This window comes from Streptomyces venezuelae (genome assembly GCF_008642375.1).
Taxonomy (GTDB): Bacteria; Actinomycetota; Actinomycetes; order Streptomycetales; family Streptomycetaceae; genus Streptomyces; species Streptomyces venezuelae_G.
Genome location: NZ_CP029194.1, coordinates 7996660 through 8053045, shown reverse-complemented (window position 1 = coordinate 8053045; position 56386 = coordinate 7996660). Strand labels below are relative to the sequence as shown.

The 56386-nt window shown below is 72.6% G+C and carries 45 protein-coding genes and 2 pseudogenes (2 of these 47 running past the window's edge); 18 read left to right on the top strand and 29 right to left on the bottom strand.

Annotated features, from left to right (window positions below; translation table 11 throughout):
- Positions 1–1089 carry the 3' portion of a cytochrome P450 gene (locus tag DEJ46_RS36570; protein ID WP_150273317.1) on the top strand. The gene continues 291 nt to the left of window position 1, outside the view, so 1089 of the gene's 1380 nt are visible here — the last part of the coding sequence; its start codon lies beyond the left edge, outside the window; its stop codon occupies positions 1087–1089.
- Positions 1090–1099: 10 nt separating this feature from the next.
- Here DEJ46_RS36570 and DEJ46_RS36565 read toward each other — a convergent pair whose 3' ends face one another.
- From DEJ46_RS36565 to DEJ46_RS36550, 4 genes are all read right to left on the bottom strand, one after another.
- Positions 1100–1888, bottom strand: coding sequence for a GNAT family N-acetyltransferase (locus DEJ46_RS36565; protein WP_150273315.1), 789 nt, complete (start codon positions 1886–1888; stop codon positions 1100–1102).
- 75 nt (positions 1889–1963) lie between these two features.
- Positions 1964–3181, bottom strand: a complete 1218-nt coding sequence (locus DEJ46_RS40640) for a cytochrome P450 (RefSeq protein WP_150273314.1) — start codon at positions 3179–3181, stop codon at positions 1964–1966.
- Positions 3178–3747 carry a cupin domain-containing protein gene (locus DEJ46_RS36555; RefSeq protein ID WP_190623073.1) on the bottom strand — a complete coding sequence of 190 codons (570 nt, stop codon included), beginning with the start codon at positions 3745–3747 and terminating at the stop codon, positions 3178–3180. Before DEJ46_RS36555 ends, DEJ46_RS40640 begins: the two co-directional genes overlap by 4 nt.
- 16 nt (positions 3748–3763) lie before the next feature.
- A complete protein-coding gene (locus tag DEJ46_RS36550; protein ID WP_150273313.1) occupies positions 3764–4987 on the bottom strand; it encodes a cytochrome P450 in 1224 nt (407 codons plus the stop codon).
- Between the two features lie 353 nt (positions 4988–5340).
- Here DEJ46_RS36550 and paaK point away from each other — a divergent pair, with 353 nt between their 5' ends.
- On the top strand, positions 5341–6624 hold the full coding sequence (gene paaK / locus DEJ46_RS36545; protein ID WP_150273312.1) for a phenylacetate--CoA ligase PaaK: 1284 nt from the start codon (positions 5341–5343) through the stop codon (positions 6622–6624).
- Between the two features lie 93 nt (positions 6625–6717).
- Here paaK and DEJ46_RS36540 read toward each other — a convergent pair whose 3' ends face one another.
- Positions 6718–8235 carry a fatty acyl-CoA synthetase gene (locus tag DEJ46_RS36540; protein WP_150273310.1) on the bottom strand — a complete coding sequence of 506 codons (1518 nt, stop codon included), beginning with the start codon at positions 8233–8235 and terminating at the stop codon, positions 6718–6720.
- A 139-nt stretch (positions 8236–8374) separates the two neighbouring features.
- On the opposite strand from DEJ46_RS36540, the gene DEJ46_RS36535 reads away from it, so the two are divergent.
- Positions 8375–10819 (top strand): penicillin acylase family protein, encoded by a 2445-nt coding sequence (locus DEJ46_RS36535; protein ID WP_150273309.1) that lies wholly within the window; start codon positions 8375–8377, stop codon positions 10817–10819.
- A 106-nt stretch (positions 10820–10925) separates the two neighbouring features.
- Here the strand turns inward: DEJ46_RS36535 and DEJ46_RS36530 are convergent, their stop codons facing one another.
- Together DEJ46_RS36530 and DEJ46_RS36525 are read right to left on the bottom strand one after the other, a co-directional pair.
- The gene (locus tag DEJ46_RS36530) at positions 10926–12023 is read right to left on the bottom strand and encodes a calcium:proton antiporter (protein WP_150273308.1); all 1098 of its coding nucleotides are present in this window, start codon (positions 12021–12023) and stop codon (positions 10926–10928) included.
- A gap of 41 nt (positions 12024–12064) precedes the next feature.
- Entirely contained in the window at positions 12065–12469 is a 405-nt protein-coding gene (locus DEJ46_RS36525) for a MarR family winged helix-turn-helix transcriptional regulator (protein WP_055646518.1), read from the bottom strand.
- A 154-nt stretch (positions 12470–12623) separates the two neighbouring features.
- On the opposite strand from DEJ46_RS36525, the gene DEJ46_RS36520 reads away from it, so the two are divergent.
- The gene (locus tag DEJ46_RS36520; protein ID WP_150273307.1) at positions 12624–13511 is read left to right on the top strand and encodes a nitroreductase/quinone reductase family protein; all 888 of its coding nucleotides are present in this window, start codon (positions 12624–12626) and stop codon (positions 13509–13511) included.
- Positions 13512–13565: 54 nt separating this feature from the next.
- Here the strand turns inward: DEJ46_RS36520 and DEJ46_RS40270 are convergent.
- The 4 genes and pseudogenes from DEJ46_RS40270 to DEJ46_RS36500 form a co-directional block, all read right to left on the bottom strand.
- Positions 13566–13856: pseudogene (locus tag DEJ46_RS40270) on the bottom strand (polyketide cyclase /reductase); the annotation flags it as partial.
- Positions 13857–13986: 130 nt separating this feature from the next.
- Positions 13987–14691 carry a GNAT family N-acetyltransferase gene (locus DEJ46_RS36510; RefSeq protein WP_150273305.1) on the bottom strand — a complete coding sequence of 235 codons (705 nt, stop codon included), beginning with the start codon at positions 14689–14691 and terminating at the stop codon, positions 13987–13989.
- A gap of 73 nt (positions 14692–14764) precedes the next feature.
- Entirely contained in the window at positions 14765–16321 is a 1557-nt protein-coding gene (locus DEJ46_RS36505; RefSeq protein WP_150273304.1) for an acyl-CoA synthetase, read from the bottom strand.
- A complete protein-coding gene (locus DEJ46_RS36500) occupies positions 16318–17442 on the bottom strand; it encodes an NAD(P)H-dependent flavin oxidoreductase (RefSeq protein WP_150273303.1) in 1125 nt (374 codons plus the stop codon). Before DEJ46_RS36500 ends, DEJ46_RS36505 begins: the two co-directional genes overlap by 4 nt.
- Positions 17443–17596: 154 nt before the next feature.
- Here DEJ46_RS36500 and DEJ46_RS36495 point away from each other — a divergent pair, with 154 nt between their 5' ends.
- Positions 17597–19399, top strand: a complete 1803-nt coding sequence (locus tag DEJ46_RS36495; RefSeq protein WP_150273301.1) for a serine hydrolase domain-containing protein — start codon at positions 17597–17599, stop codon at positions 19397–19399.
- Between the two features lie 266 nt (positions 19400–19665).
- The gene (locus DEJ46_RS36490; RefSeq protein WP_150273300.1) at positions 19666–21672 is read left to right on the top strand and encodes a sialidase family protein; all 2007 of its coding nucleotides are present in this window, start codon (positions 19666–19668) and stop codon (positions 21670–21672) included.
- Positions 21673–21729: 57 nt separating this feature from the next.
- Here the strand turns inward: DEJ46_RS36490 and DEJ46_RS36485 are convergent, their stop codons facing one another.
- The 5 genes from DEJ46_RS36485 to DEJ46_RS36465 all read right to left on the bottom strand — a co-directional run bounded on the left by DEJ46_RS36485 (position 21730) and on the right by DEJ46_RS36465 (position 27533).
- Positions 21730–22506 carry an alpha/beta fold hydrolase gene (locus tag DEJ46_RS36485; RefSeq protein ID WP_150273299.1) on the bottom strand — a complete coding sequence of 259 codons (777 nt, stop codon included), beginning with the start codon at positions 22504–22506 and terminating at the stop codon, positions 21730–21732.
- A gap of 105 nt (positions 22507–22611) precedes the next feature.
- Complete coding sequence (locus tag DEJ46_RS36480; protein WP_150273298.1) at positions 22612–23520, bottom strand: LysR family transcriptional regulator; 909 nt, start codon at positions 23518–23520, stop codon at positions 22612–22614.
- 38 nt (positions 23521–23558) lie between these two features.
- Positions 23559–24758, bottom strand: a complete 1200-nt coding sequence (locus DEJ46_RS36475; RefSeq protein ID WP_150273297.1) for a glycine C-acetyltransferase — start codon at positions 24756–24758, stop codon at positions 23559–23561.
- A gap of 3 nt (positions 24759–24761) precedes the next feature.
- Entirely contained in the window at positions 24762–25796 is a 1035-nt protein-coding gene (gene tdh, locus DEJ46_RS36470; protein WP_150273295.1) for an L-threonine 3-dehydrogenase, read from the bottom strand.
- 168 nt (positions 25797–25964) lie between these two features.
- Positions 25965–27533: a phytoene desaturase family protein gene (locus tag DEJ46_RS36465; RefSeq protein WP_150273294.1), complete on the bottom strand. Its 1569-nt coding sequence runs from the start codon at positions 27531–27533 to the stop codon at positions 25965–25967.
- A gap of 135 nt (positions 27534–27668) precedes the next feature.
- Between DEJ46_RS36465 and DEJ46_RS36460 the strand changes: the two genes are divergently transcribed.
- The gene (locus DEJ46_RS36460) at positions 27669–28331 is read left to right on the top strand and encodes a M15 family metallopeptidase (protein ID WP_150273293.1); all 663 of its coding nucleotides are present in this window, start codon (positions 27669–27671) and stop codon (positions 28329–28331) included.
- Between the two features lie 93 nt (positions 28332–28424).
- On the opposite strand, the gene DEJ46_RS36455 is transcribed toward DEJ46_RS36460, so the two are convergent.
- Positions 28425–30758 carry a serine/threonine-protein kinase gene (locus DEJ46_RS36455; RefSeq protein ID WP_150273292.1) on the bottom strand — a complete coding sequence of 778 codons (2334 nt, stop codon included), beginning with the start codon at positions 30756–30758 and terminating at the stop codon, positions 28425–28427.
- 92 nt (positions 30759–30850) lie between these two features.
- Positions 30851–31708, bottom strand: a complete 858-nt coding sequence (locus DEJ46_RS36450; protein ID WP_150273290.1) for an oxygenase MpaB family protein — start codon at positions 31706–31708, stop codon at positions 30851–30853.
- A 105-nt stretch (positions 31709–31813) separates the two neighbouring features.
- Between DEJ46_RS36450 and DEJ46_RS40265 the strand changes: the two genes are divergently transcribed.
- From DEJ46_RS40265 to DEJ46_RS36440, 3 genes and pseudogenes are all read left to right on the top strand, one after another.
- Entirely contained in the window at positions 31814–31960 is a 147-nt protein-coding gene (locus tag DEJ46_RS40265) for a hypothetical protein (RefSeq protein ID WP_223835362.1), read from the top strand.
- Complete coding sequence (locus tag DEJ46_RS36445; protein ID WP_223835361.1) at positions 31939–32214, top strand: hypothetical protein; 276 nt, start codon at positions 31939–31941, stop codon at positions 32212–32214. Before DEJ46_RS40265 ends, DEJ46_RS36445 begins: the two co-directional genes overlap by 22 nt.
- A gap of 22 nt (positions 32215–32236) precedes the next feature.
- Positions 32237–32518, top strand: a pseudogene (locus DEJ46_RS36440) (dihydrofolate reductase); the annotation flags it as partial.
- 92 nt (positions 32519–32610) lie between these two features.
- On the opposite strand, the gene DEJ46_RS36435 reads toward DEJ46_RS36440, so the two are convergent.
- The 4 genes from DEJ46_RS36435 to DEJ46_RS36420 form a co-directional block, all read right to left on the bottom strand.
- Positions 32611–33879: a DUF2201 family putative metallopeptidase gene (locus DEJ46_RS36435; RefSeq protein WP_150273289.1), complete on the bottom strand. Its 1269-nt coding sequence runs from the start codon at positions 33877–33879 to the stop codon at positions 32611–32613.
- On the bottom strand, positions 33876–35135 hold the full coding sequence (locus DEJ46_RS36430; protein ID WP_150273288.1) for an AAA family ATPase: 1260 nt from the start codon (positions 35133–35135) through the stop codon (positions 33876–33878). The genes DEJ46_RS36435 and DEJ46_RS36430 overlap by 4 nt, the downstream gene beginning before the upstream one ends.
- 91 nt (positions 35136–35226) lie before the next feature.
- Positions 35227–36648, bottom strand: coding sequence for a hypothetical protein (locus DEJ46_RS36425; protein WP_150273287.1), 1422 nt, complete (start codon positions 36646–36648; stop codon positions 35227–35229).
- Positions 36649–36813: 165 nt separating this feature from the next.
- Positions 36814–39375: an ATP-dependent Clp protease ATP-binding subunit gene (locus tag DEJ46_RS36420; RefSeq protein ID WP_150273286.1), complete on the bottom strand. Its 2562-nt coding sequence runs from the start codon at positions 39373–39375 to the stop codon at positions 36814–36816.
- Positions 39376–39604: 229 nt separating this feature from the next.
- Here DEJ46_RS36420 and DEJ46_RS36415 point away from each other — a divergent pair, with 229 nt between their 5' ends.
- Positions 39605–40372, top strand: a complete 768-nt coding sequence (locus DEJ46_RS36415; RefSeq protein WP_150273284.1) for an SDR family NAD(P)-dependent oxidoreductase — start codon at positions 39605–39607, stop codon at positions 40370–40372.
- A gap of 42 nt (positions 40373–40414) precedes the next feature.
- On the opposite strand, the gene DEJ46_RS36410 is transcribed toward DEJ46_RS36415, so the two are convergent.
- Positions 40415–40867, bottom strand: a complete 453-nt coding sequence (locus DEJ46_RS36410; RefSeq protein WP_150273283.1) for a hypothetical protein — start codon at positions 40865–40867, stop codon at positions 40415–40417.
- Between the two features lie 116 nt (positions 40868–40983).
- On the opposite strand from DEJ46_RS36410, the gene DEJ46_RS36405 reads away from it, so the two are divergent.
- The 4 genes from DEJ46_RS36405 to DEJ46_RS36390 all read left to right on the top strand — a co-directional run bounded on the left by DEJ46_RS36405 (position 40984) and on the right by DEJ46_RS36390 (position 43802).
- Entirely contained in the window at positions 40984–41502 is a 519-nt protein-coding gene (locus DEJ46_RS36405; protein ID WP_150273282.1) for a hypothetical protein, read from the top strand.
- Positions 41503–41939: 437 nt separating this feature from the next.
- The gene (locus DEJ46_RS36400; protein WP_150273281.1) at positions 41940–42398 is read left to right on the top strand and encodes a Crp/Fnr family transcriptional regulator; all 459 of its coding nucleotides are present in this window, start codon (positions 41940–41942) and stop codon (positions 42396–42398) included.
- A 27-nt stretch (positions 42399–42425) separates the two neighbouring features.
- Positions 42426–43064, top strand: coding sequence for a CBS domain-containing protein (locus tag DEJ46_RS36395; RefSeq protein WP_150273279.1), 639 nt, complete (start codon positions 42426–42428; stop codon positions 43062–43064).
- 51 nt (positions 43065–43115) lie between these two features.
- Entirely contained in the window at positions 43116–43802 is a 687-nt protein-coding gene (locus DEJ46_RS36390; RefSeq protein WP_150273278.1) for a response regulator, read from the top strand.
- Positions 43803–43807: 5 nt separating this feature from the next.
- Here the strand turns inward: DEJ46_RS36390 and DEJ46_RS36385 are convergent, their stop codons facing one another.
- Genes DEJ46_RS36385 through DEJ46_RS36375 form a run of 3 tightly spaced genes read right to left on the bottom strand, consistent with a single transcriptional unit; the run spans position 43808 to position 49079 of the window.
- Positions 43808–45541: a GAF domain-containing sensor histidine kinase gene (locus DEJ46_RS36385; protein ID WP_150275086.1), complete on the bottom strand. Its 1734-nt coding sequence runs from the start codon at positions 45539–45541 to the stop codon at positions 43808–43810.
- A gap of 51 nt (positions 45542–45592) precedes the next feature.
- Positions 45593–48211 (bottom strand): cation-translocating P-type ATPase, encoded by a 2619-nt coding sequence (locus DEJ46_RS36380; RefSeq protein WP_223835360.1) that lies wholly within the window; start codon positions 48209–48211, stop codon positions 45593–45595.
- Between the two features lie 7 nt (positions 48212–48218).
- Positions 48219–49079 carry a universal stress protein gene (locus DEJ46_RS36375; RefSeq protein ID WP_150273277.1) on the bottom strand — a complete coding sequence of 287 codons (861 nt, stop codon included), beginning with the start codon at positions 49077–49079 and terminating at the stop codon, positions 48219–48221.
- 573 nt (positions 49080–49652) lie between these two features.
- Between DEJ46_RS36375 and DEJ46_RS36370 the strand changes: the two genes are divergently transcribed.
- Positions 49653–50273, top strand: a complete 621-nt coding sequence (locus DEJ46_RS36370) for a CBS domain-containing protein (protein ID WP_150273276.1) — start codon at positions 49653–49655, stop codon at positions 50271–50273.
- 22 nt (positions 50274–50295) lie between these two features.
- On the top strand, positions 50296–51285 hold the full coding sequence (locus tag DEJ46_RS36365; RefSeq protein WP_150273275.1) for an Acg family FMN-binding oxidoreductase: 990 nt from the start codon (positions 50296–50298) through the stop codon (positions 51283–51285).
- A gap of 8 nt (positions 51286–51293) precedes the next feature.
- On the opposite strand, the gene DEJ46_RS36360 is transcribed toward DEJ46_RS36365, so the two are convergent.
- Genes DEJ46_RS36360 through DEJ46_RS36350 form a run of 3 tightly spaced genes read right to left on the bottom strand, consistent with a single transcriptional unit; the run spans position 51294 to position 55533 of the window.
- Positions 51294–53684 (bottom strand): glycoside hydrolase family 65 protein, encoded by a 2391-nt coding sequence (locus tag DEJ46_RS36360; protein ID WP_150273273.1) that lies wholly within the window; start codon positions 53682–53684, stop codon positions 51294–51296.
- Positions 53681–54454 (bottom strand): HAD family hydrolase, encoded by a 774-nt coding sequence (locus DEJ46_RS36355; RefSeq protein ID WP_150273272.1) that lies wholly within the window; start codon positions 54452–54454, stop codon positions 53681–53683. The genes DEJ46_RS36360 and DEJ46_RS36355 overlap by 4 nt, the downstream gene beginning before the upstream one ends.
- The gene (locus DEJ46_RS36350; RefSeq protein ID WP_150273271.1) at positions 54454–55533 is read right to left on the bottom strand and encodes a zinc-dependent alcohol dehydrogenase family protein; all 1080 of its coding nucleotides are present in this window, start codon (positions 55531–55533) and stop codon (positions 54454–54456) included. Before DEJ46_RS36350 ends, DEJ46_RS36355 begins: the two co-directional genes overlap by 1 nt.
- A 176-nt stretch (positions 55534–55709) precedes the next feature.
- Here DEJ46_RS36350 and DEJ46_RS36345 point away from each other — a divergent pair, with 176 nt between their 5' ends.
- A protein-coding gene (locus tag DEJ46_RS36345; RefSeq protein ID WP_150273269.1) for an MBL fold metallo-hydrolase RNA specificity domain-containing protein crosses the window boundary here: on the top strand, positions 55710–56386 show its 5' portion. Its footprint extends 751 nt past the window's final position; the window shows 677 of its 1428 coding nt (coding positions 1–677); it begins with the start codon at positions 55710–55712; its stop codon lies off the right edge, out of view.

Below are 56386 nucleotides of genomic sequence, written 5' to 3'. Positions count from 1 at the left end.
CTGCGGCGGCTGTCCCAGCCCGCCTTCCACCAGGCCCGGCTGCCGGACTACGCGCGGGCCATGACCAGTTGCGTACGGGAGACGGCCGATTCCTGGAGTCCCGGCCAGGTCCTCGACGTGCCCGCCGAGATGATGACGACGAGCTCCAGGATCATCACCGCCACGCTGTTCTCCGACGCCCTGCCCTCGACGGCGCACGGCCGGCTCACCGACGATGTCACCACCGTGGTCAAGAGCCTCTACCAGCGCATGTTCCTGATTCCGCCGCTGGACCGCCTGCCCACGCGCGGAAATCGCGCTCATGTCGCGGCCCGCGCCCGTCTCCACGGCACCGTCGAGCGCATCATCGCGGAGCGCCGCGCCGACGGCGCCGACTACGGTGACCTGCTCTCGGCCCTGGTGGCGGCCCACGACCCCGAGGACGACCGTCCCGGCATGAGCGGCGCCGAGATCACCGACACGGTCGTCTCCTTCGTCCTGGCCGGTATCGAGAGCACCGCCGCCACGCTGTCCTCCGCGCTGGATCTGGTGGCCCGTCACCCCGAGGTCGAGCAGCGGTTGCACGCCGAGGTCGACGCTGCCCTGGGCGGTGCGCCGGCCACCCACGCCGACCTGCCGCGCCTGCCGCTGACCGAGCGCGTCATCACCGAAACCCTCCGGCTGCGCCCGCCGGGCTGGTTCTTCACCCGCGTGGTCACCGCCGACACGCACCTCGGCGGGCACCTGCTGCCGGCCGGGACCAGCGTCGCGTACAGCCCCTACCTCATCCACCACCGGCCCGACCTCTACCCGGATCCCGAAGCCTTCTCCCCCGATCGCTGGGCCGCCCCGCACCCCCAACCGCCCCGTCACGCCTTCCTCCCCTTCGCCGCGGGCGCCCGCAAGTGCATCGGCGACTCCTTCAGCATGATCGAGGCCACCCTCGCCCTCGCGACCATCGCCGCCCGCTGGCGCCTGGAGCACGTACCGGGCCACCGAGGCCGCCTCGCCGCTGCGGTGACGCTCGAACTCCGCGACCTGCAGATGCGGGCACGACCACGCACGGCGACGCCCGCACCGGCCGTGCCCGCCCCCGAAGGGAAGCCCTGACCGGTTCCGGCTACACGGTGACGGTGTACGTGTACGGGGTCGTCGTCGAGAGCGTCAGGAAGCCCAGGCGCTGGAGGATGGGGCGGCTCGTGTCCGCCGCGTCGACATGGACGTAGCGGTGGCCGCGGGCCGCGGCGATCCGGGCGCGGTGGGCGACGAGCGCGCGGTAGAGGCCGCGGCCCCGCCAGGCCTCGACGGTGCCGCCGCCCCAGAGGCCGGCGAAGTCGGTGCCCGGGCAGAGTTCGAGGCGGGCCGCGCTGACGGGTTCGCCGGACGCGACGGCGACGACGGCGGTGACCGTGTCCGGGTCGGCGGCGAGTCGGTCGAGGAGCTGGCGGCCGATGTGGGAGCTGTCGGTGCCGAAGGCTCGCTCGTGGACCTCGACCACCTGGCGTACCCCGGCCTCGTCGGTGACCGCGTGGAGCTCGACGCCCTCGGGGAGCGGCACGTCCTGGGGCAGGGCGGCGGCCTCGGCGGCCATCAGGGTCTCCGGGTCCTCGGCGGTGCAGCCGGCGGCGAGGAGCCGGTCGGCGAGGTCTGCGGGGCCGTCGTGTCCGTACAGCTTCCACTCGAAGGAGAGTCCGGCGGCGCGGTAGTGGGCGATCTGCCCGGCGATCGCGGCTTCGGCGTCGGCCCCGGGGGCGTCGAGCCCGGACCAGAGCACGCCGTTCCAGGCGTGCGCCGGTCCGGTCTGCCGGACGACGGGGCCGACGCGCTCGACCCGGCAGCCGGGCCCGTCGGGGCGCGCCTCGCGGCGCAGTTGGCGGTCGTAGAGGTCACGCAGATGCTGAGGTTCCATGGGGGCCACTCCAGCAGCGGCTCCGGTACCCGGCAACAGGTTTTACCTGGCCAGGGTGGCCGCGGTGGCCGGGCTTCACCAGGTGACGGGCAGGGTGACCGGGCCTCGGTTGACCGTTCCGCGGCGCCAGGCGATCCGTTCGGGTTCCACCGCCGTGGCGAGGCCGGGGAAGCGCGTGAGGAGCGTGGAGAGCATCACCTCGGCTTCCATCCTGGCCAGTTGGGCGCCCGCGCAGTAGTGGGCGCCGTGGCCGAAGGCGAGGTGGGGGGCCTCGTTCCGCGCGAGGTCGAGGCGGTCGGGTTCGGTGTAGACGGACGGGTCTCGGTTCGCGGCCGGGTAGAAGACGTAGACGGCCTCGCCTGCCCGGACGGTGACGCCGCCGACCTCGATGTCGGCGGTGGCGATCCTGGGCATGCCGACGCCGTTGCGCTGCGGGATGTAGCGGAGGAGCTCGTCCACGGCCCCGGGGAGGCGGTCGGGTTCGGCGCGGATCTTCGCCGTCTGGTCGGGGTGGACGAGCAGCACGTACACCATGGTGGCGACGATGTTCCGTACGGCGTCGAGGCCGTTGAGCGTGAGCATGACGGCCATCGAGACCAGTTCGGGGGTGCTGATCGCACCGGCCGCGCGGGCTGCGGCGAGCTCGCTGACGAGATCGTCGCCGGGATGCTCGGTCCGGTGCCGCGCGAGGTCGGCGAAGTAGCCGGCGATCTCCTTCTTGACGGACTCGCCCTCGGCCTCGGTGGTGTCGCTGGAGAGGACTCCCGCCCGCCACCGCTCCACGCGGTCGAGGTCGGCGGTGGGCACACCGAGGAGCTCGGCGATGACCGTGGCCGCGAGGGGGCCGACGAAGTGCTCGGCGAGGTCGGCGGGCGGGCCCGCGTCCGCCATGCGGAGGGCGAGGGCGTCGGCCGTCCGCGTGGTGTGCTCACGCAGGGCGGTCATGCGGCGGCGCCCGAAGGTCGGGGCGATGAGCCTGCGGAGCCGCGTGTGGTCGGGCGGGTCGGCGCGGCCCACTCCCCCGGCGGGCGCGAGGGTGTGCGGGGTCATGCTCGTGACGGCCCGGCCGACGGTCAGGGCGCGGCTCATGCGCGGGTCGGAGGCGATCTGCTTGACGTCCTCGTAGCGGGTGACGAGCCAGGCGTCGCCCTCGCCGTGGCGGAGGCGGACGCGGGCGACCGGCTCCTCGTGCAGGAGCCGGTGGGGAAGCGGGTCGAACGCGGTGTCCGGGAGCGGCGCCACGGCCCAGTCGTGGACGACCGGGCCGTGGTGCTCCGCTGGTGGTGGGGTCACGGGGTGGGAGCCGCCTCCTGCCGGACGCCGGCGTCGTGCCGGAGCGGGGTGATCTGTTCGATGTCGTAGCGGAGGCGGAGCCGTTCGATCGCCGAGTGGTCGACCTCGCCGCCCGAGCCGAGGATGTCCATGAGCTCCTCGAAGTACCGCTCGTGGTCGGGCGGGGGCGAGGCCTGGAACAGCATCCGCGCCGGTTCCCCGGTGGGGTTGGCGAAGGCGTGCGGGCAGCCCGGCGGGACGAGGATCAGCGTGCCGGGCGTGGCGCGGACCGCGCGCTGCCCCGTACCGGACTCCCACTCCCGCCAGCTGTCCGGGGTGCGGACGAGCGGCTCGAACGCGAGGACGTCGAGCTCGCCCTCCAGGATGTAGAACAGCTCCTCGCTGTGCCCGTGGGCGTGGGCGCCGACGTCGAATCCGGGTGGTACGAGGACCTCGAAGGTGGAGGCGGTACGGGAGTGCTCGCCGGTCACCTTGAAGGTGACGTGCTGGGCCGCGGTGGTGAGGGTCCTGCCGTGGCCGGGCGGCACGACGAGGCCGCCGTCCGGTCCGATCGCTGTGGCGGTCACGGGGTGTCGGTTCCTCTCACCAGGTGACGGGCAGGGTCTCGGGGCCCCGGATGAGGGCTCCGCGCTGCCATCGGAGCTGGTCCTCGGGGACGGCGAGGCGCAGGTTCGGGAAGCGGGTCCACAGGGAGTCGAGGAGGATCTCCGACTCGATGCGGGCGAGGGCGGAGCCCGGGCAGTAGTGCGGTCCGTGGCCGAAGGCGACGTGCGGGTTGTACCCGCGGTCGAAGTCGAGCCGCTCGGGGTCGGGGAAGACGTCCGGGTCGCGGTTGGCGGTCAGGTACGAGACGTAGACCGGGTCGCCGGCCGGGATGGTGACGCCGCCGACCTCGACGTCCTCCATCGCGATCCGGGAGAGGCCGACGGCGTTGCGGTGCGGGATGTAGCGGAGGAGCTCGTCGACGGCCTGCGGTACGAGTTCGGGTTCGGCGCGCAGCCGGGCGAGGTGCTCGGGGTGGGTGAGCAGCGCGTACACCATGTTGGCGCTGTTGTTGCGGACGGCGTGGGCGCCGCCGATCTGGATGAGGACGGCGAGTCCGACGGCCTCGTGCTCGGTGAGGGTGTCCTCGTCGACGGCGTCGGCGAGGACGGCGGCGAGGGTCTCCTTGCCGGTGCCGTGGCTGCGGCCGATGAGTTCGGTGAAGTACCGGCCCATCTCGGCCTTGGCCTGTTCGCTGGCCTCGCGTCCGGCGCCGGCGGAGATGATCGTGTCGGACCAGCGGGCCATGAGCGGCTGGTCGCCCTCGGGGACGCCCATGAGCTCGCTGACCATGGCGAGCGGGAAGGGGCGGTTGACGAGGTCCATGAGGTCGGCGGGGGCGCCGTGTTCCTCGACGTGGTCGAGGAGCCGGTCCATGACCTCCTGGGCGTGGTCGCGGAGGGCGCGCAGGGCGCGGGCGCTGAACGCGCGGGCGACGACCCGTCGCATCCGGGTGTGGTCCGGCGGGTCTGCGAAGCCGACGGCCCCTTCCATCGGGATGAAGTGCGGGGCGACGCGGGTGATGGAGCGTCCCCAGACGGCCTGGCGGCTGAAGCGGGGGTCGACGGAGACGAACTTGACGTCCTCGTAGCGGGTGACGAGCCAGGCGTGGCCCTCGCCGTTGGGGAGGCGGACCCGGGTGACGGGGTCCTCGTGCAGCAGCTTGGCGAGCAGCGGGTCGAATTCGAGGCCGGTGAGGTCGGGAACGGCCCAGAAGTGGACCTGGGGGGTGTCGGCGGTGTCGGAGGCGGTGGTGGTGGTCACGGGGCCACCTCCGTGGGGGCGGCGGGACGGCACAGCACTGGCATGACTTCACTTTCGGCCGGGCTCGTGAGCTGGGCCCGCCCGTCCGGAGCTGGGGGTGGACCGTCCGGGACCGGGCCGGTCTCGGATGGTCCAGTCGTTCCCGTACGCCGCCGCAAGCGACCTCCCTTCTCCTGAAAAGCACCCCAAGGTGTGACATCCGGGCGAACCTGCCCGCCCGGGAGCGTGGACGGGCGCACGCGGATCGACTTCCTCCCACCCCTTGCCAAGCCCCGGGCACCTCCGGGTTTACTGGCCCGGACGCAACTACCGAATGATCGGTAGTCCGTTTTACGACTGCGGAGGAGTGGCGCATGACGGACCTTCTGGACAGCGGCGAACGGCTCGGACGCGAGGAGCTGGCGCTGCTCCAGCTGGAGCGACTGCGCGCGACCCTGCGGCACGCGTACGAGAACGTGCCCTTCTACCGGGAGTCCTTCGACGCGGCCGGGCTCACCCCCGACGACTGCCACACCCTCGCGGACCTCGCCCGCTTCCCCTTCACGGCCAAGTCCGACCTGCGCGACCACTACCCCTTCGGCATGTTCGCCGTCGACCAGTCCCGGATCCGGCGCGTCCACGCCTCCAGCGGCACCACCGGGCGCCCGACCGTCGTCGGCTACACCGACGGGGACCTCGACACCTGGGCGGACGTGGTGGCCCGCTCCCTGCGCGCCGCCGGGGCGCGCCCCGGCCACAAGGTCCATGTCGCGTACGGCTACGGCCTGTTCACCGGCGGGCTCGGCGCGCACTACGGCGCCGAGCGTCTCGGATGCACGGTGATCCCCGCCTCGGGCGGTATGACGGCACGGCAGGTGCAGCTCATCCAGGACTTCCGGCCCGAGATCATCATGGTGACCCCCTCGTACATGCTCACGCTGCTCGACGAGTTCGAGCGGCAGGGCCTGGACCCGCGCTCCACCTCCCTGAAGGTGGGCGTGTTCGGCGCCGAACCGTGGACGGAGGCGATGCGGGAGGAGATCGAGGAGCGCTTCGCCATCGACGCGGTCGACATATACGGGCTGTCGGAGGTGATCGGCCCCGGCGTGGCGCAGGAGTGCGTGGAGACGAAGGACGGACTGCACATCTGGGAGGACCACTTCTACCCGGAGATCGTGGATCCGTTCACCGGCGAGGTGCTGCCCGACGGGGAGGAGGGTGAGCTGGTCTTCACCTCACTCACCAAGGAGGCGATGCCGGTGATCCGCTACCGGACGCGCGACCTGACGCGGCTGCTGCCGGGGACGGCCCGGGTGTTCCGGCGGATGGAGAAGGTCACCGGGCGCAGCGACGACATGATCATCCTGCGCGGGGTGAACCTCTTCCCCACCCAGATCGAGGAGATCGTCCTCCGCACGCCGAGCGTGGCCCCGCACTTCCAGCTGCGGCTGACCCGGGAGGGACGGCTCGACGCCCTGACGGTACGGGCCGAGGCCCGCACGGAGGCGACGCCCGAGCAGCGCGAGGAGGCGGCCCGGGCCATCGCGGTGGCGGTCAAGGACGGGGTCGGGGTCTCGGTCGGCGTCGAGGTGGTCGACCCGGAGACGCTGGAGCGGTCGGTGGGCAAGATCAAGCGGATCGTGGACCTGCGGGAGTGAGGAAGCGGGAGGCCTGGCCGGGGGCGTGAGAGGGTGAGCCGGCCGGGACCCCGCCGGCCCCCTCCGGCCCCGCAGGCCCCCCTCACCGTCCCGTCAGGACGCCCCCGACCCGCCGAAGCGGTCCCGCAGTTCTCGCTTGAGGATCTTGCCGCTCGCGTTGCGCGGCAGGTCCGGAGTGAAGTGGACGCGCTTCGGGGCCTTGAAGTGGGCGAGCTTCTCGCGGGCGTGCGCAAGGAGTTCGGCCTCCGTGACCTCGCCACGCGGGACGACGACGGCCGTGACGGCCTCGATCCAGCGCTCGTCGGGGAGGCCGATCACAGCCACCTCGGCGACGCCCGGGTGGGTGTAGAGGGCGTCCTCGACCTGCCGCGAGGCGACGAGCACTCCCCCGGAGTTGATGACGTCCTTCACCCGGTCGACGATGGTGAAAAAGCCCTCGGCGTCGCGTACGGCGAGGTCGCCCGAGTGGAACCAGCCGCCCCTGAAGGCCTCCTCGGTCTCCTCGGGCTTGCGCCAGTAGCCGTCGCACAGCTGCGGTGAACGGTAGACGATCTCCCCTGCGGTGCCGTCGGGCACGTCCTTCCCGTCCTCGTCGACGATCCTGGCCTCGACATGCCTGACGGGCCGGCCGCAGGATTCCATCCGGCCCTCGTGCTCGTCCGGCCCGAGGACGGTGGCGAGGGGTCCGATCTCGGACTGGCCGAAGCAGTTGTAGAAGCGCAGCCCGGGGAGCCGCTCCCGCAGCCGTTCGAGTACCGGTACGGGCATGATCGAGGCCCCGTAGTAGGCCTTGCGCAGCGCGGAGAGGTCCCGCCCGGCGAAGTCCGGGTGGTTGGCGAGGCCGATCCAGACGGTCGGCGGTGCGAAGAAACTGTCGGCGCGGCCCGCCTCGACGAGGTCGAAGAGGACGGCCGGGTCGGGACCGTCGACGATGGTGTTCTCCGCGCCGACGGCGAGGTAGGGCAGCAGGAAGACGTGCATCTGTGCCGAGTGGTAGAGCGGCAGCGCGTGCACGGGCCGGTCGTCCTCGTGCAGGTCGAGGGCCTCGACGGCGCTCGCGTACTCGTGGACGAGCGCGCGGTGGGTCATCGTCGCGCCCTTGGGCAGGGCGGTCGTGCCCGAGGTGTAGAGCAGCTGGACGTACTCGCGGGCGTCGCGGCCGGTGTCGTACTCCTCCGGTACGGCGACGGCGTCGAGGAGCGAACCGGGCGCGTCCCGCAGCGGCTTGACCGCGAAGCCGTCCGGGACGCGGTCCGCGAGGGCGGGATCGGCGAGGACGAGCGAGGTGTCCGACTGCTCCAGGAGGTACGCGAGGTCGTCGCCGGCCAGGTGGTGGTTGACCGGTACGTGGATCAGGCCGGCCCGCGCGCAGGCGAGGAACGCGATGAGGTAGGCGTCCGAGTTGTGGCCGTAGGTCGCGACGCGGGCGGAGTCCGGCAGGCCGAGGCCGTGGTGCGGCTCCCGCAGGACGGCGGCGGCCGTGCCGACGGCCGCGTCCAGCTCGGCGTACGTCCAGCTCCGGTCGGCGTACCGGACGGCGACGCGGTCCGGGACGCGCTGGGCGCTCATGCGCAGGACGCCGTCGACGGTGCGGCTGAGGAGTCGTTCCATGCGGTGATCCTCGGCGCGGGGCGGGCGGAAGGTCAAGTACCGTGCGGCGCGCCTTACATACCCTCGGCACATCCCCTCGACCTCTCCCGACCTCGGATACCGAACGGGATGTTGACAAGTGGGTCTCCCGGCTGCGTGCATGGTCCAACCAGCAGTGCACATCCGTCCGTTGGGAGGCACCTTGCACCTCCGCACGCGCTTGACCCGCCTGAAACACCTGGCACTGACCGGCGCGGCACTCGCCGTCGTCACCGCCACGCTGCCCGGCGCGGCGGCGGCCGACTCCGGCGACCGGGGCGGTCACCGGCCGTCCGACCGGGGCCTGTCGGCCGTCATCCGGTACACCGAGTTCGGCATCCCGCACATCGTGGCGAAGGACTACGCGAACCTCGGCTTCGGCACGGGCTGGGCCCAGGCCGCCGACCAGGTCTGCGTCCTCGCCGACGGCTTCCTGACCGTGAACGGCGAGCGCTCCCGGTTCTTCGGCCCGGCCGCCGCCCCGGACGGCTCGCTGTCCTCGGCCGCCACCAACGTCTCCAGCGATCTGTACTTCCGTGGCGTCAAGGACGCCGGGACGGTCGAGGAGCTGCTCCGGACGCCCGCGCCGGCCGGTCCGAGCGGCGACCTCAAGGAGCTGATGCGCGGCTGGGCGGCCGGCTACAACGCCTGGCTGCGGAAGAACCGGATCACGGACCCCGCCTGCGCCGGCGCCGACTGGGTCCGCCCGGTGAGCGCGCTCGACGTGGCCCGGCGCGGCTTCGCCGTCTCGGTCCTCGGCGGACAGGGGCGGGCCGTGGACGGCATCACCGCCGCGAAGCCGCCCGCGGCGCCCGCCCCGTCCTCACCCGGGGGCGCACCCGATCCGGCGCGCACCGCGGAGGCGGCCCGTGCGCTGTTCGCCGCGGAGAACGCCACCATGGGCTCCAACGCGGTCGCGTTCTCCGGTGCCACGACGGCCAGCGGGCGCGGGCTGCTCCTCGGCAACCCGCACTACCCCTGGCAGGGCGGCCGCCGCTTCTGGCAGTCCCAGCAGACCATCCCGGGCGAGCTGAACGTCTCGGGCGCCTCGCTCCTCGGCACGACGGTCGTCAACATCGGCTTCAACGACAAGGTGGCCTGGAGCCACACCGTCGCCACCGGAGTGCCGCTCAACCTCCACCAGCTGACGCTGGCCCCCGGCGACCCGACCTCCTACCTGGTGGACGGGCGCCCCGAGCGGATGACCGCGCGCACGGTCACCGTCCCGGTCAAGGACGGCGCCCCCGTCACCCGTACCCAGTGGTGGACCCGGTACGGCCCGGTCGTCGGCGGCCTCGGCGCGCAGCTCCCGCTGCCGTGGACGGCGACGACGGCGTACGCGCTCAACGACCCCAACGCGGCCAACCTGCGCGGCTCCGACACGGCGCTCGGCTTCGGCAAGGCGCGCTCGACGCAGGACGTCGCCGACACCCTGCGCCGCACCCAGGGCCTGCCGTGGGTCAACACGATCGCGGCCGACTCGGCCGGCCACTCCTACTTCAGCCAGTCGCAGGTCCTCCCCCGGATCACCGACGAGCTCGCCCAGCGCTGCTCGACGCCGCTGGGCCGGGCCACCTATCCGGCCTCGGGCGTCGCGGTGCTGGACGGCTCGCGCTCCGACTGCGCGCTCGGCTCGGACCCGGACGCGGTCCAGCCGGGGACCTTCGGTCCGGCGCGGATGCCGGTGCTGCGGGACACCCCGTACGTCGAGAACTCCAACGACAGCGCCTGGCTGACCAACGCCGACCGGCCGCTGACGGGCTACGAGCGCGTCTTCGGCACCGTCGCTACCCAGCGCTCGCTGCGCACGCGGGGCGGGGTCGAGGACGTGGCGGCGATGGCGGACCGGGGTCGGCTCACCGTGGCCGACCTCCAGCGCCAGCAGTTCGCCAACCGCGCTCCGGCGGGAGACCTGGCGGCGGCCGATGTCGCCGCGGCCTGCCCGGCGGCGCTGCCGGACGATCCCGAGGCCTGCCGGGTGATCGGGGCCTGGGACAGGACGGCGAACTCCGAGAGCCGGGGCGCGCTGTTCTTCGACCGGTTCTGGCGGAAGTTCGCCGGTTCGGTGCCGCAGGCCGAGCAGTGGAAGGTGCCGTTCTCGGCGGCGGACCCGGTCCGGACCCCGCACACCGTGAACACGGCGGCGCCGGGCTTCGCGAAGGCGCTGCGGGACGCGGCGGCGGAGCTGCGGGCGGCGGGGATCCCGTTGGACGCACCGCTCGGCGCCCACCAGTTCGTCGTACGGAACGGGGAGCGCATTCCGGTGAGCGGCGGGACCGAGTCGCTGGGCGTCTGGAACAAGACGGAGCCCGTGTGGAACGCGGCCGGCGGCGGCTATGTGGAGGTCGCGCACGGGACCAGTCACGTCCAGGCGGTGGGCTGGGACGGGGGCCGGTGTCCGGTGGCCCGCACCCTGCTGACGTACTCCCAGTCCTCGAACCCGGCGTCGCCGCACTACAGCGACCAGACCCGGCTGTACGCGGGCGAGCGCTGGGTGGCCTCCCGTTTCTGCGAGAAGGACATCCTGCGCTCGCCGGCGCTGCGGGTGGTGGTCGTCAGGGGCTGAGCGGGACCGTCAGGGATGAGCCCGGCCATCGCTGGCTGAGCCGGGCCGTCACCGGCCGAGCCGGGCTTTCACGGCCGAGCCGGGCTGCCCTGGCCGAGCCGGGCCGTCACGGGCTGAACGAGAGGAACACGAAGGCGGCGAAGATCGCGAGATGGACGCCGCCCTGGAGGAGCGTGGCCCGTCCGGGCACCACGGTCAGGGCGCTCACCACACCGGTGAGGACGAGCAGCACCATGTGGAGCGGGCCCAGGCCGAGGACCAGGGGCCCGGACAGCCAGATCGAGGCGAGCGCGATCGCCGGAATCGTCAGGCCGATGCTGGCGATCGCGGAGCCGTAGGCGAGGTTGAGGCTGGTCTGCATGCGGTCGCGACGGGCCGCGCGGACGGCGGCGAGGGTCTCGGGCAGCAGCACCAGCAGGGCGATGACGACACCGACGACCGCCTTGGGCAGGCCCGCGGACTGGACGCCGTCCTCGATCGTCGGGGAGATCAGCTTGGCGTTGCCGACGACGGCGACGAGGGCGACCACGAGAAGTCCGAGGCTGGTCCAGGCATCGCGCCGGGTCGGCGGGTCCGCGTGGTCGTCCTCCGAGTCCTGGCCGGGACGGGGCACGGGGAGGAAGTAGTCCCGGTGCCGTACGGTCTGGACACCGACGAACACGCCGTACAGGCAGATGGAGGCGACGGCGGCGAAGGCCAGCTGGACGCCGGAGAACTCGGGGCCCGGGTGGCTGGTGGTGAAGGTCGGCAGGACCAGCGTCATCGTGGCCAGGGTGCAGACGGTGGCGAGCGCGCCGCCGGAGCCCTCGGCGTTGAAGACGGCGACACGGTTGCGGAGCGCGCCGACGAGGAGGGAGAGACCGACGATGCCGTTGCAGGTGATCATGACGGCGGCGAAGACGGTGTCCCGCGCGTAGGTCGAGGTCTTCTCGCCGCCTCCCACCATCAGCGAGACGATGAGTCCGACCTCGATGACGGTGACGGCCACGGCGAGGACGAGCGAGCCGTACGGTTCACCCACCCGGTGGGCGATGACCTCGGCGTGGTGGACCGCGGCGAGAACGGCCGCGATCAGGCAGAGCGCGATGAACCCGACGGCGAAGCCCGGCAGATCGCGCCCCCAGGCCGCGACAAGCGCAAGCGCCGCCACCACCGGCCCCCAGGTGGTCCACTGCCGTGTCAATGACGCCGTGCTCGAACTCATGATCCGCATCCTGCCACAAAGGGGGCTTTCGCCCGGTTCGGTCAATCCAGGGGGTCGCTGAGGGCTCGCTCGTACGCGGTGAGGGTCTCCAGGAACATCCGTCGCTGCGCCGGGTCGAGCGGGGCGAGGGCCGCGCGCCAGGCGCCGGCGCTGCGGCCGAGCCAGCCGTCGATGGCGGCGCTGTGCGCCGGCGCGATGGAGACGATCTTGCGCCTGCGGTCGGCGGGGTCCTCGGCCCGTTCCAGTACGCCCTTCTTCGCCAGGTCTCCCACCATCAGACTCACGGTCGTGGGGGCGACCTCCAGCCGGGCGGCGAGCTCGTTGACGCTCAGCGACCCGTCGAACAGGAGATAGGCGAGCAGGGAGAGATGGCGGGGCGCGAGCGTGAGCGTCTGCAGCTCGTCGGGAATTCTGATGCGCTTCGCCCGAGAGACCATCCGAGGCATGAGCAGCAGCAACGTGCGCACGGCCTCGTCGATTTCCGGCCCGCCGGCGGCCTCGTCCCCCTCGTGTGCGATTGACACCCTGCACCCCTCCCTTTTAGCTTTGCTTTCAAAGCAAATGGATCTGTCGGGATCGATGCTACCGGAAGGCACAGCCATGTCCGATCTCAACCTGCAGGTCATCGCGGAGTTCCGCGCCAACGGCGGCCGGGTGGGCGGGATGTTCGAGGGAGCGGCCCTGCTCCTGCTGACCACGACGGGCGCCCGCAGCGGGCGGGCACACACCAACCCCGCCGTGTACGTACGCGACGGGGCACGGCTGCTCGTCTTCGCGTCGAACGCCGGCGGACCGAAGCACCCCGCCTGGTTCCACAACCTCAGCGCCGACCCGTTCGTGACCGTCGAGCTCGGCACGCCGGAGGGAACCGTCGAGCGCTTCGCGGCGACGGCGGTGGTCACGGAGGGCGAGGAGCGGGACCGGCTGTACGCGGAACAGGCGGACCGCGACCCGGGGTTCGCCGCCTATCAGGCGGCGACGGACAGGATCATCCCGGTCGTCGCCCTGCACCGCGTGGACCTCGCGGACCCGGCGCGGCACCGGGCGATCGCCGGCCACCTGGTCAAGGTCCATGCCGAGCTGCGTGACGAACTGACCGCTTTACGCGAGGGACTGGGCTCCGCGGAGGCGGAGGCGGAGGGCGCGGCGGTACGGGACGCCCCGGGCCCAGGCCGCCGGCTCGCCCGTCACTGCCTGACCTTCTGCGGCGCGCTGCACGCCCACCACCACAACGAGGACAGCGTCTTCGACCTCCTGCAGCACGAGTTCCCGGAGCTGGCCGACTCGCTGGACCGGATGCGCGAGGAGCACAGGGTGGTCGCCCGCACGGTGGAGGAACTGGAGGCGCTCCTCACCTCGGGAGCCGCGCCGGCGACCCTCCTCGCCGAGCTGGACCGGCTGGCGACCCGACTGGAGGAGCATTTCGCTTACGAGGAGGCGCAGTTGATCCCGGCACTCACCGGCACGCGGGCCGCGCCCGCGCCGTAGCCCTGGCCGCGAGTCAGTGCGCCAGGTCTCGGGCAGGGGCTTCGGCGGCGGACTCAGGTCCCGCAACCACGCTTCGAGGCCTTCACGGAGAAGCGCGTTCGCGGTGGGCACGTCCGCTTCGACCTGGGGGCCCGTGTGGGTCTCCTCGGCGCTGATCCGCACACCGCCCTTGGCCTCGGTGAAGTTCCCCACGTGGACGCCGTCGATGCGCAGCCCTTCGCCGATCGCGGGGCCGGTCCAGCGGATGCATGCGCGGTGCTTGATCTGCCGCACGGTCGAGGTGATCTCCACACTGGTGGCGGGGATCGAGGGGATGGGCGGGATCGGCAGTGTCCACCGGAAGGCTGGAACTCGCCGGCCACTTCAGGGGCATGGACTTCGACCCGGCCCGACTCTTCGCGGCCGAACCGGACGAGCTACCGAGCTGCTGAACCATCGAGCCCCAGACGCCCGGCTCTGAGGCCGGACGCGGGACCTACGGCGTGCGGAAGCCGCGGAAGGTCACGTTCGTGCGCGTCTCGAAGCCGAGCTTCTCGTAGAGGGCGATCGCGCCGGTGTTCGCTTCGGCCACATGCAGGAAGGCGCCTTCGCCCCGCGCCTCGATGCGTGCCGCGAGCGCGCCGACCAGGCGGGCGGCGTGGCCCTGCCCGCGGGCCTCGGGAGTGGTGCAGACCGCGCTGATCTCGGTCCATCCCGGCGGCCGGAGCCGTTCACCGGCCATGGCCACCAGGGTGCCCTTCTCTCGGATGCCGAGGTAGGTGCCGAGTTCGGGGGTCCGGGACCAGAAGGGCCCGGGCCTGGTCCGCTCGACGAGGTCCAGCATCTCGGGCACGCTGTCCGCGCCCAGTTCGACGACGCCCTCGTCCGTCTCGTCTCCCGGGGTCCCCGGCGCTCCGCCGTCCGGCCGGATCATCTGGCGGCCTTCCAGGACGAAGACGGGTTCCCAGTGCGACGGCGGGAGAACCGGGCAGCTGAACATGTCGGCGAACGCGTCCCGGCCGAGGAGTTCGGTGAGGTCGTCCCACCGCGCCGGATCCGGGTCGGTGGAGACGGCGGCGAAGGTCGAGACGTCCGGCAGATAGGTGACGGCCCGGCCGACCCTGCGGGCGAGATGGGCGTGACGGCCCCGGAGGGACTCGCCCACGGGGTCGTCCAGTACGAACGGATCGCGGCCCACCATCGTGTCGTCCCTCTCGAGCTCCGTGCCGAACGGGGAAGGAGGTCACCGTGGGAGACCTCCTCGCGCACGAAGTCTAGAGCGGGCGGTCGTGGCCCTCCCAGTACGGGTCGCGCAGACGGCGCTTGTACAGCTTGCCGTTGGGGTCGCGGGGCATGGCGGTCACGAAGTCGACCGTCTTGGGGCGTTTGAAGCCGGCCAGGCGGTCGCCGCAGTGGGTCAGGATCTCTTCGGCGAGCGCGGGCCCCGGCTCGTGCCCCTCGGCCGCCTCGACGACCGCCTTGACCTCCTCGCCCCAGTCGGCGTGCGGGATGCCGAAGGCGGCGGCGTCCGCGACGGCCGGGTGGGTGAGGAGAGCGGCCTCGATCTCGGCCGGGTAGATGTTGACCCCGCCCGAGATGATCATGTCGATCTTGCGGTCGCGGAGGAAGAGGTAGCCGTCCTCGTCGAGGACGCCGAGGTCGCCGACCGTGAAGAAGTCGCCGATGCGGTTCTTCGCCGTCTTCGCCTCGTCCTTGTGGTACTGGAAGCCGCCGGTGTTCATCTTCAGGTAGACGGTGCCCACTTCGCCGGGAGGCAGCCGCTTCCCGTCGTCGTCGAAGACCGCGAGCTCGCTGATCGGCCAGGCCCTGCCGACCGTGCCGGGCTTCTTCAGCCACTCCTCCGCGGTGGCGAAGGCTCCGCCTCCCTCGCTGGCCGCGTAGTACTCCTCGACGCTCCGGCCCCACCACTCGATCATCGCCCGCTTGACGTGCTCGGGGCAGGGTGCGGCGCCGTGGATGGCGTGGCGCATCGAGGAGACGTCGTACCGGTTCCGTACCTCCTCGGGCAGGGAGAGCAGACGGTGGAACTGGGTGGGGACCATGTGGGTGTGGGTGCAGGCGTACCGGTCGATCAGGCGGAGCATCTCCTCGGGCGTCCACCGGTCCATCAGGACGAGCGGATGGCCGATGTGCAGGGCGGCGGAGGCGAACTGCAGGACTGCCGTGTGGTACAGCGGCGAGCAGACCAGATGGACGTTGCCGTCGCCCGGCCGGATGCCGAAGATGCCGAGGAAGCCGCCGAGCGGGGTCTCCTCGGGGAGCCTGCCGGGCAGCGGGCGACGGATGCCCCGGGGCCGTCCGGTGGTGCCGGAGGTGTAGTTCATGACCCAGCCGAGCGTGCGGTCGGCGGGTGCGTCGCCGTCCTGTCCGTCGAGGAGTGCGGCGTACGGGCGGAAGCCGGGGATCGCGCCCACGGCGTAGCGGTGGGTGGGGGCGAGGCAGGCCTCGTCGGCGGCGAGGGTCACGGCCTCGGCGAACCGCTCGTGGGCCAGCAGGACCTTGGCGCCGGAGTCGGCGACGATCCAGGCGATCTCGGGTCCGACGAAGTGGTGGTTGACGGGGACCAGGTAGAACCCGGCCTGGGTGGCGGCGAGATGGGCCGTGAAGAACTCGGGGCCGTTGGGCAGGACGGCGGCGAAGGCGTCGCCGCGCTCCAGGCCGGCGGCGCGCAGCCCGTGGACGAGCCGGTTGGCCTCGGTGTGCAGGCGGCCGGCGGTCCACTCCTCGCCGTCGGGGGCGACGAGCACCGTACGGCCGGGGTCGGCGGCGGCCTGGGCCCAGAATCCGGTGGGTGTGGCTGACTGGCTCATGCCTCGCTCCGTCCGGCGATGCGGTTGATGCGGTCGACGGCCTTCTCGAAGCCCCGGGTGAGCTCGTCGACGACCTGCTGGACACTGCGCTCGGAGTTCATCCGGCCGACGATCTGTCCGACCGGTGTGCCGAGGAGCGGATCGACCTCGTACTTCTGGATACGGGAGACGGCCTCGGCCACCAGGAGTCCCTGGAGCGGCATGGGGAGCGGTCCGGGGCCGGACGGGTCGTCCCAGGCGTCGGTCCACTCGGTACGGAGCTGGCGCGCGGGCTTCCCGGTCAGCGCGCGGGAGCGGACCGTGTCGCCGGAGCCCGCGGCGAGGAGCTTGGCCGTCAGGGCGCGCGAGTGCAGGTCGGCCTCGGTGGTGGTGAGCCAGATCGAGCCGAGCCAGACGCCCTGGGCGCCGAGGGCCAGGCCGGCGGCGATCTGCTCGCCGCTGCCGATGCCGCCGGCGGCGAGCACGGGCAGCGGGGAGACGGCCTCGACGACCTCGGGGGTGAGGACCATGGACGCGATCTCGCCGGTGTGGCCGCCCGCCTCGTACCCCTGGGCGACGACGACGTCGATGCCGGCCTCGGCGTGGTGGCGGGCGTGCCGGGCACTGCCGGCGAGCGCGGCGACCAGGACGCCGTGGTCGTGGGCGCGGGCGACGACGTCCGGGGGCGGCGAGCCGAGGGCGTTGGCGAGGAGTTTGATCGGGTAGTCGAAGGCGACGTCGAGCTGGCCGCGGGCGACCTGCTCCATCCAGCCGGTGATGCGCCAGCCGGAGGCCTCTCCCTCGGCGAGTTCGGGCACGCCGTGCTTGGCGAGGGTCGCGCGGACGAACGCGCGGTGCTCCTCGGGGATCATGGCCTCGACGTCCGCCTCGCTCAGCGTCTGATTTCCCGGGGCCTCGACCTTCTTCGCCGGCATCACGACGTCGAGGCCGTAGGGCAGCCCGTCGGTGTGTTCCTGCATCCAGTCGAGGTCGCGGGCGAGATCGTCGGGCGCGGTGTAGCGGACCGCGCCGAGAACTCCGAATCCGCCGGCTCTGGTGAGGGCGGCGGCCACCGCGGGGAAGGGCGTGAAGCCGAAGATGGCGTGCTCGATCCCCAGTGTGCGACTCAGCTCCGTCTTCATGGGCGGCAGGATGCCGCAGCCGCGCGACGGAGGGAAGAGATTTTCTGATGCAGCGTCAGATTCTTTTGTCGCGGGGCCCGGGTGCCCGGCGGCCCGATCGCCGCAGACGGGTACGTCGACGTTTCGCCGCGGCCCGCCGTGGGAGAGGGTGGGCATGACGGAGGATGCGGTACGAGACGGAGTTCTGAGCCGCCGCGCGTTCGGCGGCGGGGTGCTGGCACTGGGAGGTGCGGTGATGATCGGTTCGGTGCCGGGGGCCGCGGCGGCCCCGGGGTCCGGGCCCGGGCCCGGGGGTGCGGGACCCGGGCGGGCGGCGCGGCGGACCACGCTGCGGCGGGGGTCGGCCGAGCGGGCCGGACTGCTCGGCGCGCATCTGGACCGGCTGGTCACGGACGCCGAGGCCTTCCTCGCCCCCTCCCCCACGCACCCCTGGTACGCGGGGGCCGTGCTGCTCGCCGGACGCGGCGGGACCGTCGCCCTGCACCGGCCGATCGGCTCGGCCGTGCGCTACTCGGCGTACGACGAGAAGACGGACACGGGCATCGAGCTGCCGCCCGGGGAGCGGATTCCGATGACCGAGGACACCGTCTTCGACCTGGCGTCCGTCTCCAAGCTGTTCACCTCGATCCTGGCGGTGCAGCAGATCGAGCGCGGGGCCCTGGAGCTGGAGGCGAAGGTCACCACGTACCTCCCGGAGTTCGGGGGCGGCGGAAAGCAGGACGTCACGGTGCGTCAGCTGCTCACACACACCTCGGGGTTCCGGTCCTGGATCCCGCTGTTCCGGGAGCCGACCCGGGAGGGGAGGCTGCGGCTGCTGTGGGGCGAGAAGCCGGCGCACCCGCCGGGCTCGGCGTACCTCTACTCCGATCTGAATCTGATCTCGCTCCAGCTGATCCTGGAGGAGATCACCGCTCGCGGTCTCGACACCCTGCTCCACGACGAGATCACTGCTCCACTCGGGATGCACCGCACTCGATTCAATCCACCGCTCTCCTGGCGGCCGGGGATCGCGGCGACCGAGGACGCCCGGCGTCCCTGGTCGGGGCTCGACCGAGGCATGGTACGGGGCGAGGTCCACGACGAGAACGCCTACGCCATGGGCGGGGTCGCGGGCCACGCCGGGGTGTTCTCGCGCGCCTGGGACCTCGCGGTCCTGGCGCGCACTCTCCTCAACGGCGGGGCGTACGGCCGGGCCCGCATCCTCTCCCCCGAGTCCGTCGACCTGATGTTCACCGACTTCAACACCGCCTTCCCCGGCGACGAGCACGGCCTCGGCTTCGAGCTCCACCAGCACTGGTACATGGGCGCGATGGCCACCCCGCGCACGGCCGGCCACACGGGATTCACCGGCACCAGCCTCGTCCTCGACCCGACGACCGACGCGTTCCTGATCGTCCTCGGCAACTCGGTCCACCCCGTCCGCTCCTGGCGCTCCGGCTCCGCGCCCCGGGTCGCCGCGGCGAACCACCTGGCCCGAGCCGTCCCCGTCCGCCCCGCCCGGGGCCGTACAGCATGGTTCTCCGGCATGGCGAGCGCCACGACCGCCACCCTGATGCTCCCTCAGGTGCCGGACGCCGCACGCCTGGAGTGCGCGCTGTGGTGGGACACCGAGCCGGGCGCCGACGCGGTCGCCCTGGAGGCCTCGGCCGACGGCGGCTCGACCTGGCGGCCGGTGCCCTTCGCCACCGACCGCCGTACCGAGCACCGTACCGAGCACCCGACGGGCGCGGTCGGCGGCTGGTCCGGCCGCGTCTGGCACACCGTGTCGGCGCCCCTGCCCGGGGGGCCTGCCCTCCTGCGCTGGCGGTACACCACGGACCAGCGGTACGTGGGACGGGGCGTGTACGTGGACGGGCTGCGGCTACTCGACGGGACGGGGCTGCCGGTGTTCGACGAGGCACGGCCCGCTGACGGGTCGCGCATCGAGGCGAACGGCTGGGCCAGATCAGCCGATTGAGTCCGCGCTGACGAGCCGTCGGGGCGGGCTGCGCACACATGATCACATGAGGTAGCGTCCCCGCCGGGAGATCTCACCGGGGGGATGAGACGAACGCCGAGGCGAGCGTCTGTCGTGTCGCCCGTTCGCGGTGCCCTTCCGCTTCGCGGGGGCCGCCGCAACCGGCCCGCTGACGATCGCGGCACAACCGCGTCAAGGCCCAGCCGCCCCATCGTCCGTCGCCTCCGCTTCGCTTTCGCTTTCGCTTCCGAACGAGGTATTCCTTCATGCTGCCCCTTTCCGAGCGCCGCCCACCGGGCGCTCGCCGCTTCGCGCTGTCCGCATGGCTGTGCGCGCTGTCCCTCGCGGTCCTGGCCGCGGTCGCCCTCGCGATGACGCCGACCTCGCCCGCCGTCGCGTCGACGACCGCGACCACACCGCCGCTCACGACGCAGGTGTCCACCACGCCGTTCAAGGCGCGCGAGAACTACTACTGCACGCGCATACCCGCCGTCGTCACCGGCAAGACGGGTGTCCTCCTCGCCTTCGCCGAGGGACGCACCCGGCTGACGACGACCGGCTGCAACGACGTCGGCGACAACGACCTCGTGCTCAAGAGGTCCGTCGACGGCGGCGCGACCTGGCAGGACCTCCAGGTCGTCGTCGGCGGCTCCGACGAGCTCGCCCACGGCAATCCCGCGCCGGTCGTGGACGCGGTCACCGGCCGGATCACCCTCCTGTACTCCAGCAGTGACTGGAACCATGACGCGACCAAGCCCAGCCGCAAGGGCTACGAGCGCACCGTCCACGCCGTCCACAGCATGGACGGCGGCGTGACCTGGTCGGCGAGCGTCCCGCAGCCGCAGCTCAAGGGCGCCGGCTGGGGCTGGGTCTCCACGGGCCCGGGCCACGGCATCCAGCTCGCCCGGGGGCCGCACCACGGCCGGCTGATCGTCCCCGGCGACCACACGGCCGGCGGTGACACGACCGCGGGCGGCCAGCTGTACTTCAGCGACGACGGCGGCCTCACCTGGGTGCTCGGCGCCACCTCCTCGGCGAGCAAGACCGGCGCGTACCCCGCCGAGCTGACGGTCGCCGAGACCGTCGACGGCGGCCTCTACGTCAACGCCCGCAACTCCGAGCCCACGCGCTGCCAGACCAACGAGCACCGCCTTGAGGCCGTCAGCACCGACGGAGGCGGCTCCTTCGCGGCCGCCTTCACCCCGGTGGCCAACCTGGACACCTCACCGGTGTTCGGCTCGCTGCTGCGGCTGCACGCCATGGACCAGGACGGCAAGCCCGACCGGTTGCTGTACTCGGGTGCCTCCCGGCTCGGCCCCAGCCCGCTGGAGGACCGGCGTGAGCTGGCCGTCCGCTCCTCGTACGACGAGGGCAAGACCTGGAAGACCGTCGGCACCCTCGTCTCGCCGGCGCGCACCGGCTACTCCGACCTGACCGTGCTGCCGAACGGCTCCATCGGCATCCTGTACGAGACGGCCGGCAACATCCCGCACGGCAACCTCGACTTCACCGCCTTCACCGAGGACGCCATGAAGGCCTCCGAGACCGAGCTGCGCCGCCCGCGCACCGCCGACACCCGCGAGCGGGCTCCGCTGGAGCCCGGCAACCACGCCGTCATCCACGGCGGGGCCCAGCTCGGCGAGCGCAACGGCGGCAAGGCCATGGAGTTCGACGGCACGGACGACTACCTGCGCCTCGTCTGCTCGCCGACCCTGCGGGTCGATGACCGGGACTTCACCGTGGCGGCCTGGTTCAAGCACGATGCCACGACGGGCACGCTGCCGATCATCTGGGCGTACGGCATGCCGGGCACCGACCCGCTGAAGAAGGGCCGGCACTTCTCGGTCCGGGCCGAGCCCGGCACGGGCGTCCTGCGCGCCACCGTCGGCACGGACATCGGCTCCACCGAGGTGACGCTGCCGTCCGCCTACGGCGACGACGTGTGGCACCACGTCGTGTTCAAGCGGCAGGGCCTCACCGTCAGCCTCGCCGTGGACGGGGGGCCGGCGGCCACCGCGACCATGCCGGCGGGGACCTTGGCGACCGACCGGAACGTCACCCCTGCCGCCGAGTTCAACATCCACATCGGCGCCCGGCCCGACTTCCCCAACCAGCCGGCCGGTGTCGCTCAGCTCTTCAAGGGCACCCTGGACGACGTGCGGCTCTTCGGGACCGCGCTGACCGAGGACGAGGCGGCCTCCGTCAAGGCGGGCTCCCTCGAGGTGGCGAAGGACGAGGAGAGGCTGCGCCTCGGCTTCACCACCATCTGGTAGACCACGCGGCACCTGGTCCGGTGGACGTCACGGCCGCCGGACCAGGGGCCGATGAGCTCAGACGGCCTCGGCGTACAGCTCCTCGACCAGCCGCGCGACGAGCTCCGGCTCCCGCAGCGTCGGGTAGTGGTCGGAGGCGGCCAGCCGGACGAGGCGGCAGCCGGGGATCCGCTCGGCCATCTCCTCGTTGCAGCGCACGACCTCCGGCCGGTCCAGCTCGCCGAGCGCGAGCAGGGTCGGCGCGGAGATCTCGCCGAGCCGGTCGAAGGCCGGCTCGTCGGGGAGCTGGCGGTCGATGTTGCTGAACCAGGCGGGCAGCACGGCCCGGAAGAGGGCCGCCGCGACCGGGTCGGACTCGGGGCTCCCGCCGCCGGCCTTCCCCCACAGGCCGAGGCCGAGCCGGACGATGCCCTCGGTGTCGCCGGCCTTCGCCAGGGTCTCGAGGCGCTCGAAGAACTCGCCCGTCACCAGCCCGTCGTACCCCGTGACACCGGGGACGAGGAGGGCCAGGCCCGCCACCCGCCCGGGGGACTTCAGGGCCAGGTTGACCGAGGTCGCGCCGCCCATGCTGGAGCCCACGAGGACCGCCCGATCGACGGCGAAGTGGTCGAGGACCTCGGAGAGGTCGCGAACCGTGGAGTACGCGGCGGTGGGCGCGGGTGAACGTCCGTAGCCGCGCACGTCGTAGCGGATCACCCGGTGCCGTGCGACGAGCGCCGGCAGGACCGGGTCCCACACCGCGGAGTCGCCGACGCCGGGGTGGAGCAGCACCAGCGGCAGCCCGTCGCCTCCCGAGTCGTCCGCCCATACCTCGCCCTGACTGACAGACACCATGGTTTCCATGACGCCCAGTCTGGTGGGGCGGTACGGGCTCCGCCAGGACGCGCACGGCCATTCGGCCGGGCGCGCGGCCAGCTGCCGCGCGACCGACGCGCGCCCTCAGACCCCGGGGGCCGCCGCGTCCCGGAGCGCCGCGAGGAACGGACTGATCAGGGGGTGGTCCTCGGCGCCGCGGCGTACCGCCGCGAAGACCCGGCGGGTGGGGGCGACCCCGTCCACCGGGCGGACGCCCACGTCCGTCAGGTCCATGCCCCGGAGCGCCGAGCGCGGGACCAGCGCCACACCGGCCGAGGCCGAGGCGAGGGCGACGACGGCCCGGAAGTCGTCGGAGACATGGTCGAAGCGGGGGGCGAAACCGGCGTACTCGCAGGCCAGGACGGTCACGTCATGACAGGGGTTGCCCGCGGACTGGCCGATCCAGGAGTCCTTCGCGAGTTCGCCGAGCGCGACCCGCTCGCCGGCGGAGAGAGGATGGCCGGGCGGCAGGACCGCGTCGAACGGCTCTGCGTAGAGCGGGACGCGGGTGAGCCGGGCGTCGTCCTCGCCGGGCGCGCCCCGGTACTCGACCGCGACGGCCACGTCGACCTGCCGGTCGAGGACCATCATCAGGCTCTCGTCGCCCTCGGCGTCCCGCACCCGGACCCGGATGCCGGGGGCGGAGCCGGCCAGCGCGCTGATGGCGGGGGCCACCACGAGCCCGATGCCGGTGGCGAAGGCGGCGACCGTGACCGTACCGGCCTCGCCGGAGCCGTAGGCGGCGAGCTCGGACTCGGCGCGCTCCAGCTGGGCGAGGACGGCGTTGGCGTGGCTGAGCAGGATCTCGCCGGCCGGGGTGAGGCGCGCGCCGCGGGCGCTGCGGTCCACCAGCCGGTGGCCGGTCTCCTGCTCCAGGGCGGCGAGCTGCTGGGAGACCGCGGAGGGGGTGAGATACAGCGCGGCGGCCGCCGCCGTGACCGTGCGGTGGTCGGCCACCGCTCGGAGGATGTGCAACCGCCGCGCTTCGATCATGTCCCTAGTCTCGCAGGACCGGAGCCCTGCTTCCGCCGTCAGCCTTCGAGGGCGGCGCGGGCCTCGACGAAGGCGTCGACGGCCCGGTTCACGTCCTCCGTGGAGTGGGCGGCGGAGAGCTGCACGCGGATGCGGGCCTGGCCCTGCGGGACGACCGGGTACGAGAAGCCGATCACGTACACGCCGCGCTCCAGGAGCAGCTCGGCCATGCGGCCGGCGACGGCCGCGTCGCCGATCATGACCGGGGCGATGGCGTGGTCGCCGGGGAGGATGTCGAAGCCCTCCTCGGTCATGCGGGAGCGGAAGAGCGCCGTGTTGGCGTTCAGGCGCTCGCGCAGGTCGCCGGCGGACTCCAGCAGGTCGAGGACCTTGAGGGAGGCGGCGGCGATGACCGGGGCGAGGGTGTTGGAGAAGAGGTACGGGCGGGAGCGCTGGCGCAGCAGGGCGACGATCTCGGCGCGGGCCGCGACGTAGCCGCCGGAGGCGCCGCCGAGGGCCTTTCCGAGGGTGCCGGTGATGATGTCGACGCGGTCCATGACGCCGTGCAGCTCGGGGGTGCCGCGGCCGCCGGGGCCGACGAAGCCGACCGCGTGCGAGTCGTCGACCATGACCATGGCGTCGTAGCGCTCGGCCAGGTCGCAGATCTCGGCGAGCGGGGCGACGTAGCCGTCCATGGAGAAGACGCCGTCGGTGACGATCAGCTTGCGCCGGGCGCCGCCCTCGGTGGCCTCCTTGAGCTGCTGCTCCAGGTCGGCCATGTCGCGGTTGGCGTAGCGGAAGCGGCGGGCCTTGGAGAGGCGGATGCCGTCGATGATCGAGGCGTGGTTGAGGGCGTCGGAGATGACCGCGTCCTCGGCGCCGAGGATCGTCTCGAAGACGCCGCCGTTGGCGTCGAAGCAGGAGGAGTAGAGGATCGTGTCCTCCTGGCCGAGGAAGGCCGAGAGGCGTGCCTCCAGCTCCTTGTGCACCTCCTGCGTGCCGCAGATGAAGCGGACCGACGCCATGCCGTAGCCCCAGCGGTCGAGCGCCTCGTGGGCGGCGGCGACGATCTCGGGATTGTCGGCGAGGCCGAGGTAGTTGTTGGCGCAGAAATTGAGGACCTCGCCGGGGCGGCCGCCCGCGGTGACGGCGACGGTGGCCGACTGGGGGGTGCCGATCACGCGCTCGGGCTTGTGGAGCCCGGCCTCGCGGATCTCTTCGAGGGTGGCACGGATGTCGTCGCGTACGGAATCGAACATGGGTCAGGCTCCCGCAGTCCAGTCGAGGATGATCTTGCCGCTCTTGCCGGAGGCCGCGTCGTCGAAGGCGGCCTCGAAGTCGGAGTACGCGTACCGGCCGGTGACGACGGGGGCGAGGTCGAGGCCGCCCTCCAGGAGCACCGACATCGCGTACCAGGTCTCGAACATCTCGCGGCCGTAGATGCCCTTGACCGTGATCATGGATGTGACGATCTTCGCCCAGTCGACGGCGAAGTCCTCGCTGGGCAGGCCCAGCATGGCGATCTTTCCGCCGTTGGTCATGTTGGCGACCATGTCGCGCATCGCGTGCGGGTTGCCCGACATCTCCAGGCCGACGTCGAAGCCCTCCTTGAGACCGAGGATGCGCTGGCCGTCCGCGATGGTCTGCTCGGCGACGTTGAGGGCGAGGGTGACGCCCGTCTTGCGCGCCAGGGCGAGGCGCTCCTCGCTGACGTCGGTGATGACGACGTTGCGGGCGCCGGCGTGCTTGGCGACGGCCGCGGCCATGATGCCGATCGGGCCCGCGCCGGTGACGAGGACGTCCTCGCCGACGAGCGGGAAGGAGAGCGCCGTGTGCACGGCGTTGCCGAAGGGGTCGAAGATCGCGGCGATGTCGAGGTCGACGGGGACGCGGTGCACCCACACGTTGGAGGCGGGCAGCGCCACGTACTCGGCGAAGGCGCCGTCCCGGCCGACGCCGAGGCCGACGGTGGCGCGGCAGAGGTGGCGGCGGCCGGCCAGACAGTTGCGGCACTTGCCGCAGACGAGGTGGCCCTCGCCGCTGACGAGGTCGCCGACGGCGATGTCCGCGACGTCACGGCCGACGGAGACGACCTCGCCGACGAACTCGTGGCCGATCGTGAGCGGCGTGGCGATGGTCTTCTGCGCCCAGCCGTCCCACGAGCGGATGTGGAGGTCGGTGCCGCAGATCCCGGTCCGCTTGACCTTGATCAGTACGTCCCCGGGGCCGGTCTCCGGCTCGGGCACGTCCGTGAGCCAGAGTCCCGGCTCCGCCTTCAGCTTGACCAGCGCCTTCAATGCAACGGCTCCCGACGTGCGTGTCCTGTGATGTGGGGGCACGGGCACGACCGAGCGCCCAAGATCCCTGGAAGAGAATCTTCCGTACGCGGGGCTCCTGGTCCATCGAGGTTTTCTTAAGCGCGCTCGCAGATCAGCTTCACGCCGCCGGTGGGGGCGGCTGCGGCGTCAACGTCCGAGGGCCGCCATCGCCGCGTTGTGGCCGGGGATGCCGCTGACTCCCCCGCCCCGGATCGCGCCCGCGCCGCACAGCAGGACGTTGGCGTGGCGGGTCTCCACGCCCCAGCGGCCGGTGCTCTCCTCGCCGTACGGGAAGGAGAGGTCCCGGTGGAAGATGTGGCCGCCGGGCAGCCGGAGGTCCCGTTCGAGGTCGAGCGGGGTCTTCGCCTCGATGCAGGGGCGGCCGTCCTCGTCGAGGGCGAGGCAGTCGGCGATCGGCTCGTCGAGGTGGGCGTCGAGCTGCGCGAGCGTCGCCTTGAGGAGCGCGGCGCGGACGCCGTCGTTGTCGGCGGCGAACAGCCGGGCGGGCGTGTGCAGTCCGAAGAGCGTGAGGGTGTGGTGGCCCGTGGCGGCGAGTTCGCCGCCGAGGATCGTCGGGTCGGTCAGCGAGTGGCAGTAGATCTCGGAGGGCGGGGCGGTGGGGAGGTGCCCCGCGGCGGCCTCGGCGTGGGCGGCGGCCAGTTGCCCGTACCCCTCGGCGATGTGGAAGGTCCCGGCGAAGGCCTCGCGCGGGTCGACGGCGCGGTCGCGGAGCCTCGGCAGCCGGGTGAGCAGCATGTTGACCTTGAGCTGGGCGCCTTCCGGGGGCGGCGGGGGCGTCTCGCCGAGCAGGGTCGCGAGCTCCTGCGGGGAGGCGTTGACGAGTACCCGGCCCGCCTCGACGGTGCCCTCGCCGTCGGCCGTGCGGTAGCTGACGGCGGCGCGGCGGCCGTCGGTCTCGATACGGGTGGCCTCGTGTCCGGTGCGGATGTGCGCCCCGGCGGCGCGGGCCGCGTCCGCGAGGGCGTCGGTGAGGGCGCCCATCCCGCCGACGGGGACGTCCCAGTCGCCGGTGCCGCCGCCGATGACGTGGTAGAGGAAGCAGCGGTTCTGGAGGAGCGTGGGGTCGTGGGCGTCGGTGAACGTGCCGATGAGGGCGTCGGTGAGGACGACTCCGCGCACGAGGTCGTCGGCGAAGGTCCGCTCGACGGTGGCGCCGATCGGCTCCTCGAAGAGCATGCGCCAGGTCTCGGCGTCGTCCACGCGGGCGCGGAGCGCGGCGCGGGTGGGGAGGGGTTCCGTGAGGGTGGGGAAGATACGGCGGGCAGCGCGGGCGGTGCGCTCGTAGAAGGCCTGCCAGGCCTCGTACTCACGGTCGGAGCCGGTGAGCGCGGCGAAGGAGGCCCTCGTGCGCTCGGGCCCGCCGCCGACGAGGAGGCCGCTGTCGCCCTTCGGGGTGTACGAGGAGACGGACCGCTTCCGTACGGCGAAGCGCAGCCCCAGCTCCCGCGTGATCTTCTCCGGGAGGAGCGAGACGAGGTACGAGTACCGGGAGAGCCGGGCGTCGACCCCGGCGAAGGGACGCGTGGAGACGGCCGCCCCGCCGGTGGTGCCGAGCCGCTCCAGGACGAGGACGGACCGTCCGGCACGGGCGAGGTAGGCGGCGGCGACCAGGCCGTTGTGGCCGCCTCCGACGATCACGGCGTCGTACGTGCGGGATGCGCCGGGGGCGCCGGGGAGCGGGGCACGGGCGGTCATGGCTCATGCTCACACGGGACCGGCGGGGCGGGGAAGACCGGGGAGGCCGCGGACGAAGCCCGGCTGCTACGACGGAGAGCGGCGGAGACCGGCGGGCCCCGGTCGACCTGCGGCGCCGTGAGGGAAGATCACCTCATGACTGAGATCATCCTGATGTCCGATCCGCGTGTCGCCGCGATACCCGTGGCCGAGTGCGGCGAGCACCTCGTGGACGTCCGGCGCGTCGGCGCGCTGTCGGTCGACCCGCGCAAGCAGGACCCGGACGGCGCCTTCGCCCACCTGCGCGAAGGCGTGGTCGAGCGGCTGCTCAAGGCCCAGTCCCTGCTCCCGGACGGACTGCGGCTGCTGTTCGTCGAGGGGTACCGGCCGCCCTCCCTCCAGCGGGAGTACTTCGAGGAGTACGCGGACGAGTTGCGCGCGCTCCACCCGGACTGGCCGGCGGACCGCATCCGTACGGCCGCGAGCCGGTACGTGTCCCCGCCCGAGATCGCGCCGCACAGTGCGGGCGCGGCCGTCGACCTCACCCTGGCCGGGCCCGACGGGCGTGAACTGGACCTGGGCACCCGGATAAACGCCGGCCCGGAGGAGAGCGCCGGAGCGTGCTACACCGACGCCGACACGATCGGCGCCGAGGCCCGCGCGCACCGGGACCTGCTCGGTTCCGTCCTGACCGCCGCCGGTCTGGTGAACTACCCGACGGAGTGGTGGCACTGGTCCTTCGGAGACCGCTACTGGGCGCTCATGACCGGGGAGGCCGCGGCTCTCTACGGCCCGAGGGAACTGACGCCGGGCGACTGACGCCGGGGTGACCGACACGGGCGCCACCGACACTCCGGGGCGACCGACGCGGGGGCGAATGAGCCGCACCCGCCCACCGCGTCGGCGGGTGCGTCACCGCGCGTCCGAGGCGGGCACGCCGGACGGGCTGCCCCGGTGGAGGGCGGCGGCCTCGGTGGGGCGGCCCAACTGCTCCAGGCAGCGGGCCTCGTCGTCGAGGACGGCGCGGGTGTCGGGGTGATCGGCGCCCAGGGTCCGGGTGCGCACCGCGGCGATCGCCCGGTGGGCCGCCAGGGCCTCCTCCCAGCGGCCGAGCCGCCCGAGGGCGACGGCCGTCTCGCGGTGGCTCAGGAGGGTGTCGGGGTGATCGGCGCCGAGGACGCGCTCCCGGGCCGAGCGGACGCTCTCGGACTCGTCGAGCGCCTCCTCCCACCGTCCGAGGCGGCCGAGGTTGACCGCGAGGGCTTGGCGGGCACGCAGGGTCTCGGGCCCGTCGGAACCCTGCACGCGCGTGCGGGCCGCGACGACGTCACGGCAGACGTCCAGGGCGTCCGCGGCCTGCCCGATGCGGCCGAGGCAGACCCCGGTCTCGTAGCGGGCGGTCAGGGTGTCCGGGTGCTCTTCGCCGAGGGCCGCGGCGCGTGCGTCGGCCACGGCGCGGTACTGGGCCAGCGCCTCCTGACCCCGCCCCAGCCGACCGAGGGTGTACGCGACTTCGTGGCGGGTCACGAGCGTGTCGGGGTGGTCCTCGCCGAGCAGTCGGGCCCGGGCTTCCGCCACCTCGTTCGCCGTGCGGTACGACTCCTCCAGCCGGCCCAGGCGACCGAGGGTGAAGGCGAGGTTGTGACGGCAGCGCAGGGTGTCGGGGTGGTCGGGGCCCACGGTGCGCTCGCGGGCGGCGAGCACCGCGACGTACAGCTCGTACGCCTCGGGGTGCCGTCCGAGGCGGCCCAGCGCGTACGCCCGCTCCTGACGCGCGGCCAGCGTGTCGGGGTGGTCGTCGCCGAGGGTCCGGGCGCGGCCCTCGGCGACCCGGTCGAAGACGTCCAGGGCGGCGGCGGGCCGGTCGAGCCGGGCGAGCGCGAAACCGACCTCGTAGCGGCTGGTCAGGGTGTCGGGATGGTCGTCGCCCAGGACACGGGCGCGGTGCTCGGCGACGGACCGGTGCACCGACTCGGCCTCGTCCCACCGGCCGAGCCTGCCGAGGCCGATCCCGGCGCGGTAGCGGCCGGCGAGCACCGCGAGCAGCTCCGCGCCGGGCTCGGGGGCCGGGGCGGTCGGGACGGCCCGGGCGGCCGTCTCGTCGGCGAGCGAGCTCGCGTCCGACGCGCGCGTGGCAGTGGTCCACTCGGTGGTGAGCACGGCCGCGGCCGGGTCGTGGGCGACGGGGCGCGGCGCCGTGGCGGCGCCCGCCGGGGCGCCCCCGGCGCCGGGCCGGTGTCCGCCTCTCATGCTCCGGGCCCACGCGGGCGCGTGCGCGCCGGGCCGGGGGCCGGGTCCCTGCGCTCCGGGTGCCGGGTACGGCGCGGTCTCGACGAGCTCCTGTCCCGGGCGGACCTGTCCCGGAACGGACATGGGCACGCCCAGGGGCGGGGACACGTCGATGCGGCCCGAGACGATCCGGCGGCGCAGGTCGCCCGCGTCGGCCGGCCGCTCCTCGGGGACCTTGGCGAGCAGGTCGACGACGATCCGGTCGAAGTACGGGGGGATCTCGGCGCGGTGCGAGCGCGGCGGGCTCGGCACGGTGTCGCGGTGCCCGATGAGGATCGCCCAGGAGTCGTCCAGGTCGAAGGGCGGTACACCGGTGGCCAGTTCGTAGAGCACGCAGCCCAGCGAGTAGAGGTCGCTGCGGTGGTCGACCTCGCCGCCGCCGATCTGCTCCGGGGACATGTAGTGGGGCGTGCCCATGGCGATCCCGGTGCCGGTGAGCTTGGAGGTGAAGCCCGTGTCGCCGAGCCGCGCTATCCCGAAGTCGCAGATCTTCACCGTGCCGTCCGCGAGCCGCATGATGTTCGCCGGCTTCAGGTCGCGGTGGACGATCCCCTGCCGGTGCGTGTACGCGAGGGCGTCGGCGACCTGGTCGGCGATCTCGACGAGGTCCTGGACGGGCAGCGGGTTCTTGGCGTTGGCCGCGAGGAGCTGGCTGAGGTTGCGTCCCTCCAGGAGCTCCATGACCAGGAACAGCACGCCGTCGTACTCGCCGAAGTCGTGCACGACGGTGATGCCCCGGTGCTGGAGGGCCGCGGCGACGCGGGCCTCGCGGCGGAAGCGCTCGCGCACCACCGACAGGAACTGGGGGTCGTGCTGCGGACCGAGCGGCTTGAGGCATTTCACGGCGACACCCCGCCCGAGTGCCTCGTCGGTGGCACGCCAGACCTCGCCCATGCCGCCGCGGCCGATGACCTCGTGCAGCCGGTACCGGCCCTGGATCAGCCCGCTGTCCCCCATCGTGTGGTGTCGCCCCCGTCGCTTCCGTGCACCCTCCCCGACATGTCCAGTATGGCCGCAGCCTCTGACAGTGGGTACGGGTAGGGCGCGTGTCAGGGATCGGAGCGCGTTCCGGCACCCGGCCGGCCGTGTGCGCAGGGGCGGGCGAAGGGGGCGGGGCGGGTGTCCTGGCCGAGGCGGTCCATGGCCCGGAGGATGTGCCGTGGCGGCAGCCGCCAGCGCAGGCGGTCGGGGATGCACCGGAGGAGGTTGGCGGTCGCGGTGAGCCGGTGGGTGACGGTTCCGTCCGCCGGGGCGGGCGTGCCGTAGAGCGCGTGGGCGTACGGGGGCAGGGTGTCGTACGCGAGCGCTGTCACGCGCCGCCAGATCACTTCGCGCGCCGGTACCAGTGCGGGTTTCACCGGCGGTCTGCGCAGGAAGTCCTCGACGGTCCGCGCGTCCGGCCCGGCTTCGAGGCGGGGCAGTATCGACGCGAAGTAGTCGGCGAGGGCCGCGGCGGAGCCGGGGACGGTGTCGGGGTCGAGGCCGACGAGTCGGGCGGAGACGCGGTGCTCGTCGAGGTAGCGGTCGGCCTCGGCGTCGGTGAGCGGGATGCCGGAGCGGCGGGCGACCGAGAGGTACGAGTCGACCTCGGCGCAGTGCACCCAGAGCAGGAGTTCGGGGTCGTCCACGCCGAGGAGCCGGTGGACGCGGCGGACGCGGGCGCCGGCCGCCTCCGCCGCCTCGGTGGTCCCGTAACTCAGCGTCCCGACGAAGTTCGCGGTCCGCATGAGCCGCCCCCAGGGGTCCTCCCGGAAGCTGCTGTTGATCATGACGCCGCGGACGGCGAGGGGGTGCAGTGCCTGGAGCCAGAGGGCCCGGACACCCGCGATCCACATCACGGGGTCGCCGTGCACCTGCCAGGTGACGGAACGGGGTCCGAAGAGCCCGGGATCGGCGTCCTGCCTCATGGCGCTCAGGTTACGCCGCAAGCCGCCCGGGATTCCCGGCCCTCGCGAAACCGGTCCGACGCCCCCGGTGTCGGACAGCAGGCGCCGTGGCGCGCAACTTGCCGAATGACCGATGGAGAAAGCCTGATGGAGGCCGTCGCCGAGCACGAGCTGAGCGTCGTGCGCTCCTCCCACCTGGTCTCCGACGTGGAGCGGGCCTGCGACTACGTCATCGTGCTGGTCGACTCCCGGTGCATGTCGCCGGCGACATAGACGACCTGGTCGCCTGCCGCCACCGGCTCACCGGACCGCGCCGGGACCCGGCCACGCTCCCGGCCGGACAGCACGTCATCACCGACAGCCACACCGACCGGCAGACCACTCTCCTGGTGAGCACCGACACCGCGGTCCACGATCCGTCCTGGACCGTCAGCCCTCTCGGTCTGGAGGACATCGTCCTGGCCCACATGACCCGGCCCGCCGACGCGGTACGTGACACCAGGTCCGCGCTGGAGGTGCTCCGATGATCTGGCTGACCTGACGCCAGTTCCGTACCCGGGCCGCCGTGATGTTCACCGCGGTGGCCGGCCTCTACCGAACGGCAGGCGGCGCAAGCCGCCGGGCGGGATCGACCACGTGGTCGTCGTGACGCACCGGCCGGAGCCCGAGGGCCGGGACCCGAGGCGCCGTTCCAGGGACGTCGTACCCGTCGTGTTCGGGTCCGGCAAGCGCTACTTCGGGTCGGTCCACGCACAGCACCTGTTGGAGGACCCTGACGTGGTGATTCAGGGCAATCGGGTGCTTCACCTGCGCTGTCGGGTACGCCGTTGACCGACTGAGCGGGTACACGAAGAAGTCCACCGCGAACGCGGGTCACCCGTTCCCTGCGTGCCGCCCAGCGCCAGGGCCCGTGGGCAGCGCACCTAGCCGATGTCCACCACGCGGGCCCAGTCCGGCGGCGAGTCCGGTACGTAGTCGGGGTCGCCCTCGTCCCAGGTGCGGCGTCGGCGCCCGCGGGAGAACACTCCCACCACCGTCCGGCACGGCGGCCGTCTCTCCGGCCACGGCGTCTGGCCGTCGGTGAGCACCACGACCACGTCCGGCCGGGGCCGCGCGGCGAGCGCCGTGGCGAAACCGGTCCGCAGGTCCGTACCCCCGCCGCCGATCAGCGGGATGCCCTCGGCGCGGCACAAGGGGTGCGCGATCCGGGCGGCCGCGTCGCACGGCACCACGGTCACCAGGTCGCGCCGGCCGCCCACGGCCCGGGAGATCGAGGCGACTTCGAGGAGCGCGCTGCCCAGTTCGGCGTCGCTCACCGAGCCGGAGGTGTCGATGACCACGGAGACCCGGGGCGGTCTGCGCCGCAGGCTGGGCAGGACGGCTCCGGGCACCGCCGCCGAGCGCCGCGAGGGCCGTCCGTACGTGTGGTCCTCGCCCGCTCCCGAGCCGGTGGCCGCCGAGCGCACCGCCGCTCCGAGCAGCTCCCGCCACCGCTGGGGGGTGTGGAAGGCCTCCTCCGCCCAGCGCCGCCAGCCCCGGGGCGCGTCCCCGGGCCGTCCTGTGATGCCCTGGGCCACCCGGAACCGTACGGCGTCCTGTTCCTGTGGGCTGAGGCCGTGGGCGCCGTCCGGCCCCAGGTCCCAGGGGCGCTCCAGGCCGTCGGCGCCGCTGCCGCAGTCCAGCCAGGCTGCTCTCTCCAGGTGTGCGCCGAGCCGGAACTGACGCAGGTAGTCCTCCATGAGCTCCCCTTCCGGGAGCCCCAGGGACCGGGGGTCGACGGCGCCCTCGGGCCGGGCCAGGCCGTCGCCGAACACGTCGTCGTTGATCTCGCAGTCCGCGGCGATGTTGATCCGCAGCCGCTCGCCCGGGCCGGTCAGTCCGCGCTGGCGCGCGACCCGGTCGCCGCGGCCGTGGTGGTCGCGGAGCAGGTGCGACACCTCGTGCACCCACACGCCGGCCAGCTCTTCCACCGGCATCCGGTCGACGAAGCCCGGGGAGACGTAGCACCGCCAGTACCGGTCGACGGCCATCGTGGGCACCTGCCGTGACTCCACGGCGTGGAGGGCGAAGAGGGCCGTCGCCAGATAGGGCCGGGCACGGACGGCGTGCAGCCGGGCGGCGAAGAGTTTCTCGCGGTCGAGTGTCACCGTCGCGTGGGAGGCAGGCGAGGCGCCCGGTGTACGCGGGGTCATCGGGCCGCCTCCTCCGCGACCGCGACCCGGGCCGCCGCGCGGTCCGCCCGGCGGGAAAGGGACACCGCTCCGGCGAGCCGCTCGATCGCCGCGGGCACGTCCCAGTCCTCCTCCCGCAGGGCGGCGAGGTCCGTGGCGGGCACGACGATCAGGTCGGGCGCCCCCGTCTCCATCGCCCGGACCAGGAGCGCCCAGGCCGCGTCCCAGCGGGACTTGGCCGGACGGGCGCGGACCGCCGCGACGACTCCGTCCAGCGCGGCCTGGCGCAGGTCCCCCCGCTCGGGCAGGTCGGCGTGGTCGGGGTCGGCGAGCAGCGTCTCGGGGTCCGGCAGGTCCATCCGGTCCAGGGCGGCGAGGAGTTCGAGGCCGGGTCCGTCTCCGACGGTGCCTCGGACGAGCAGGGACAGGACGTCGCGCGCGGAGCCCGCCGCGGTCGCGAAGGCGATCAGGTGGAGGGTCATCTCCCAGCTCCGGGGTGACGGCCAGGCGCCGCCCCGCTGCGTCTCTCCGCTCGGCAGTCGGTGGACGAGGGCCGGGCGGGCGGCGAGGAGCCCGCAGACGGCGCGGCGGGCGAAGTCCACGGCGTCCGGCAGCTTCGCCGGGTCGAGCCGCGGCAGGGTGGCGCGCGGCCAGGTCCCGCCGAGGCCGCGGACCACCACGTCATGGTCGTGTGCCCACCGGAGGTGCACGAAGCGGTTGGCCAGCGGCGGACTCAGCTCCCAGCCGTCGGCCGCCGAGGCGCGCGGGTTGGCGGCGGCCACGATCCGTACGCCGGCCGGCAACCGCAGTGTTCCCACACGCCGTTCCAGCACCAGTCGCAGCAGGGCGGCCTGCACGGCCGGTGTCGCGGTGGACAGTTCGTCGAGGAACAGCAGCCCCCGCCCGGCCCGGACGAGACGCACGGCCCAGTCCGGCGGCGCCATCGGGATGCCCTGCTCCGCGGGATCGTCGCCGACCACGGGCAGTCCGGAGAAGTCCGAAGGCTCGTGGACGCTGGCGATCACCGTGGTGAGCGGCAGGTCGAGGGACGCGGCCAGATGGGTCAGGGCCGCGGTCTTGCCGATGCCCGGTTCGCCCCACAGCAGTACGGGCAGATCGGCGGCGACGGCCAGGGTGAGCGCCTCCAGCTGCGGGTCGGGGCGGGGCTCGGTGCGCGCGTCGCGCAGCAGGGCCAGCAGCTCACCGGCGACGTCGAGCTGGTCGGTGTGCACAGGGGCAGGGACGGGGCCGGGGGCGTACGCGGTGTCTGTCGGCATGGGTGATCACCTGGAGGTTCGGGAGGGCCGATTCGGCGAGGCGGAAGGGAAGCGAAAGAGAAGGGGAACGGGGGCGTCGGCGGGCGGCCGGTCAGCGGCGGGTCACGTCGCGGGGGTGCGACCGCCGGTCGCGGGGACGGCGGGTGCCCGGGAGGAGCCGGTCGGGTGCGGGACCGGCCAGGCCCGCCCGGTACAGGCCGTACGTGATCCGCCGGTGAGCGGCGGCCTCCAGTTCGTCGCGCAGGGCGCCGCCGCGCAGCAATGCGTCGGGGCCGAGGAGGCCCTCGACGACGGCCAGCGCACCGGCGGTGTCCCCGTGGTCGAGGCGCTCGCGGACGCCCGTGAGGCAGTCGGGCCGGCGGTGCGCCTCGTCGATCGCCCGCAGACACGGCAGTGGTGTGCCGGTCAGCGCGACGAGGAGTTCCTCCCGTCGGACCTCGGCCGGGTCGTGGTCCAGCGGGGTCAGTACGCCGTCGACCAGGGCGATCCGGTGCCGGGCGCCACGGCACTCGACGAGGCGGGGCTGCCCCGCCGCGTCCGGGGGCCGGACCGGGCCCGCCGGCCGATGGTCCGGTACGAGCGCCGCGACGACGAGTGGGTGCAGTCGGTCGGGCCCGACGAGTCCGGCGCGGAGCAGTTCGAGGTCGGGCAGGACCCAGGTGGCCGCGTCGGGCAGCACCGGCAGGGTGGCGGCGAGGTTCTCCGGCGGCGCCGGGGTGACCGCCGCTCCCCCGTCGGGGAGTGGTTCGAGGAGCACCCGCCGCCCGGAGCCGAGCCGCACGACGACGGGGCCGCCCGCGGATCGGCCCTCCGCGCGGTTCAGGAGCTCCGCCTCGGCCGCCCACCGGTCGAGGGCGCAGCGGAGCCCGGCCGGCACGGCCTCCGGTGGAGTTTCCAGCGGACCGGGCGACGAAGCGGGTGCACGGCCGTCACCCGACCGGGCCCGGAGTTCCTCGGCCCTGCGGGCGTCCCACAGATGGCGGTGCAGATCGAAGCGGAACAGCCGGCTGGGGCGGGGATGCGGGTGCCGGGCGGCGGCTCCGGCTCCGGGGCCCGTGCGGTGGCCGTCCCACCACGCGAGGCTGATCCGCTGCCCGGCGTCCGCCCAGGCGGGCGGGGTCCGCGCGACCAGGTGTGGCACCGGGCCGACGCCGTCCGGACCGACGCCGTCCGGTGCGGGGCGCCCGGTCTGCCCGTACCGGGCAAGGGCGACGGTCAGCCCCGGTCGCAGCAGTCCGTCCGGAGCGATCCGCGGCATGTGCCACCGCAGCAGGTCGGGCGCCAGATGGCGCAGATCGTCCCGGACACGGCGGGCGAGTTCCCGGCCGTAGACGCGCTCCAGGGCGCGGAGATCGAGATCGACGTCGATCCTGGCGGCGGCACAGGCCCCCGCCCAGTCGCCGCGCAGGCGGCGTGCGGAAGCGGTCTCGATCATGGAGGGCGGCACGGCGAACTCGCGCACGCGCAGCCAGAGGGAGAGGCGGGAGGTCCCGTTCGCTGTCGAGGTGAGCATCAGCACTCACCTTGCGCGGACGGGTCCCCCAATCTGTGAAGGGAGTGATTCGTCGTCATCGCAATGATCGTAGGCCTGCGCGACGACGACCCGCCAGCGAGTATTTCGCCGCGCCGGGACGACGGCGTCCACACGGCCTCCCGTCGGCCTCGTCCACGGCCACCTCTATGCGGCCTCCGCCTGTGGCTCGCTCTTCCTGATCAGGCAGTGGAGCGAGTCGTCCACGATGTCGGCGACGATCGTGTCGCCCGGGTCGGCCTCACCGCCGAGCAGCAGGGAGGCGATGCGGTTGTCGAGTTCGGTCTGGATCGTGCGGCGCAGGGGGCGGGCGCCGAACGCCGGTTGGTAGCCGTGCGCGACGAGGAGCTTCTTGGCCGCGTCGGTGACCTCCAGGGTCATGCCCTGGGCGCGGACGCGGTGCTTGCTGCGGTCGAGGAGGTGTTCGAGGATGTCCGACAGGTCGCCCTCGGTGAGGCTGTGGAAGACGATGATGTCGTCGATCCGGTTGAGGAACTCGGGCAGGAACTTCCCCCGCAGGTCCTTCATCAGCTCGTCCTTCAACTCGGCCGCGTCGCCCTCGTGGGCGAGGATGCGCTGGGCGCCGATGTTGGAGGTCATGATGACGACGCAGTGCCGGAAGTCGACGGTGCGGCCCTGTCCGTCGGTGAGCCGGCCGTCGTCGAGGATCTGGAGCAGTGTGTTGAAGACGTCGGGATGCCCCTTCTCCACCTCGTCGAACAGGACGACGCTGTACGGCTGTCGGCGGACCTTCTCCGTGAGCTGGCCGGCCTCCTCGTAGCCGACGTACCCGGGAGGGGCGCCGACGAGCCGGGCGACCGTGTGCTTCTCCTGGAACTCGCTCATGTCGAAGCGGATCATGCGGCCCTCGTCACCGAAGAGCAACTCCGCGAGCGTCTTGGCGAGTTCGGTCTTGCCGACACCGGTGGGCCCGAGGAAGAGGAACGAGCCGACGGGGCGGTTCGGGTCGCCCATGCCCGCCCGGTTGCGACGTACGGCCTGGGAGACGGCGGTGACCGCCTCGTCCTGGCCGACGATCCTGGCGTGCATCTCCTCCTCCAGCTTGAGGAGCTTCTCCTTCTCGCTGGCGGTGAGTTGGGCGACGGGGATGCCCGTCCGGCGGGAGACGATGTCGGCGATGTCGGAGGCGGTGACCGAGACGACACCCTCGCGCCGCTCCTCGATGCCCGCGAGCTCGCCCTCGATCCCGGCCATCTGGGCCTTCAGCTCCGAGGCCTTCTCGAACTCCTCGCCAGCGACGGCCTGGTCCTTCTCGCGCCGCAGCTTCGCGAGGCGGTCCTCGAGGCTGACGACCTCGGTCGAGCGGCCGGCGCTGCGCAGCCGTACCCGGGCGCCCGCCTGGTCCATGAGGTCGATCGCCTTGTCGGGCAGGAAGCGGTCGCTGATGTAGCGGTCGGAGAGTTCCGCCGCCGCCGCCAGGGCGCCGTCGGCGAAGCGCACCTGGTGGTGGGCCTCGTAGGCGTCCCGCAGCCCTTCGAGGATCTGCACCGTCTCCTCGACCGTGGGCTCGGGGATGAGGACGGGCTGGAAACGGCGTTCGAGGGCGGCGTCCTTCTCGACGTACTTGCGGTACTCGTCGATCGTCGTCGCTCCGACGACGTGGAGTTCGCCGCGCGCGAGGGCGGGCTTGAGCATGTTGCCCGCGTCCATCGAGCTCTCGCCGCCCGCGCCGGCGCCGACGACGGTGTGCAGCTCGTCGATGAAGAGGATGACCTCGCCGCTCGCCTCCTGTACCTCCTCGATGACCTTCTTCAGCCGCTCCTCGAACTGGCCGCGGTACTGCGCGCCGGCGACCAGGCCGGACATGTCGAGGGAGACGACCCGCTTGTCCTTGAGGGTGTCGGGCACCTCGCCCGCGACGATGCGCTGGGCCAGTCCCTCGACGATGGCGGTCTTGCCGACGCCCGGTTCGCCGATCAGCACGGGGTTGTTCTTGGACCGCCGCGAGAGGATCTCGACGGTCTGCTCGATCTCCTCGGCCCGGCCCACGACGGGGTCGAGCCGGCCCGCCTTCGCCTCCTCCGTCAGGTCCCTGCCGAACTCGTCCAGGGTCGTGGCCGGCTGCTGCGCCTGCGCGCCCGCCTTGCCCTGCCTGCCGGCCCCGGCTCCTGCCCCTGCTCCGGCCCCGCTCGCGGGTGAGCCGTCCCCACGGGCCGCCCGGTCCGCGACGCCGCGCACCTTGCGCACGTCGACGTCCTCCGCACGCAGGAACCGCCCCGCGCCCGAGTCGGCGTCGTTGAGGAGGGCGCTGAGGATGTGCTCGGGGCCGATGTACGAGACCCCGGAAGCCTGCGACGTGGCGTGGGCGAGAGCGAGAGTGCGCTTGGCTGCGGGGGTGAGACCGGGCTCGGCGGACGGTTCCGCCGCCTCCCGCGGCAGCACCGCCTCGATCTCCGCGCCGAGCGCCTCGGTGTCCACGCCGGCCCGGGCGAGGAGCCGCCGTGAGGGGTCGACCTGGGTGGTGGCCCACAGGAGGTGTTCCGTGTCGAGGTCGGAGGTGCCGTCCTCGGCCGCCTTGCGTGCGGCCAGGTTGAGGAGCTCGTGCGACGACTCCGTGAGGAGCCGCCCGATCGGTACGCGCTGCACGGCCGGGGGCGACGAGGCGGGCGACATCCCGAAGAACCGGCTCAGCAGGTCGCTGAACGGGTCGTCGGACGAACCGAAGGGGGAACCGAACGCCATCGACATGCCGAGCTCCTGATGTGCAAGGGGAGGGTCCTCGTTCACACACAAACCCGATGCCCATGCGTCCGCAATCGGAGCGCGGCCGTGGGCGGGCCTCCACCCGTTCGGCCGGACGGGTGGAGGGGGACGTATCGTCACCGCGTGTGGATCACCCGCACAGCGCCTGCCCCCGCCTGCCCCCGCCTGCCCCCGCCTGCCCCGAACTCGCTCCGACCACAGGGAGACACCTGCCATGAACGTACCCGCATCCGGTCGGCGCGTGCTCGTCAGCGGCGCGTCACGGGGGCTCGGCCGCGCGGTGGCCCGGGCGTTCGCGGCCAACGGCGACCGCGTGGCCGTCCACTTCGGCTCGCGCGAGGAGGAGGCCCGTTCGACCCTCGCCTCCCTGGCCGGCGACGGTCACGCCCTGGTCGGGGGCGACCTCGCGGACCCGGCGGGGGCGGTGGCCGTGGTGGACGCGGCGGCGGAGGCACTGGGCGGGATCGACGTGCTGGTGAACAACGCGGCGGTGAACATCCGGCACCCGCTCGCGGAGACCCCGTACGAGGAGTGGGTGGCGGTCTGGCAGCAGCACGTGGCCGTGAACCTGCTCGCCACGGCCAATCTGAGCCATCTCGCGGCGCGCCGGATGATCGGTCAGGGCGGGGGCGGCCGGATCGTGAACATCGGCTCCCGCGGCGCCTTCCGGGGCGAGCCGGACCACCCGGCGTACGGGGCGACGAAGGCCGCCGTGCACGCCCTGGGCCAGTCGCTCGCGGTCTCGCTCGCCCCGCACGGGATCGCCGTCGCCTCGGTCGCCCCCGGGTTCTTCGCGACGGAGCGGGTCGCTCCGCGCGTGGAGGGGCCCGAGGGCGACGCGATCCGGGCGCAGAGCCCGTTCGGCCGGGTGGGCTCGGCCGAGGAGATCGCGGCGGCGGTGCTGTGGCTCGCCTCCCCCGCGGCGGAGTGGTCCTCGGGCACGATCCTCGACCTCAACGGAGCTTCGCACCTGAGGAGTTGAGGACCCGTGAAGCCGTGGGGCCGTGGAGCCGTGGACTCAGCCCTACAGCTTCTCGCACATCGTGCGGGCCTGGTTCAGGTCCTTCTTCGCCGTGGCGTCGAACTCGAACATCCGGGAGTGGCGATCCTGTGAGCGGCGGATGGTCTGGGCGAGCGGCTTGTACTTCGCGTCGCCCGCCGCGGCGGAGGCCGAGAGCGTCCCGGCCGCCGCGTAACGGTTGACGGCGATCTCGCCCGCGGCCCCCTTCTCCACGTACCGGTCCTCGTCGAATCCGTCGAGCGCCCGGCAGGCGGCCCGCGCGTCGGACACCGCCGAAGTCCCGTCGACGGAAGCTCCGTCGGCGCTCAGCGCCCATACGGCACCCATCGCCGCGGCGCCGAGCACGAGGCCACCCACGAGGGACAGCAGCACGGCCTTGGTGCGGCTGCCGGGCTGCCCGGGGGACGTCGGGGCAGGTGCGGGAACGGGAGGGGGGTACGGCGGCTGTGGCTGCATCCGCCAAAGGTAGCGCGGCCCGCCCACGACGCCGGCGGCAGGCCCGGACGATGCGCTCTCGTGGCCGGGCCGTGCCCCTCTTCCCTTACCGGTCAAGGGTGTTGGAGGATTCACGCATGAACCCGCATGCGACCGAACCGACCGCCGACGCGGCGGCCGCGTACCTCGAAGCGCTCCACGGACGGCTGACGGCCGACGGCTGCACGGTGACCTCGTCCCCTTGGGACGACCGCCGGGTGGTCGCCGGCAGCCGCGCCGACCGCAAGGTCCGCTGGTTCGGCACGAAGGTCGAGCTCTTCGTCTTCGCCGCCGCCGTCCCCGAGGTCGATGTCGCCACCCTGGGCGAGTTCACCGCGTGGGCCATGCGCTACGCCAAGGGCCTGCGCAGCGGCATGTCCGGCGCCCGCAACGCGGCCATGGTGCTCCCCGCCCTGGTGAGCACGCGCGTCCGACCCGAAGCGGCCCGGTGGGCCGCCCAGGACGCCCGGATCCTCGGCACGACGCTGATCAGCCGCCCCCTGACGATCGAGACCGCCCCGGCCGCCACGCGGACCACGATGTACCGGGGCCGCGTCGTCGTGGGCGGCCTGTTCACGGGCCACGTCCTGGAGAAGGCCTCGCTGTACTTCCCGTGACCCCTGGCGACATCGCCCACGACCACGAGGGCGCTCGCGCGCTCAGCGGAGGCCGCCGCCTTCCGCGAAGCCGTCGCGCTTTCGAAAGGACCGGCAGCGAGCCGGAGCTCCGCCGGGGCGACCGCCGATCTGGCACAGCTCACCGAACGGGCGACCTCCCGCCCGGCAGGCTGAGCCAGAGGGCCTGGCGTGATGCAGTACGGCCTGATCCACCGTGACTGCCGTGCCCTCGGATCAGCGCGCCCCGGCGCAGTGATGGGGGAATCCGTGCCCGCGCGCAGGCGTGGCGGCGGCCCAGGCACGGGTGCCTCCTCTCGCCCATGCCGACCAACCGGTCAGCGGACGACCGAGAGGTACGAAGAGGGGGCCATCCGGCCCTCCCTCTCCCCGTGAAGTGGAGCAGAAACTGGACGCGGACACCGATGAGGAGGTACGCGATGAGCTCTCTTGCTTCCCCTCGGCTCACGGCAGCTCTGTCCGCCGACCAACGTGACCGGCTCATGGCATGCGGCCGCCCGGTGGACCTCCCTGAAGGCACCCGGATGTTCGAGGAGGGCGCTCCCGCCCAACGCTTCTGGATCCTTCGGACGGGCACGGTCACCTTGGACTTCGCCGTGCCTGGCACACCGCCGGCAGTGATCGACACCGTGAATGCGGGTGAGCTGCTCGGATGGTCGTGGCTGTTCGCCCCGTATCGCTGGCACTTCGGTGCAGAGGCCATGACGCGTGTGCGGGCGTACGAGTTCGATGCACTGACCGTGCGCATGATGATGGACGCCGACCCTGCTCTCGGCTCCGCCCTCGGGCATTTCGTCGGGCAGACACTTGCTCGTCGCCTCGTCGCCGCCCGAGTGCGACTGCTCGATCTGTACGCCCCGCACGGCAGCGGCCTGTAGACCCTCGTCCACCTCCCGGAGAACGTCATGCCTGCCTCGCGCTACACCGTCAGTGACGTCATGACCCACACCGCCGTCGCGATCGGCCGTGACGCGCCCTACAAGGAGATCGTCGCGCTCTTGGACCAGTGGAAGGTGAGTGCCCTTCCTGTCCTCGAGGGAGAGGGACGTGTCGTCGGAGTCGTGTCGGAGGCGGATCTTCTGGCGAAGGAGGAGTTCCGGCTCGATGAGCCCCGCCCGGATGAATTCGCCGAGGCGGCCAAGGCCGGCGCCCTGCGGGCCGGTGAGCTCATGTCGAGCCCGGCCGTGACCGTCCACGCGGACGCCACGCTCGCCGAGGCGGCACGGATCATGGCCACCCGGCGGGTGAAGCGGCTGCCGGTGGTCAACGGCATCGGGCTGCTGGAGGGGGTCGTCAGCCGGAGCGACCTGCTCAAGGTGTTCCTCCGTACCGACGACGAGATCGAGGAAGAGATCCGCCGTTCCATCCTCGGCGAGTCGGCAGCCCCGGCAGGGCTGGAGGTCTCCGTACGGGAAGGCGTGGCCACCCTTCGTGGAGGGCTCCCCGACCGGTCGCTGGTGCCACTGCTTGCCAGCGCCGTGCGGGCGGTGGAGGGAGTCGTCGACGTCCGGGTGGAGCTCGGTGCCCAGGAAGACGCCGTATGACGGACAATCCTTGTGGGGGCGGGTACGAACCCACCGACCGCAGGGATCACCATGTCCGAGATGCCGACGACCGCCACACCCACGCGGGTCCTCCTCGTCGACGACCACGAGGTCGTCCGCCGGGGCCTTCGTGACCTGATCGACGACGAGCCCGACATGGAAGTGGTCGGCGAGGCGGCGACGGCGGAGCAGGCTCTGGCCAGAGGCCCCGCGCTTCGGCCGGACGTTGCGGTCCTCGACGTACGCCTGCCTGACGGGGACGGAATCTCGGTGTGCCGGGAGCTGCGGTCCCGGATGCCCGAGGTGGCGTGCCTGATGCTGACGTCGTTCGACGACGAGGACGCTCTGCTCGACGCGATCATGGCGGGGGCGTCCGGGTACGTCCTGAAGCAGATCAAGGGGTCGGATCTGGTGGCGGCGGTACGGACCGTGGCCACCGGGCAGTCGATGCTCGACCCGGCCACCACCGCCCGGCTGATGCACTCGCTGCGCGACCCCGAGGCGGCGAAGCCACCGGAGGACGAGCGGCTCGCGGTGTTGTCCGACAGAGAGAGGTCGGTGCTCGACCTCATCGGTGAAGGGCTCACCAACCGGCAGATCGCCAAGCGGCTCTATCTGTCCGAGAAGACCGTCAAGAACCACATCTCACGGCTGCTCGGCAAGCTCGGCGTGGAGCGCCGCGTACAGGCGGCCGTCATCGCCGCGCAGGTCCACGAGCACGACGCCGACGCCACGTAGGCTGCTCACTCCCGCTCCGCCGGAAGCGGGATGCGCCACTCGAGGACGGTGCCGCTGCCCGGCTCCGCTCGCGCCCGGACCGACAGGGTCCCGCCCAGCCGCTCGGCCCGTTCGGACAGGTTCCGCAGTCCGCTGCGGCTGCCGCCGTGCGGTATGCCGACACCGTCGTCGCTCACCGTCACCGCCAGCACGCCCTCGTCGGCCACGACCGACACCTCCGTCCTTCGGGCCCGGGCGTGCCGTGCCACATTGGTGAGCGCTTCCCCGAGAACGGCGAGCACCTCCTGGGCCGCTTCCGCTGGTACGTCGGTGTCGAGCAGGCCCTCCATGCGCAGCGCCGGAGCGAATCCGAGCGTCGACGCGGCCGAGTCGACCGCTTTGACGACACGACTTCGGAGTCTCTGCGGTTCTCCGGGGGCGTCGTGTTCCCGGAGACCGAAGATGGTCGATCGGATGATCTTGATGGTGGCGTCCAGGTCGTCGATCGCGCGGGTCAGACGGTCGACGGCCTCCGGGTGCTCGACGAACCGGCGGGCGCTCTGCAGTGTCATCCCGGTGGCGAACAGGCGCTGAATCGCCAGGTCGTGCAGATCTCGGGCGATCCGGTCACGGTCCTCCAGAAGGCTCACCTGCTCGGCGTCACGACGGCGGTCGGCCAGTTCGAGCGCCAGGGCCGCCTGCCCCGCGAATCCGGGAAGAGCGGTGACCTCGGCAACCGTGAACAGGGGTCGCCCGTGGCGCCGCGCCAGGATCAGCACCCCGGTGAGTCGCTCCTTGGTGCCGACCGTGACGGCCACCGCCGGCCCGAACCCCTTCCACCGTTCGGGCTGCACCGTGATGCGCGGCTCGTTCTCGACGTCGACGACCGTGACCAGGCCCTTCTGCGCCAGGGCGGCCTCGACCAGGGTTCCTTCGCTGCTCGGAAGGACGACACCTCGGTGGGCTTCGGCCCCCTCGCCGCAGGCCAGCGAGCCCCGCAGCTCACCGCCCGTACCCACCAGGTAGAAGACCCCCATGTCGGAGTCCGTGATGTCCACCGCCTGCTCCAGCATCCCGTCGAGGACCTGGGTCTCCCCCGCGCCGGACAGGAGTGCGCTGGTCAGGTCGGAGTTCGCGGCCAGCCACCGCTGCCTGAGCCTGCCCTCCTCGTAGAGGCGGGCGTTCTCGATCGCGATGCCGGCGGCGACGGCCAGGGTCGTCACGACGGCCTCGTCCTCGGCATCGAAGTCCGCCGCTCCGCGCTTCTCGGTGAGGTAGAGGTTGCCGAACACCTCGTCGCGGACCCGGATGGGTACGCCGAGGAAGGAGTGCATCGGTGGGTGGTGCGGCGGGAATCCGTACGAGGCCGGGTGCTCGGACAGTTCGGCGAGGCGCAGCGGCTCGGGGTTGCGGATCAGTTCACCGAGAAGGCCGTGTCCGGACGGCAGTGCGCCGATCCGCTCGCGGAGCTCGTCGTCGATGCCGATGGGGAGGAATTCGGAGAGCCTGCTGTCGTCGCCGATGACGCCCAGGGCTCCGTACTCGGCATCCACGAGGGTCACCGCCGCTTCCACGATGCCGCGCAGCACCTGCGGCAGGTCGAGTTCGCGGCCCACGGACATGACGGCTTCGAGCAGTCCGTTGAGCCGGTCCCTGGTGCCACGCACCTCGTCGATACGCACCTGGACCTCGTCGAGCAGCTCGTCGAGTCTGAGCCGCGGAAGCCTGTTCTCCGCGGGCTCCGGGCCCTCACGCCCCATCCGGACCTCCGGCTGCGTCGAGCGCACAGGCCACACCCTGAGCGCGCCCTCTCACCGTAGACCGGATGCGCCGCCTGTTCCTGTCGGGACCTCCGGATGGAAAGCGGTCCGTACGAGACGGGCCGCCACGAACCCGGCGGGCGCGCACGCCACAGCGATCCCGGCACCCATCCAGCCGAGCGGGTCGGTCTCCAGGATCGAGCCCAGGAAGGGCACGTACAGCGCTGCCGCCGCCAGCAGGGCGGAGGCGAGGACGGAGAGCGGAAGGAACGGGTTCTCCCTGGTCAGAAGTCGCGTGCGCAGACCCAGCACGACGCCGAGCTGCGCGGCGAGCAGCGCCAGGAAGAGGACGCTCTGCCAGGCAAGGTCCAGTGCCTGGGCGACCAGTCCCGCGCCCAGAGAGGCCGCCGTGACGACGGCCGCGAGAAGGAGCAGCCGCTGCCAGGCCCCACCGCCGAGAATGTGCTGGTCAGGTGGACGCGGCGGGCGGTGCATGGCTCCCGGGGACGCAGGTTCGGCGCCCATCGCAACGCCGGTGAGGCCGTGTGTCAGGAGGTTGATCCACAAGATCTGGCCGGCGCGAAGAGGCAGCGGCAGCCCGAGCAGCGGGCCGATGAGCATCACGAGGATCTCTGCCGCGCCGCCGGCCATCCCGAAGACGAGGAAGCGCCGGATGTTGTCGTAGACGCGCCGCCCCTCCTCGACGGCCGCCACGACGGTCGACAGCTCGTCGTCCGTGAGGACGAGGTCCGCCGCCTGCCGCGCCACCTCCGTGCCGCGGGCCCCCATGGCGACCCCGATGTCGGCCCGGTGCAGCGCGGGGCCGTCGTTGACCCCGTCGCCCGTCATGGCTGTCACCGCCCCCCTGGCGCGCCACGCCTCCACGATGTCCAGCTTCTGCTGGGGGTCGGTGCGGGCGAAGACCCGCACCGAGGTGAGGTCGGCGACTCGCCCCGCGGCCACGTCCGCCCCCGTGACGACGTGACCTTCTTCGTCGCCGCCGTCTCCCAGGAGGGCGACGTGGGATGCCACCGCCCGAGCCGTCGCGGGATGGTCCCCGGTGATGAGGACGGGCGTGATGCCGGCCGCACGGCAGGAGGCCAGGGTCGCGGCGGCGTGCGGTTTGGGCGGGTCGCTCAGCGCGACGAGGCCGAGGAACGCGAGCCCCGACTCCGCCTCGGTGACCGGGCTCGGGAGGTCGGTACGCACGCCCGATGCCACCGCGAGTACGCGGTATCCATGGGCAGCCATGCGCGCGGCTTCATGGTGGGCCGCCGCGAGCACGTCCGGAGAATCGTGCAGGACGGCAGGGTCGAGGACGGCTTCGGGGGCGCCCTTCAGACAGACCAGCACACCGTCTCCATCGGTCTTGTGGAGGGTGGTCATGCGTCTGCGGAGGCTGTCGAAAGGTGCTTCTCCGATCCGGGGGCGGGTCACCGACAGTTCTGCGGGCTCTGGGCAGCCCGTCTTGGCGGCCGCCGCCAGCAGGGCGGCCTCCATGGGGTCGCCCAGGGCCGTCCAGCGGCCGTCGGACGCTTCGTCGTCCGGCGGGCGCAGTGTGGCGTCGTTGCAGAGGACGGTCGTGGTCAGGAGGTCCGTCAGGGTTCCGAGCTCGTCCGCTTCCGCCGGCCGCCCGGCGACCAGGACCTCGCCCTCGGGTTCGTACCCCACCCCCGAGAGCTCGGCGGTCACGCGCGGTGTCCAGAGGCGCTGGACGACCATGCGGCCCTCGGTCAGCGTGCCGGTCTTGTCGGTGGCCAGGACGGACACCGAGCCGAGTGTCTCCACCGCGGGAAGCCGCCGCACCAGGGCGTGCCGGGCGACCATGCGCCGGGCCCCGAGAGCCAGGGCCAGAGTGACGACGGCGGGAAGAGACTCGGGGACCGCCGCCACGGCCAGGCTGATGGCGGTGACCGCCATCGTGCCCAGCGGGAGGCCCCGCACCAGGCCGAGGGCGAAGACCAGGACGCACAGGGCGAGCGTCACGGCCGCGAGGACGCGCCCGAGGGCGGCGAGTCGTCGCTGCAGCGGGGTCGGCGCGCGACGTTCGTCGAGAAGGGCCGCTATGCGGCCGAGCGCGCTGGATACCCCGGTCGCCGTGACCATGGCGACGCCCCGGCCACGGACGACGACCGTGCCCGCGCTCAGGGTCGCTCCGGCGTCCTTCTCGACGGGCACGGACTCCCCCGTGAGCATGGACTCGTCGACCAGAACGGCGGACGCCTCGGCGAGCTCGGCATCGGCGGCGACGATGTCGCCCTCACCGACCACGAGGACGTCACCCGGGACGATCGCCGCCGCCGGGACGTCGCGCACGGCGCCGTCACGCCGCACGCGCGCGTGCGGGGCGGTGAGGGCCGAGAGTGCGGCGACGGCGTTGTCGGCCCGGATCTCCTGCACCACGCCGACGGTCGTGTTCACGAGGACGACCAACCCGATGACGACGGCGTCGGGATAGTCGCCGATCGCGAGGGTCAGCGCGACGGCCCCGAGGAGCACCATGATCAGCGGGTCGGTCAGTTGGGCCAGGACCCTGTGGTGAAGGCGTACGGGCGTTCTCGCGGTGACCTCGTTGGGGCCGGTGTCGGCCAGCCGACGGGCGGCCTCCGCCCCGGTGAGCCCCGTGGTGTCCCGCATCGGGAGTGCCCGGTCCGCTGCCGGCCTCGTCATGGCCCGCTCATTCCACGGGGATGGTGATCACCGGGCAGTGGGCGCGGTGGAGCAGCCCGTGGACGACGGAGCCGACGCGCATCCCGGTGTATCCGCCCCGGCCGCGTCGGCCGACGACGAGGGCGAGTGCGTGCTCGGCGGCGCTCGCGAGCGTCTCGACGGGGGAACCGATGGAAACCTCGTGGGTGAGTCGGACGTCGGGATACTTCTCCGCCCAGCCCGCGGTGGTCTCCGAGAGCAGGCGGCGCTCGGTATGGAACAGCGTGTCACCGCTGTGCAGGGAGAAGACCGGGGGCTGCCAGACGGCGATGGCGCGCAGTGCGCAGCGTCGGAGGTCCGCTTCCTCGAACGCCCAGGCCAGGGCGGCTCGTGAGGACTCGCTGCCGTCGATGCCGACCACGAGGTAGGGGGTCTCCTGCGTGACGTGCTCCGCGTCTCCCACGACGACCACCGGGCAGTGCGCCTGCGCGGTGACCGGCACGGCCAGGGAGCCGGTGCTCAGGAACTCCTCGGTACGGCTGAGGTGCCGGGAGCCCAGAACGATCATGCCTGCCTCGTGCGACAGTCCGGCCAGGGCTCCTGCCGGGAACCCGTCGAGAAGAGAGGACGTGGCCTTGACGCCCGGCTGCCGGGCGTGCGCCCAGGCGAGTGCCGTACGCAGAGCTTCCGCACCGGTCTGCCGCTGTGCCAGGTGACGGGGGTTGTCGTCGACGTGTCGTGTGTCGTGCTGCGGTGATACCGCGACCACCAGGCGCACTCCCACGCCTCGCAGGTGAGCCTCGTCCACGGCCCAGGCAAGGGCCAGGTGCCAGTTCTTGACCGGGTCGACACCGACGACGATGTCGCGGCGATCCGTGGTGCGCGTCATGACGTGCTCCCGTGTCCGGGTCCTTGTCGAGGGATGAGCTCCACAGGGCAGTGGGCGTGCTGCGGCAGGGTGAGCGTGGTCCGGCCGAGGGTGGGTCCGAGGTATCCGGGCGAGCATCGACCGCCGACGACCAGCAGGTCTGCGTGGCGCGATGCGCCCACGAGAGTCCCGGGCACGCTGCGGCCGTTCCGTCCTTCGGCGTGCACGGTGAGATCCGGGAACTCCTCCCCGGCGCGGTCCGTGACCGAGGACGGTACGCGTACGTGATCACGGGCGACATCGGTGAGTTCCGTGACGACCGTCGGCTCGGGCTGTGGTTCCGTCCATCGCTCCTCCTCACGCGGTCCGGGGACTCCTTCCACCCTGGCAGCCGGCCCCGAGCGGCCTGAGGGCCGCTGGGGCCAATGACGGGGCCAAAGGTCCCAGCCGGGCGCGACACGCTGCGGGCCTGCAGCGACGAGCCCGTTCGGGCCTGAAGGTGGACCATTCGGCCCTCGCCGACTCCAAGCGTGCGTCGGAGGGTGGTGACACGGGACAGCACACCGGCCGAACCCTCGGACAGGAGGCGCGGTGATGAAGCACATGAAAGTCGGCGGTCTGATGACCGACGACGTGGTCTCCGCCGTCCCTGCGGCGTCGTTCCGTGAGGTGGCGAAGCTGCTCGCCGAGCACGACATCAGCGGGGTCCCCGTCGTGGACGAGGACGACCGTGTCGTCGGTGTCGTCTCCGAGAGCGACCTCCTGGCCCGCGACGAGCTGACTGCGCGCGACCTGATGACCAGGCCGGCCGTCACGGTGCACGCCGAGGAGACGGTGGCGGACGCGGCACGGCTGATGGTGCGCCGCGGAGTCGAGCGCCTCCCCGTGGTCGACGAGGAGGAACGACTGGTCGGCATCGTGACCCGCCGCGATCTCCTCTGTGTCTACCTCCGTCCGGACGCGGAGATACGGCACCGCATCCGTGAGGAAGTCCTCACGGATGCCATGGACCTGCCCGGGGACGCAGTGGACGTGCACGTCCTGGACGGCGTGGTGACGCTGGGGGGCCGCGTCCGGCGGCGGAGTCAGGCCCTGATGCTCGTCGGACTCGCCGAGGAGGTCGACGGTGTCGTCGCCGTCGTGGACCGACTGTCCTTCCACGAAGACGACACCCGCCTCGCATCCTCCACCCGGACACCGCACGACATCTGGTGACCCACCCGAGACAGGACGAACCGTGTCTACCACCGCTCTGACCCGACCACTCGTGACGTCGCTCATCGAAGACGCCGTCACGGCTCCCTCGATGCACAACGCACAGCCCTGGAAGTTCGTGTGCAGGACGGACGCGGGCATCATCGAGCTTCACGGCGATCCGATGCGCGACTTGCCGGTGGAGGACCCCGACCACCGCGCACTCCACCTCGGTTGCGGCGCCGCCCTGTTCGGCCTGCGAGTCGCCGCCGCGCACAGAGGCCGGCACGCCGCCGTCCGGCTGCTGCCCCGCCCCGAAGACCACTGGCACTTCGCAGACGTGGAACTCCACGGTGCGGACGACGTCGACCGCGGTCTCGTCGCGCTCCACGCAGCCCTGTCGCGGCGCCACACCAGCCGCTTCCCCTTCACCGAGGAGCAGATCCCCTCCGAGGTGATCGACGGTCTGCGGGCCGCGGCCCTCCTGGAAGGCTGCCGGCTGGTCGTGCCGGGCGACTGGCACACCGACTCCGTCCTCGAGATCGTCCACGACTCCGAAAGGTTCGAGGCCGCTGACGCGGCGGTCCGCGCGGAGATCGCTGCCTGGACGCGCACGGGTGCACCCGGCGAGGGCTCCGAGACCGAGGGCATCCCTGCGTACGCCTTCGGCCCGCGGCAGTACGACGTCACCTCTCCGGTCCGGGACTTCGACTCACCCCGGCGTGTCCCGGACCGCGCTTCGGCACGCTTCGAGAAGCGGCCGCAGATCGCCCTCCTCGGCACGGCCGACGACAATCCGCAGCAGTGGCTGACGGCCGGTCAGGCGCTGCACCGGGTCCTGCTCCGGGCCACCCTCGACGGTCTGTCCACCTCCCTCATGTCACAGCCCCTGGAGTGGTCCGAACTCCGCTCCGCCATAAGGGATCCGGCTTCGACGACGAGCTTCGTCCACATGGTGATCCGTCTGGGCTACGGCCCCCAGGGGCGGGCCACGCCGCGTCGGCCCGCCTCCGAGGTGCTCACCTTCGACTGAGCCGCATCTCACAGACGGAACCAGCGTTCCTGTCCGGGTGCGACGGTCACCCGCCGCCCGCCGGGGAACGCGACGGCGAGCGGGCCCTCGGGCGAGGCAGGAACCCGAACCGCCAGCCGCCCGGGAAGCACGCGCAGCCGCACCCCGCGATGGCGACCGACGCACAAGGTGAAGGTGAACCGCGGGATCTCGGCCAAGGTCACCGGAGCGACCCGAAGTCCTTCCGGTCCCGCCTCCAGGCCGGTGATCCCGCGTTCGACGAAGTCGATCGTGCCGGCCATCGCGCCGAGATGGATTCCCTCGCCGGTCGTTCCGCCCTGGACGTCGGCCACGTCGGCGAGCAAAGCCTCCTCGCAGTACCGCCAGGCGTCGGCGCCCTTCTGCCGGGCCAGCACCCACCCGTGGACGAGACTGCTGAGCGTCGAGCCGTGGCTGGTGCGCCGCAGGTAGTACGAAACGGTATCCCGCCACATCTCGTCGTCCAGCGCGTAGCCGAGCCTGCCGAACAGGCCGTACAGCTCCTCGGGCCGGAAGAGGTAGCCGAGCATGAGGGTGTCGGCCTGCTTCGACGCCTGGTAGCGGTTGACCGTGTCGCCCTCGGCCTCCAGGATCCGGTCAAGTCTGCGGATGTCTCCGTAACGAGCCCGACAGAGATCCCAGTCGAGTTCCGCCAGGTCTCCGTACCCCTCGAACTGGCTGACCACGCCCTGGTGGAACGGGATGTACAGGCGGCGGGAGACGTCCTCCCATCGGGCGAGTTCACCGTCGTCCAGCGACAGTTGCTGTGCCAGTTCCGAGCGCCGGGCCACGGGCAGTTCGCCGAGCAGGTCGAGGCCGCGAGCGAGAACCCATGCGGCGGTCGCATTGGTGTAGGAGTTGTCGTCGATGCCCGGGACCGTCGCATCGGGATAGCCGTCGTGGTACTCGTCCGGTCCCACCACTCCCCTGATCCGGTAGCGCCGCAGGGCCGGGTCGAAGACGGCGGCTCCGGCCCAGTAGCGGGCGACCTCAAGGAGGATCTCCGCACCGGCGGAGTGGAGGAATCCGCGGTCACCGGTGGACTGCGCGTACCGCCAGACGTTGTACGCGACGGCCGAGCCCACATGGCGCTGGAGGTGGGAATGGTCGGGCAGCCAGCGCCCGGAGCGCGGGTTGAGGTGCAGGGCCTGGGTCTCCTCCCGGCCCGAACTCGCACTCTGCCACGGATACATGGCCCCTTGCCGGCCGGCGAGGCGGGCGGCCGCACGGGCGGCCGGCAGTCGACGGTGCCGGTACATGAGCAGCGCCCGGGCCACCTCCGGGAAGTGGAGGTCGAGGTAGGGCAGGACGAAGAGCTCGTCCCAGAAGACGTGCCCCCGGTACGCCTCACCGTGCAGTCCCCGCGCGGGCACCCCCACGTCGAGATCCGCCGTGTGCGGGGACAGCGTCTGCAGCAGATGGAACACGTGCAGGCGCAGGATGCGGCCCGCCTCCCCTGGCACGTGCAGCTCCCCCTGCTCCCAGACGCGCTGCCACGCCGCCTTGTGAACCGAGAGCAGCCGGGGGAAGGCCGGAGCACGAGCGATCAGGTCAGTGGCTGCCGTGAGCGGGTCGGCGGCGGGCCAGTCCGTCGATGTGTGCAGCGCCAGGGTCTTCACGACCATCGCCGAGCGGCGGGGAACGACTGGCAGGTGGTACGTCTGCACGGTGCCGGCCGAGGTGGCTGCCTCCCGCGCGGGCCGAGCGGGGCGGGTGACCGTGCGCACGGCCATGGCGATCCGGATGCCCGGGTCGACGGTACGGCAGGAGATCCAGGCGACGCCGTCGGGCTTGAATCCGGTCCGGTGGTCGCTGAGATGGCGCCCGTCGAGGTGCCGGTAGCGCTCGACTCCGGCGTTGGTGACGGTGCCGTCGAGAACGGACTGCACTTCGATGGAACCGCTCCAACCGTAGGCGCGGAACAGGGTGCACTGGGCCGCCAGTCCGGAATCTCCCATGTGGACGATGCGGATGTGGCTGACGCGCAGGCCCCGCCCGCGGGCGTCCTGGAAGAACAGACGACGGGTGAGCGCACCCGCGCGAAGGTCGAGGTGCACGTCGTAGTGGCGCAGTTCGCCGGCGTCGGGGGTGAGCCAGTCGCCCGGCGGACCGTCGTCCGGGAGGCATCGGTACCGCAGAAGTGTCCAGTTCGGAAGGTTGACGAGATCCTCGTTCTCGACCTGCTGCCCGGCGACGGTCGAGGTGAGCCGGTCGTAGCAGCCGGCCAGATAGGTGCCCGGGTAGTGCGCACCCCCGGCGGTGCACTCGGGAGCTGAGCCCCGGGTGGCGAACCGGCCGTTGCCCAGAGTGCAGAGCGCCTCGACCAGCGGCTCGCGTTCCGGTTCGTACCTGTCGTACGCCCACGTCCAGCCGCCGGTCATCCGTGATCACCCCACACACTCCGGACCAGCGTCGTCAGATCGGGTACCACCAGGTCGGCACCCTGCTCCCGCAGGAGGGCGGTGGTGCGCCGCAACAGGGTGCGGTCGACACCGACGACGAGACCGAAGCCGCCGCGACGCGCTGCCTCGACGCCGGCGAGTGCGTCCTCGGCGACCGCGGTCTCCTGGGGGCGGCTGCCCAGGAGGGCGGCCGCCCGCAGGAACAGCGCGGGATCCGGTTTGCCGGCGAGGCCGAGCCGGGCGGCGTCCTCGCCGTCCACGATCACCGTGAGGAGAGCGGTGAGCCCGGCGGCACGGATCAGTGCCCGGGCGTGCCGTGAGGCGGAGACGGCAGCGCACGGCACATCCGCCTGGCGCAGGGCCGTGAGGGCGGGCCCTACGTCGGCGAAGGCCGTGACGCCTTCCGTACGAAGCAGATCGACGAACGCCCGTTCCTTGTGTGCCGCGACGGCCCAGACCGTGCCGCAGCCGGGCGCGTCGTTGGGCTCTCCCGGTGGGAGGTCAAGGCCACGGGCGGTAAGGAAGGCCGCGGCGCCGTCGTACCGGGTCCTTCCGTCGACGAGTCGGCGGTACTCGGCGTCCGCGTCGAAGGGGGGCTGTGTCCCGCTGTCGGGCGCAAGTCGGTCGAGGCAGGCGTCGAAGGCGGTCTTCCACGCCGCCGCGTGCACGACGGCGGAATCGAGCAGAACACCGTCGGTGTCGAGGACGATGGCCTCCGGCGGCCGAGTGCCCTGGCCTCTGCCGTTCATCAGGCCGTCGGCGTGTCGGGAAGGCTGACGACCGTGTGCTGCGGGCCGCCCAGCGCGACCTTGATGGCGCCGGTCTCAGACGCGCGGCCGAAGACGTCGTACGCCTCCTCCATCTCCCCCAGCTCGAACCGGTGGGTGATCAGTTCTGCCGACGGCAGCCGCCCCGCGGCCATCATGCGCAGCAGCATGGGCGTGGACGAGGTGTCCACAAGCCCGGTGGTGATCGTGACGTCCTTGATCCACAGGTCTTCGAGATGGAGGGCCGCGGGCCTTCCGTGGACCCCGATGTTGGCGACCCTGCCGCCGGGCCGGACCATCCGCGTGCACATCTCGAACGCCTCCGGGGCACCGACGGCCTCCATGACGACATCGGCGCCGAGTCCATCGGTCAGATCGGCGACCAGCTGTTCGGGACCCTCCCCGGCGTTCACGGTGGTGTCCGCGCCGAGGGATCGGGCGGCGGCCAGCCGGGACTCCGCGAGGTCGACGGCGACGATACGGCCGGGACTGTAGAGGCCCGCCGTGATGACGGCGGCGAGACCGATGGGGCCCGCGCCGACGACGACCACCGTGTCGGCGGGGCTCACCGCGCCGTTCAGGACACCCACCTCGTAGGAGGTGGGGAAGATGTCGGCGAGCAGGACGGCGTCGGAGCTGTCGATCGAGTCGGGGAGCGGGTGGACGGACAGGTCGGCGAAGGGGACGCGGACGTACTCGGCCTGGGTGCCGTCGACGGTGTGGCCGAGGATCCAGCCGCCTCCGCCCCGGCACTGTCCGTAGCGGCTCTCACGGCAGAACCGGCATCTTCCGCAGGCCGTGATGCAGGAGACCAGGACACGGTCCCCCGGCCGGACCGTGCGGACGTCGCCCCCGGCCTCCACCACCGTACCGACCGCCTCGTGTCCGAGCACCCGCCCGGGCGTCACCTCCGGGACGTCCCCCTTCAGGATGTGCAGGTCGGTACCGCAGATGGTGACGGCGTCCACCCGCACGATCGCGTCGGCCGGATCCTCGATGACCGGGTCGGGTGCGTCCTGCCAGGCGATCCGTCCCGTGCCCCGGAAGACGAGTGCCTTCATGGCGCCCACCAGCTTCCTGTCGCGCTTCGCCGCGGTCCTCGTCCACCAGGCTCCGTCCGGCACTCGGGCGACGCATGGGCCGGTCGGCCCCCCGATGTGCCCGCACGGACTCTCAGGGCGGGCCTGGCCGGGATGCGAGGGTGGAGACCGGTACACGTTCCGAAGGAGGGACGGCCATGTCCGAGGCAGCCCCGAATCCCGCTCCCACGCACCCGCGGCCGGCCCTGCTCAGCTTCCTGGGTGGCGTGGGAACGGTCACCGGCAGCAAGTTCCTGGCCGAGAGCGACCATGCGCGGATCCTCCTCGACTGCGGTCTCTTCCAGGGTTTCGCGAAGCTGCGGCACCGCAACTGGGAACGGTTCGCCCGCGACGCCGCGGACGTGGACGCCGTGGTCGTCACCCATGCCCACCTGGACCATTGCGGCTATCTGCCCCGCCTGGTGCGGCAGGGATTCCGGGGGCCGATCCTGACCAGCCTCCACACCGCCCGGCTCGCCGGAATCGTGCTGCGCGACAGCGCGCGGCTCCAGATGGAGTCCGCCCGGCACGCCAACGAACACGGCTGGTCCAAACACCGCCCGGCCAAGCCGCTCTACGACGACTCGGACGTCGAGAAGACCCTGACGTTCTTCGACCCCGTGACCGTCGGTGAGGACGTGGAGATCATGGCCGGCACCCGGCTGACCCTCCACCACGGCGGACACATCCTCGGCTCTGCATGGGCCCACCTCACACTGGAGGACGGCCACACCCTGGCCACCTCCGGGGACCTGGGCCGCCCAGGGCACCCGCTGCTGCTGCCGCCGGAGCCGTTCTCGGGCGCCGACGTACTCCTCATGGAGTCCACCTACGG

Excerpts from the sequence above, each read along its gene's own strand:
- DEJ46_RS40265 (WP_223835362.1), top strand. The coding sequence starts at position 31,814 with ATGACCGATGGAGAAAGCCTGATGGAGGCCGTCGCCGAGCACGAGCTG.
- DEJ46_RS36400 (WP_150273281.1), top strand. The coding sequence starts at position 41,940 with ATGAGCTCTCTTGCTTCCCCTCGGCTCACGGCAGCTCTGTCCGCCGAC.
- DEJ46_RS36380 (WP_223835360.1), bottom strand. The coding sequence starts at position 48,211 with ATGACGAGGCCGGCAGCGGACCGGGCACTCCCGATGCGGGACACCACG.
- paaK (WP_150273312.1), top strand. The coding sequence starts at position 5,341 with ATGACGGACCTTCTGGACAGCGGCGAACGGCTCGGACGCGAGGAGCTG.
- DEJ46_RS36565 (WP_150273315.1), bottom strand. The coding sequence starts at position 1,888 with ATGGAACCTCAGCATCTGCGTGACCTCTACGACCGCCAACTGCGCCGC.
- DEJ46_RS36450 (WP_150273290.1), bottom strand. The coding sequence starts at position 31,708 with ATGAGGCAGGACGCCGATCCCGGGCTCTTCGGACCCCGTTCCGTCACC.
- DEJ46_RS36385 (WP_150275086.1), bottom strand. The coding sequence starts at position 45,541 with ATGGGGCGTGAGGGCCCGGAGCCCGCGGAGAACAGGCTTCCGCGGCTC.
- DEJ46_RS36375 (WP_150273277.1), bottom strand. The coding sequence starts at position 49,079 with ATGACGCGCACCACGGATCGCCGCGACATCGTCGTCGGTGTCGACCCG.
- DEJ46_RS36510 (WP_150273305.1), bottom strand. The coding sequence starts at position 14,691 with ATGGTGGGCCGCGATCCGTTCGTACTGGACGACCCCGTGGGCGAGTCC.
- DEJ46_RS36350 (WP_150273271.1), bottom strand. The coding sequence starts at position 55,533 with ATGAAGGCACTCGTCTTCCGGGGCACGGGACGGATCGCCTGGCAGGAC.
- DEJ46_RS36520 (WP_150273307.1), top strand. The coding sequence starts at position 12,624 with ATGTCCGATCTCAACCTGCAGGTCATCGCGGAGTTCCGCGCCAACGGC.
- DEJ46_RS36435 (WP_150273289.1), bottom strand. The coding sequence starts at position 33,879 with ATGACCCCGCGTACACCGGGCGCCTCGCCTGCCTCCCACGCGACGGTG.
- DEJ46_RS36490 (WP_150273300.1), top strand. The coding sequence starts at position 19,666 with ATGCTGCCCCTTTCCGAGCGCCGCCCACCGGGCGCTCGCCGCTTCGCG.
- DEJ46_RS36395 (WP_150273279.1), top strand. The coding sequence starts at position 42,426 with ATGCCTGCCTCGCGCTACACCGTCAGTGACGTCATGACCCACACCGCC.
- DEJ46_RS36420 (WP_150273286.1), bottom strand. The coding sequence starts at position 39,375 with ATGTCGATGGCGTTCGGTTCCCCCTTCGGTTCGTCCGACGACCCGTTC.
- DEJ46_RS36410 (WP_150273283.1), bottom strand. The coding sequence starts at position 40,867 with ATGCAGCCACAGCCGCCGTACCCCCCTCCCGTTCCCGCACCTGCCCCG.
- DEJ46_RS36495 (WP_150273301.1), top strand. The coding sequence starts at position 17,597 with ATGACGGAGGATGCGGTACGAGACGGAGTTCTGAGCCGCCGCGCGTTC.
- DEJ46_RS36390 (WP_150273278.1), top strand. The coding sequence starts at position 43,116 with ATGTCCGAGATGCCGACGACCGCCACACCCACGCGGGTCCTCCTCGTC.
- DEJ46_RS36465 (WP_150273294.1), bottom strand. The coding sequence starts at position 27,533 with ATGACCGCCCGTGCCCCGCTCCCCGGCGCCCCCGGCGCATCCCGCACG.
- DEJ46_RS36355 (WP_150273272.1), bottom strand. The coding sequence starts at position 54,454 with ATGAACGGCAGAGGCCAGGGCACTCGGCCGCCGGAGGCCATCGTCCTC.
- DEJ46_RS36360 (WP_150273273.1), bottom strand. The coding sequence starts at position 53,684 with ATGACCGGCGGCTGGACGTGGGCGTACGACAGGTACGAACCGGAACGC.
- DEJ46_RS36425 (WP_150273287.1), bottom strand. The coding sequence starts at position 36,648 with ATGCTCACCTCGACAGCGAACGGGACCTCCCGCCTCTCCCTCTGGCTG.
- DEJ46_RS36505 (WP_150273304.1), bottom strand. The coding sequence starts at position 16,321 with ATGAGCCAGTCAGCCACACCCACCGGATTCTGGGCCCAGGCCGCCGCC.
- DEJ46_RS36430 (WP_150273288.1), bottom strand. The coding sequence starts at position 35,135 with ATGCCGACAGACACCGCGTACGCCCCCGGCCCCGTCCCTGCCCCTGTG.
- DEJ46_RS36405 (WP_150273282.1), top strand. The coding sequence starts at position 40,984 with ATGAACCCGCATGCGACCGAACCGACCGCCGACGCGGCGGCCGCGTAC.
- DEJ46_RS36475 (WP_150273297.1), bottom strand. The coding sequence starts at position 24,758 with ATGTTCGATTCCGTACGCGACGACATCCGTGCCACCCTCGAAGAGATC.
- DEJ46_RS36500 (WP_150273303.1), bottom strand. The coding sequence starts at position 17,442 with ATGAAGACGGAGCTGAGTCGCACACTGGGGATCGAGCACGCCATCTTC.
- DEJ46_RS36480 (WP_150273298.1), bottom strand. The coding sequence starts at position 23,520 with ATGATCGAAGCGCGGCGGTTGCACATCCTCCGAGCGGTGGCCGACCAC.
- DEJ46_RS36535 (WP_150273309.1), top strand. The coding sequence starts at position 8,375 with ATGGTCCAACCAGCAGTGCACATCCGTCCGTTGGGAGGCACCTTGCAC.
- DEJ46_RS36525 (WP_055646518.1), bottom strand. The coding sequence starts at position 12,469 with ATGCCTCGGATGGTCTCTCGGGCGAAGCGCATCAGAATTCCCGACGAG.
- DEJ46_RS36530 (WP_150273308.1), bottom strand. The coding sequence starts at position 12,023 with ATGAGTTCGAGCACGGCGTCATTGACACGGCAGTGGACCACCTGGGGG.
- DEJ46_RS36540 (WP_150273310.1), bottom strand. The coding sequence starts at position 8,235 with ATGGAACGACTCCTCAGCCGCACCGTCGACGGCGTCCTGCGCATGAGC.
- DEJ46_RS36415 (WP_150273284.1), top strand. The coding sequence starts at position 39,605 with ATGAACGTACCCGCATCCGGTCGGCGCGTGCTCGTCAGCGGCGCGTCA.
- DEJ46_RS36370 (WP_150273276.1), top strand. The coding sequence starts at position 49,653 with ATGAAGCACATGAAAGTCGGCGGTCTGATGACCGACGACGTGGTCTCC.
- DEJ46_RS36460 (WP_150273293.1), top strand. The coding sequence starts at position 27,669 with ATGACTGAGATCATCCTGATGTCCGATCCGCGTGTCGCCGCGATACCC.
- DEJ46_RS36485 (WP_150273299.1), bottom strand. The coding sequence starts at position 22,506 with ATGGTGTCTGTCAGTCAGGGCGAGGTATGGGCGGACGACTCGGGAGGC.
- DEJ46_RS36455 (WP_150273292.1), bottom strand. The coding sequence starts at position 30,758 with ATGGGGGACAGCGGGCTGATCCAGGGCCGGTACCGGCTGCACGAGGTC.